Source organism: Paracoccus sp. L-17, from assembly GCF_056857655.1.
Map to the genome: position 1 here is coordinate 225,661 of NZ_JBSXNM010000044.1, position 54,722 is coordinate 280,382.

The window sequence follows — 54,722 nt, forward strand, 5'->3', positions numbered from 1 at the left end:
GGATCTGTCAAGGCCGGAGCGCTGCGCCAAGGTGATCGGGACAATCGCACCCAGCGTCATCGTGAACGCAGCCGCCTATACCGCCGTCGACCGCGCCGAGACGGAGCGCGACCTTGCCTGGAAGATCAATGCCGAAGCGCCGGCCGAGATGGCGCGAGCGGCGAAAGCGTTGGGCATTCCCTTTTTGCATGTCTCGACCGACTATGTCTTCGACGGTTCAAGCCTGGCGGCGTGGTCCGAGGATGATCCGACCAGAGCACTGGGGCAATACGGCGCCAGCAAGCTGGCCGGCGAACAGGCCATCGCCGATACGGGTGGGCGATGGGCCGTCCTGAGGACGTCATGGGTCTTTTCGGCGCATGGCAGCAATTTCGTGAAGACCATGCTGCGCCTCGGCGCGGAAAGGGAGATTCTGTCCATCGTCGCGGACCAGTCGGGTGGACCGACCCCCGCGAGGGATATTGCTCAAGCCCTGCTGCACATGGCAAGTCGGATGCTGACTGCAGAAACAACGCGCGGCATCTATCACTTTGCCGGAACCCCCGACGTGTCCTGGGCGGATTTCGCGCGCGAGATCTTTTCACATGCCGGCCTCACCTGCGAGGTGCGCGATATCGCGACGGCGGATTACCCGACGCCCGCCCGGCGCCCTTTGAATTCCAGACTGAACTGCCGCAAGATCGAGCGGGATTTCGGAATTTCACGCCCGGATTGGCGCGTTGGTCTGCAAGATGTGCTGCGTCAGTTGAAGGAGACAGCATGACCACGCGCAAGGGCATTGTGCTGGCAGGCGGATCGGGCACCCGGCTCTATCCGATCACGATGGGCGTGTCGAAGCAGCTTCTGCCGCTCTATGACAAGCCGATGATCTATTATCCGATCAGCGTTCTCATGCTGTCCGGAATCCGTGAGATCGCGATCATCACCACGCCGGAGGACCAGACCCAGTTTCAGCGACTGCTGGGTGATGGCAGCCAATGGGGACTGCGTTTCGAATGGATCGCGCAACCCTCGCCCGACGGGTTGGCCCAGGCATATCTTCTGGCCGAGAATTTTCTGGCCGGTGCAGCCTCGGCGATGGTGTTGGGCGACAACATCTTCTTCGGGCATGGGTTGCCGGTGTTGCTGCAATCGGCCCATATGCGATCCGACGGCGGGACCGTTTTCGGTTACCGTGTCGCCGACCCGGAACGCTATGGCGTGGTGGATTTCGATGCGGCAGGCCGCGCGCGGGCGATCATCGAAAAGCCTGAAAGACCGCCTTCGAATTTCGCGGTGACTGGGCTGTATTTCCTCGACGGCAGCGCGTCACGGCGTGCGGCAAAGGTGCGACCTTCCGCACGGGGCGAGCTTGAGATCACGACATTGCTGGAAAGCTACCTTCAGGAAGGCGCGCTGACCGTCGAAAAGATGGGGCGCGGCTTCGCCTGGCTGGATACGGGAACCCATGCAAGCTTGCTGGATGCGGGAAATTTCGTGCGCACGCTGGAAAATCGGCAGGGTCTTCAGACCGGATGCCCGGAAGAAATTGCCTTCGAGGCCGGATGGATCAGCGCCGATCAGCTGAGCGCGCGTGCCGAGAAATTCTCGAAGAATTCCTACGGGCGGTATCTTCGCGCGCTGCTGGGAGATCGCGACTGACATTGGTGCCGGTGTCTTGCCGCTCAACTGGTCTGCCGTGCGATATCCTCGATCAGGACGGCGTCGATCTGCAGGTCCGTCGCGGCGCGGGCGGCCTTGAGCAATTCTTCGCGCAGAACGCGCTGTGACGGTTCGGTCGTGAAATTGCCGTCGAAACCGCCGGTATTGGCCTGGATCATCAACTGACGCAGCAAGGCGTCGCGCAGCCGGGATTCCTGCTTCTGCACCTTTTCCAGTTGTGCGGCATCGGTTTCGATGGTCAGGGTCACGATCATCATCGCGCCCATGTCGCCGTTTCGCATCAGCGGCACGAAGAATTGCGAAGGGAAGGTGAACCAGCCACGACCTTCGGTCTTCTCGTCGTTCCCACCGGAATCTCCATAGCCCGAGGACGCGCTGGCATCGGCCTTCGCGTCTTTTTCGCCGCCTGCCTGATCGGCCCGAGCGTCATCGGCGGGTTGCTGCTTGCCCTCCGTCGACGAGGCGATTTCGGTATTCCCGCTTTCGGTCGAAGGGCGCAGGATCTCGCCGCCGGCGATGCCGCCGCCAAGCGCGGCAAGCGGCAGCAGGAATGTCAGGATCTTCTTCATCGGCGGTCCTCAATAGGGCAGAAGGATATCAGCGATCTGCTGGCCATAGCGGGGTTGCTGCACATCCGTGATCTGCCCCCGACCGCCATAGGAAATGCGCGCACCGGCGATGCGGTCATAGGCGATCTCGTTGTTGCGGTCGATGTCGCCAGGCCGCACGAACCCGCTGACCGTCAGTTCGCGCAATTCGTAGTTCACCCGGACCTCTTGGGTGCCCTCGATCTGAAGGGTTCCATTGGGCAGCCGGTCGGTGACCGTCGCCGCGACCCGCAAGGTCAGCTTGTCGCGACGCGAGATATTGCCGCTGCCCTTGTAGGTCGAAGATGATTTCGCGTCGGCCAGATTGTCGAAGCTGGCGCCGTCCGGCAGCTTGTTGGCCAGCCGCTGCGGAATGCCGGCCATCTGCGGCATCGACATCTTGTCGCCCGCCGCGCGCGAACGGCCCGACGAATTGCTGATCTCTGCGCGATCGTCGATCTGGATCACCACCGTCAGGATGTCGCCGCGCGTCGCCGCACGCCGGTCGGTGATCAGAGAGGATGTGGTCCCGGCCCACAGCGATGCCGCAGCCTCCGGTCGGCCAGAATCGACCGGAATTTCCAGCGGCGGATTGGTCATGGCGATGAATTCCTCGCCTTCGCGGGGTGAGGTCAGTTGCGGCGGCCGGCCGATATTGGCGGCGCGGGAACAGGCACCCAATGCAAGGGCAAGGCAAAGCAGGTGGATCGGTTTCATCGGAATTCCTTGGCTTCTGCGCCGCGTCAGTTCAGCGTCGTGAGGCTGCCGTCTTCTTCGACGAGAGCATTGATGATGGAACGTGAATCGAGGTTCATCACCCGGATCACGTCGCCCGCCGCACCGTCCGACAGCGTCCGGCCCTGGGCATCGATCCGCAAGGCGCCGCGACGGAATGACAGGCGCACGATCTGGTTGCGCCCGACCAGCTTCGGGGCTTGCAGCAACGTCGCCTGGATGGGACGGCCCTCGTATATCGTGATGCGGGTCTGCAACCCGATGGCCTGCGACGGATCGTCCAGACCGGGCCGTTTGCTGTCGATGGCCCTGAGATCGGCGGCGGTGATGATGGTGCCCGCGGGCAGGGTGCGCGCCGCCGCCAATCCGCCGGCCGAGGCAGGCAGGGCGACCAGCAGCGCCGCGATTGTTGCAAGCGCCCGCATCACCGCACCTGCGTCGTGGCGCCGAGCATCTGGTCGGCGGCGGTGATGACCTTGGCGTTCAATTCGTATCCACGCTGTGCCTGGATCAGTTCGGTGATCTCGCGAACCGCGTCGACCGAACTGTCTTCCAGATAGCCCTGCCGCAAGGTGCCCAGACCCTGCTGACCGGGATTGGCAACGCCGGCCGCGCCAGAGGCCGCGGTTTCGAGGAACAGGTTCGACCCGATCGCCTCCAGCCCCTTTTCATTGGCGAAGCCGGCAAGCGTCAGTTGCCCCAGCAATTCCGGCTCGACGCGATCGTTGAAATAGGCATAGACCTCTCCCGCGGCGTTGATCGAGATTGATCGGGCATCATCGGGAATGGTGATTTCCGGCACCACGGGGTAACCATCCGAGGTCACGATCTGGCCTTCGGGTGACCTTTTCAGTCCGCCATCGCGTGTATATCCCGAGATCCCGGAGGGAAGCGTCACCTCCAGATAGCCGTCACCGTCGATCGCCAGGTCCAGATCGCCGCCGGTCTGGGTCAGCGAACCTTGCTGCAGGTTGATGCTGACGGCGGTGGGGCGGACGCCCAGGCCCAGTTGTACGCCGGCGGGGATAACGGTGCCATCGGCGGCGGTGACGGTGCCGGGGCGGGTGGCCTGCTGATATTGCAGATCCGCGAATTCGGCGCGCCGGGCATTGTAGCCGGTGGTGGACATGTTCGCGAGATTGTTCGAGATGACCTCGACCCGCGTCTGCTGCGCGCTCATGCCGGTTGCGGCGATTTGCAGGGCTCTCATGCTGTTTCCTCTCAGCGTGTCATGGCAGAGATCGCGTTACGGATCCGCTGGTCCTCGCGATCCAGAAAGGACTGGCCCAGCTCGTAGGCGCGCTGGACTTCGATCATGCGGGAAATCTCGAACACCGGATCGACGTTGGATTCCTCGAGAAACCCTTGCTGGATGCGCGGTGCCTCGACAGGCTCGGCATCGCCATCCAGTGCAAAGAGGGTTCCGCCCTGACGGGTCAGGTCGGAACCTTCCGGCGCATCGAACACGCCGATCCGGGCAAAGGGCGCACCATTCGCGGACATCGTGCCATCGGCGCCGACGGCGACCTTTCCCGCACCGGCGGGCAGGATGATCGGCGCCTGGCCCTCGTCCAGCAGCCGGTTGCCGTCGGCCGTCATCAATTCGCCTTCAGCCGATGGCAGGAAGGCGCCGGCGCGGGTCAGGCGCGGCCCGTCGGGGGTTTCGACCATGAAAAAGCCATCGCCCTCGATGGCGAGATCCAGGTTGCCATTCGTTTGCGTCAGCACGCCCTGCTTCAGGTCCAGCATCCGGCCGCGCGCATCCGCCATCGAAAGCGTATCGCCATTGCGGTCCAGCGCAGACAGATTCTCGGCGAAGATCACCCCTTCGCGGCGATATCCGGTCGTGTTCGCATTGGCGATGTTGTTCGCGACCACGCGCATTTCCTTCATCAGGCCCGATTGCCGGGTCAAAGAGGCGTAGATGGCATTTTCCATGGATCAGCCTCCGGCGATCAGGGGGATGATCTGGCCGAGATAGAAATCGGACAGCGCGGTGGTCATGAAGCTCATCGTGACCCAGAAGACGATCAGCATCAGCCCGACCTTGGGCACGAAGGTCAGCGTCAGTTCCTGCACCGAGGTCAGGGCCTGGAACAGGCCGATGACGACGCCCGCGACCAGCGCGACACCCAGCATCGGGGCAGAAATCCGCACCGCGATCAGCAGCGCCTGGCGCATCATGTCGAAAAGCAGAGTTTCGCCCATGGCTCAGACCGGCATCCGCAGGATTTCCTGATAGGCCTCGACGACCTTGTCGCGAATGGCGACGACCGTTTCCATCGCCAGTTCGGACTCGGCGATGGTCTGGACAAGCTGCTGGGTCTCGACCGAGCCGGTCATGGCGCCGGTCGAGGCGGCGTCGACCTGCGACATCTGGAGGGCGAAATCCTCGGCCGCCTGAGAGATTTTCTCGATCGCCGGTGACGATTGTCCAGGCGCCACGGCGCTGCGGGCGGCGGAATAGGCATTGGCGGCGTTCAGGCTGTTGATCATGGAATATCCTTTCAGCGGCGAAGAAGTTCAAGCAACGAAGAGCCCATCTGTCGGCTCTGTTCGAACATCTTCAGATTGGCCTCGTAGCTGCGGCCGGCTTCGCGGGAATCGGCGATCTCGATGACCAGATCGACGTTCGATCCGAGGTAATAACCGTCCTGGTCCGCAAGCGGGTTTGACGGATCGTAGATCTGCGGCAGTTCGGACTGGTCCAACAGCGTTCGCGAGGTCTGAACCTCTCCGGTCGGGCGGCCGAAACGGACGGCCTCTTCGAAGGCGACCAGCTTTCGGCGATAGCCGGGCGTATCGGTATTGGCGATGTTTTCCGCGGTGCGGCGCAGGCGTTCGCTTTGCGCGCGCATTCCCGAGGCCGAAAGCTGCAGGGGCGAGACGGGGTCGGACATGGGTTTTTCCTTCAGCGGCGGCCGATGCTGGTGCGCATCAGGTTCAGGGCGGAACGGTAGATTCCCAGCGACAGATCGTGATCGCGCTTCAGTTCGGCCGCTTTCACCATCTCGTCCTCCAGCGAGACCGAATTGCCGTTGGGTGAGGTTCCGCTTGTCTTGGAGAAGGCGCGCATCGCGGCCGGCGACCACTCGGGCGTGGCCATATGGCGCGGATCCGTCGTGCGCATCGTGGCGAAGCCTGTGCGCCGATATCCTTCCTCGAAGGGCTCCAGATCCTGGGCCTTGTATCCCGGGGTGTCGGCATTCGCGACATTGCGTGCCACAAGTGTCTGCCGCTGGGCGGCATTCTGACCCATGGCGCGGGCCATTCGCATCATCTCAATGTTATCAAACATGAGGCTTCTCCTCATTCGGCGATAACCCGGTCTTAACCCCAATTGGTTTAGAAACCGTTTCACAGGCAGGAATTGCCGCTGACGGAGAACGCCGCGAAATGGATAAGATTGAATCGATCGTCGCCCGAATCCGGGATCTGCGTCCGGCGCGGTATTATGGGCACGTGCAGCAGATGCGCGCCGGGCTGATTTCCGTCGAGGGATTGAACGGCCATGCCTCGGTCGGAGACAGGGTGTTGATTTCGCTTCAGAAAGGTTGTGTCGCCGGAGAGATCGTCGGTCTTGCACCGGATGTTTGCGACGTGCTGCCCGAAGGCAATGCTGACGGCCTTTCGGTCGGGGCCGAGGTCGAGCTGCTGTTCGCGCCGACCATCGCGCCCTGCGATTCGTGGATCGGGCGAATCATCGACCCTCTGGGTCGGCCGCTGGACAACAGGCCGCTGCCCAAGGGGCTTCAGCCGCGGCCGTTCCGCTGCGAGGCGCCGCCCGCGGTCGGCCGCAAGCGGCTGGGTGCGCGCCTGGCGACCGGGCTGGCGGTCTTCGACACGCTGCTGCCCTTGGTCGCCGGCCAGCGGATCGGGCTTTTCGCGGGGTCGGGCGTGGGCAAGTCCACCCTGCTTTCGAATCTTGCACGTGGGGTAGAAGCCGATGTCGTGGTGATCGCCCTGATCGGCGAACGGGGACGGGAACTGCGCGAATTTGTTGAAAAAACACTTGGCACCGAAGGGATGAAGCGGGCCGTGATCGTGACGGCGACTTCGGATCGCTCGCCACTGATTCGCAGGCGCTGTGCCTGGGCCGCGATGGCGGTTGCCGAACATTTTCGCGACCAGGGCCGCCATGTCCTGCTTCTGGCCGATTCGATCACCCGTTTTGCCGAGGCCCATCGCGAGATCGCCCTGGCTGCGGGCGAGCCGCCAAGCTATCGCGGCTTTCCACCCTCGGTGTCGAACCTGATCATGGCTTTGGCCGAACGCGCCGGCCCCGGCCTCGACGGCAGCGGCGATATCACCGGCATTTTCAGCGTCTTGGTCGCCGGGTCCGATATGGAAGAACCGGTGGCCGACATCCTGCGCGGAACGCTGGATGGTCACGTGGTGCTGGACCGCGCAATCGCCGAGCGCGGAAGATTCCCGGCAGTGGATGTGGTCCGGTCGGTATCGCGGTCCTTGCCCGACGCAGCCACGCCCGAGGAAAACGCGATGATCGCCAAGGCGCGCGGGGCGATGGGCGCTTATGCGGAATCAGAACTGATGATTCGCGCGGGCCTCTATGCGCCGGGGTCGGATCCGCGACTGGATGAGGCGGTCAGGCTTTATCCGCAACTCGATGATTTCGTGGCCTTGTCGGGAAACAGCATCGCGCAGAGCTTCGAGCGCCTGTCCGAGGCTCTGCGCCTGCCACAGGCCGCCCGTCCGGCAAGACGGGCGGGATGAAGGAATAGGAAGTCTCGGCAATTACTTAATGAATGTTACACTAAGCCCCCCGACCATTGCGCCGGTCGGGCTGATTTGCAACTGTCCGGCAGTTGCGCGAAAGGAAGGGGCGGATGGCGATTACCGAGTATTTTATCCGCTATCTTCAACGGCGTGACAGTCTTTCCGAGGCCGACCTTCAGCGACTTCGCGCCTTGAAGACCGAGCAGGCCAGCTATGGTCCGGGCGACGTGATCGTGCCTTTCGACCGGACCGAGAGCCGCAGTTGCATGATGCTGCGCGGCCTGTCCGCCCGATCACACAAGCTGGTCGGCCGGCCCGACGATCGGGTGATCACGGCCTTGCATGTGCCCGGCGATTTCGTTGATCTTCACGGGTTCGTTCTGGCTGGGCTGGAACATGCCGTGATCGCTGTCGGTTCGGCCGAGGTCGAATTCATAGGTCACGATCAACTTACTGAAATAACAGAGAATTTTCCGCATCTGACACGGCTCTTATGGATGGCGACGCTGATCGACGCGGCTGTGCACCGGCAATGGCTGGTCGCGGCGGCCTCGCTGCGATCCAGCGCGCATCTGGCACATCTCTTGTGCGAGATCTACACGCGCCTGAATGTGGTCGGCGCGGCGGCGAACGGGCAATTTTCCCTGCCGCTGCTGCAACGCGAACTTGCAGACATCCTTGGCTATTCCCCGATCCATGTGAACCGGGCGGTCCGCGATCTGAGAGATCGGGGGCTGTTGCGCTGGTCCGGCGCCGACGTGACCATTCTGGATTGGCGCGGACTGGCGACACTGGCGCGTTTCGATGCGACCTATCTGGATCTGGAACGGCGCAACCGCTGAGCCTTTACTGACACAGGCGCCAGTCTCCGCGTCGCGCGGCAATGTCGAAATGCAGGTGTTCGGCATGGGCCTTGTTCACGCCCGGACCCAGGACAGTGGTGAAGAACAGGCAGGCCGCACCCCGAACCGTTCGCTGAAACGCCTCCGCCTGGTCGCCGCTGTCCCGTCGGGGCTGAACCGGCAGCGTCCCGGCCCCTTCGAACAGGAAAGCCGAGATGTCGATGGCATTTCCAAGCGCGTGTTCGGACAGTTTCGGGCGGGCCTGACCCGTGCCGACACGGGCGCGACAGGCATAGGTGCTGCCAAGCCGCAGCCCCGTCAGGCGGGGTGCGCCGGGCAGGGTCGCTGCCGCCGGCCGCGCGAAATCCCGCGCCCATAGACCAAGTGCCCGCGCGGTGTCGCATCGCATCTCCGCGCCGCCCTCGAGTATCAGGTCCGGCAGGATGCGCTGAACCCGGATCGGCCGGGCGATGCCGCAATCGGGATTGTCCGGATTCGTCACGGCGGGCCGGTTTTCGTAAACCGTGCCCAGCATCGCCAGAGCCAGTCGGCAGGCGGCGAAATCCTCGTCGCTTTCACGCGCCGCGTACCATGCGGGCGGTGCTGGCGGACCGAAGGCCTCGGCCGGCGGGGCCGCCGCTTCTTCGGTTTCGGGAACGCCGGCCTGCTCCGGCTTGGGGGGCGACGCCGTGGTTTCCTCGGATGCCTTGGCTTCCTCGGCGGGTCGTTCCGGCGGGCGGATGCCTGTCAGCGCGGACTGCGCCCTGACGGGGCCGGCGCCCGGTGGCCGTTCCTGCGCCACGGCCGGCCCGGCCAGCAGCAAGACCAGCAGGGTCAGAACCGGGGTCGGCCCCCTCAATTCTCGCCTTCCAGCGGCGGCACGACGAAGGCGTCCGGCAAGGCGCCCGACAGGGCATGGCTCAGCGGATCACCGCGCTGAGGCGCCAGCGACGCCGCCGCGTCGGCGGTTTCCTCGCTGGTGTTTTCATAGACCTTCGGGGGCGCGGGTGTGGCCCCGCCACCGGTTTCGGGCAGGGAAAGGGGTGCTGCGGGTTTCGTCGTGACCGTCGCCGGCGCGGGCAGGGTGTCGGACACGGTGTTTGTCTGCGTCACGGCTTCGGCGGCCGCGGCGCTGGCCGTTTCCAGCATCGCGTCCCTGGTTGCGGCCGGCTGCGCCCCTTCGCCCGTGACATCCGCGATCGTCACGCCCGCATCGAGGAACTCGACCGTGGTCACGCCGGGTATGACCAGCCTTGCCAGTTCCTGTGCGTCCCAGTTCGTCAGCCGCACGCAGCCGCGCGACTGGTTCCTGAACAATTGCGAAGGGGTCGGCGTGCCGTGGATGCCGTAGGTCGGCTTGGACAGATCGATCCAGACCGATCCCACCGGCCCGTTCGGGCCCGGCGGTATGATCAGCGCCTTGTCGTTGTTGCCCTGCTTGAAATTCTTCGACGGGTTGTAGGTATAGTTCGGATTTATCGCGACCGACGTGACACGGTGCTTGCCCGAGGGCGAGGGTGTCGCGTCCGAGCCGATGGTCGCCGGATAATCGACGATCATCCTGCCCGCTTCGTCATAGGCGGCCACGCGTCGCGTCGCCTTGTCGATGAAGATGCGGGCCACCTTCTTGCTCATGTTGGCAGCCGGGTTGGCGACCTTGATCGTCGATCCAGGCACCATCGGAACGCCCGGATTGAGGAAGGAGATGAACTTTTCGTCCATGTGGAAACGTTCGCCCAGCTTTTCGGCAATGCTGGTATAGCCCTGCGTGGACATCTTGGCCTTTTCGGCGAAATCGGACGGGATGTCGTCGACCAGCCCTTCGGCGTCCTCTTGGGTGATGGTGTAGGTCTGCGTCAACGGAATTTCGGAATAGGATTGCAGCAGGTTCCAGACATGCGGATCCATCAGCCCGTCCTCGGGCAGGCCGACGCGGCGTTCGAAGGCGCGGATGGCGCTTTCGCTCATCGCGCCCTTGTAGCCGTCGATGACGCCCGGCGACGTGCCCGAGCGATCCAGCAGAAGCTGCACCTTGGCTGTCAGCGCCGAACGGCCGCGCGGAAGATCGCCGCCATCATAGGCCGCAATCTCCATCTGCTCTGCGGTGAAGGGCACATCGCGATCCTGCGTCGCGGCGCTGGTCTGGGCTGCCGCAGGGATCGCCGAGGCCGCAAGAAGCGACAGTCCGAAAAATGTCGAAAGGGCAAGGCGGCGCGGCATCAGGGTCTCCGGTGATCGTGTTTCGCCAGCATCGTGTGTTTCTCGGCAAAACTCCATAGACTGCGGGGGTCACGTTTCGTTCAAAATGCCGCCCCCGGGCGCGGCGCCTGTGAAACGGCCCTTCCCGCTCTGGTCAAGCGGGAAGAATTCAGCGAGGTTTCGCATGAAGGACGGACCGGGAAAGGGGGCCGGATGAGGATCTCCAGTTGCGGCAACCCGCAAGATCCGGCGCGACCGCCGCGATGAGGTCGACCAGGCCCCTCGCGCCGGACGTTCCGATGGCCGCGCCCCGAAGACGATGCCCGCTTTCGCGGAATCCGGCGACATTGCGCGAGACCGCGACGATCGACGATCGCTGCGGCAAAGGGGCGGTCTAGGCCATGGCTGCAAGCCTTGGGCCGATCCTGCTGTTGCTTGCGCTGGTGCTGCTTTGGTTGCGGGTGCCGCTGGCCTTGGCGCTGTTGGCGATATCGGTGCCGGGGCTTTTGCTGATGCCGGCGGGCGGGGCGTTGCCCAGTGCGATTGCGTCGCTGTTTTCCTCGCTTGACGGCCTGCTCCATTCGCCCGGGCTGCTCCTGGTGCCGCTGGTCGTCCTGCTCGGCAATCTTGCGCTCTATGCCGGAATCAGCACGCGAATCTACGATGCCTCCGCCGTCTGGCTGAGATCGCTGCCGGGTGGCCCGGCGCTGGCCGCCGTGCTGGGTTGCGGCGGTTTCGCGGCCATTTCCGGATCGTCGACCGCCTGCGCCTCGACCATGGGCCGGATTTGCGTGCCCGAGATGCTGCGCCTGGGTTATGACCCGAAACTGGCCGCCGCATCGGTGGCAGCGGGCGGCACGCTGGGCTCGCTGATCCCGCCGTCGATCCTGTTCGTCCTGTTCGGCATCCTGACCGACAGGCCCATCGCGCCGCTGTTCATGGCGGGCATCCTGCCCGGCCTGCTGTCGCTGGCGGGCATGATCGCGGTCGTCGCATGGTGGGTGCGAAGCGATCCGGGCGCCGCGCCCGATGTCCCGCGCACGACCGCGACGCCGCTGGACGCCACCTTCGCCGCATGGCCCGCGATCCTGATCTTTGCCGTGATCGTCTTCGGCATCTTCAGCCGGGCGCTGACGGTGGCGCAGGCCGTCGCGATCTCGGTCGCGCTGACGCTTGCCATCGGTGTCGCGCAGACTCGGCTGACCTGGGGCGCTGTATGGCGCGCCTGCCGGGAAAGCCTGATCGAAAGCGTATCGATCCTGCTGGTCCTGGCGGGTGCCTGGCTGTTTGCCGATTTCGCCACGCAAAGCGGCATGGCCGAGGCCTTTTCGATGTCGGTCGCGCAGCTTGATCCCTCGTATCTGATGCTGATGCTGGCGATTGCTCTGATCTATCTGATCATGGGGATGTTTCTGGATCCGCTGGCCATCCTGGTCCTGACGCTGCCCTTCCTGGCCCGGCTGGTCGCGGATTACGACCTGAATCCGGTCTGGCTGGGCGTGGTCATCGTCAAGCTGCTGGAAATCGGGCTGATCACGCCGCCGGTCGGGCTGAACGTCTATATCATCGCCGGAGTGACACGCGACATGGGTATCGACCGCATTTTCGCCGGGATCGGGCGGTTCCTGGCCGTGGACCTTCTGGTCCTGACGATCCTGATCCTGTTTCCCGCGGTCTCGCTGCTGATCCCGACGGCGATGGGCGCCGTGCCCTAATCCTCGGAAACCAGCCGGTGCTGCGGCGGGTAGAACTGCCGCGAGAACGAGACCGGGGTCGCGTTGCGCCAGTTCGTCCGCTCGATCGCGAGGATCGGCGTTCCCGGCTCGATCCACAGATTGTGGGCACAGTCGCCGCTGGCGCCCTCGGCCAGGATCGTCACCCTGCCGCGCGTCAGGGGCACGTGCCGGGCCAGCCATTCGGGTGCCGACTGGCCCTCGAGATCGGCGCGCGTCAGGGGGGGCAGGGCGCGGGGGTTCAGCCAGATCGCCTCGCAGCAATGCGGCGCGCCATCGGCCAGATATTGCGCCTTGACCAGCAGCAGATTCTGGCTTGCCTCGACCTGCAGTGCGCGCAACGCCGCCTCCGAGGGGATCGGCCCCCGCTCGAACGCGGTCAGGACATAGCGATAAACCGCGCCGGCTGCCTCGATCTCGCTGCGGATGACCGGCATTTCCAGCGTCGTGCGCTGATGCGGCGTGGCCGTGACACGGGTCCCGACCTTGCGGCGGCGTTCGACCACGCCGCTTTCGGCCAGTTCGCGCAACGCGCGGTTCACCGTCGCGCGGGCGCAGCCCAATTGATGCGCAAGCTGGTGTTCCGTCGGGATCAGCGTGCCCGGCGCCCATTCGCCCGACCGGATCCGCTCCAGCACCTCGGCACGGACGGATTGCCAGGTGTTCATCCGTTTGGGCGCCCTGGCCGAGCCGCCGGGACGCAATGAACGGACGAAGGTCGGTGGAAGTTTTGTCATCTGAAACCTGAAACCGGCGAAAAGCACATGCCAATAGTGTCAATCCGCGCGGCCCGGAAGGAAACCTGTCGATATCGGCATAGTTGACGCAGCTGGAGCTTGGCTGTTCCAGCTTGTTTTCCAACACGAATCCCCCGCGTCCAGGTTGTGCCGGCCGGGGATTTCCAAGCCGCTCCGCGAATGATATTTCATCATCTGCAAGCGATCGGAGGACAGCGCGCCATGAGCGTCGGTGACAACCTGCCTGCGACCGGCCGCCCGCTGGCCGGCCCGGCCCCGACGACGTGGCCGATCCTGATGGCGATCAGCCTGTCTCACATGATCAACGACGTGATGCAGTCGATGCTGGCCGCGATCTATCCGCTGCTGCGGGTCGAATTCTCGCTGAGCTACGCGCAGATCGGGATCATGACCTTTGCCTTCCAAGTCACGGCCTCGCTGCTGCAGCCGCTGATCGGTATCGTGACCGACCGTCATCCGCAGCCAAGATCGCTGTCGCTGGGAATGGCCTCGACCTTCTGCGGCGTGCTGCTGCTGGCTTTTGCAAGCAGCTACGGGATGCTGCTGGCGGGCGCGATGATGATCGGCATCGGATCGGCCGTGTTCCATCCCGAAAGCTCGCGGGTGGCGCGGCTGGCTTCGGGCGGGCGGTTCGGGACCGCGCAATCGCTGTTCCAGCTTGGCGGCAATTCCGGACAATCGCTGGGGCCGTTGCTGGCGGCCTTCATCGTCGTGCCGCTGGGCCGACCGGCGGTGGCATGGTTTGCGGTCGCCGCGGCGCTTGGCATCGCGCTGTTGTGGCGTGTCGGCGACTGGGCCGAGGGGCGGCGCCGGGCCACGGCGGCACAGGTCGACCGCGCGCTGCGGCTGCCGCGCGATATGGTCTTCCGTTCGATCGCGGTTCTGGCCATTCTTGTCTTCACCAAGAATATCTACACCGCCGCCATGACCAGCTATTTCACCTTCTTCACCATCGAGAAGTTCGGCCTGTCCACGCAGGCGGCACAGATCATGCTGTTCCTGTTCCTCGGCGGCATGGCGGCAGGGGTCATGCTGGGCGGCGTCGTCGGGGACCGCGTGGGACCGTTGCGCGTGATCTGGTTCTCGATCCTCGGCGTTCTGCCCTTCACGCTGCTTTTGCCGCATGTCGGACTGGTGCCGACAGGTATTCTGGCAGTGCTGATCGGGCTGATCCTGGCCTCGGCATTTCCGGCCATCGTGGTCTATGCGCAGGAACTGGTGCCCGGCCGCACAGGCATGATCGCGGGGCTGTTCTTCGGCTTTTCCTTCGGCATGGGCGGCATCGCGGCCGCCGGGCTGGGGGTGCTGGCCGACGCGAGGGGGATCGAGACGGTGTTCCTGCTCTGCTCGTTCCTGCCGATCCTGGGCTGCCTGACGATCCTGCTGCCGCGCCGGCTGACCGGGGGCTGATGGCGGCCCCGATCTTCTTCCATATAAGTCCGGAATGGTGCGGTGACGCGCGGCTGGTGCGCCTGTTCCGCCGCAACGGCCACTGCGCCGCGATGGGCGAGAACGGCGACCTTGCCGCCCGGATCCTGCTGGCCGAGGCCGAGGGTCGGGTGCCGTTCTCGGGTCGCGACGACATCCGCCTGTTCGCGGGGCTGTGGCGCAACGACCCCTTCTGGCAGCCGCCGCTGGAGGCGTGGCGCCGCTTTGCCTTTCTGGCCCGCACCGTGCCGCAGGCGCATTTCATCCTGACCACGCGCGCGCTGGATGGCTGGCTGCTGGACCGCCTGACCCGCGACAGGGGCGCGGTCGCGCGGTGCCACGCCTATCACCGCGGCATCCCCGAAGCCGACCTGCCGGATTTGTGGAGGGCCGAATGGAACGCCCATCTCGCAGCCGTTCAGGACTTTTTCGGCGATGATCCGCGGCTGATCCGCGTGGATCTGGACCGCGAAAGCCCTCACGACCTGATCGACCGGCTGCGTCCCCTGATTTCCATGCCGCACAAGCCGGTTCCGCTGCATTGGATCGCCCCACCCAGGGCCATGCGCGATGACGATCTGCTGGCGGCGCTGGACCGGGTGCGGGCGCCGGCGGCCATCGATCCCGATTACGTTCGCGACGTGGCCGGGTTCTGTCTGCGCGGTCGGGCGCCGGGCAAGGGCGCGGTTGCGGGATTGTCGGGCTATGCCTGCCTCTGGGACGGCGGCGCCAGGGTGCTGGATCCGGCGGGCGCGCCGCGCCGGATCCGGGTCGCGGGATCCGTCGCAGTTTCGCAGCCTGGCCGCCATTTCAAGCTGCTCAGGGCCGAGGCGGTCATCAACGATGCCCTGCGACTGGGCCGCAGAAGCCCCCTGAGCATCGACATGGAGGATTCGCGCTGGCTCGGTTCGGATGACGGTGCCGCGCCGGGACGGCCGGTTCTGGGTCATTGCCGCCGCGAGGGCGCGCGCAACATGGTTCTGTGGCCTTTGCCGGGCCAGCACGATGTCGGCCTGCCGGGCTTTGATCCTGCCGCGCCGGCCGACCCCATCGCGTTCGAGGACAAGGAGGACCGGCTGGTCTGGCGCGGCATGATCTCGGGCAGCGAGATGCGCGATACGGTGCGGCCCGGCCCGGCCTCGCATGTGTTTCTGCGGCAACTGGCGGCGGCACAAGACGATGCCGATGCCCGGCAAGAGGCATTCGGGGGGCTGTGCCGCACCAGCCGCATGGCCTTTGTCCGGCGCTTCTGGGACCATCCGGATTTCGATCTGGGCGTCGTCATGGCCTGGGGCTATCGCGAATTCGCCGCGGATCCGCTGATCGCGCCCTATTGCGTGCCGCGCCGGAAGCCGGGCTTCTTCCGCCAGTTCCGCTATCAGCTTTGCCTGACCGGCTATGACCACGGCTCTAACTTCATTCCGATGATCGACAGCCGATCGGTGCTGCTGAAGGAAGAAGATGGCTGGGAAGTATTCTATTCCGGCCGCTTCAAACCGTGGAAACACTATATCCCCGTGGCACGGTATTGTGCGGATATCGAGGAAAAGCTGGCCTGGGCACGTGACAATCCCAGGGAATGCAAGGCGATGTCCGCCGCCGCCCGGACCGAATGCGCACGCCTGCGCGACCTGCCGACGCGCCGGGCAATCATGGCCGCGATCCTCGACGGGCTGGGCGAGGCGCGCTAGAGATGATCGCGCAAGGAGGCGCCATGACCACGATCCGAATCCGCCCCATCTCGGCCGATGCCTTCGCGCCTTTCGGTGATCTGCTGACGCCCCGCGACAGGCCCGACAGGATGATCAACGAAGGCCGCTGCGAACGGCATCATGCGCTGGCGACGGTGCAGCGCGGCGGCGGCGAGGCCATCGTGTCGATCTTCCGCAGTCAGCCGGTCAGCCTGCCCCATGATTGCACGCTGCTGGAACGGCATCCGCTGGGATCGCAGGCATTCATGCCGCTGGGGCCGGATCCCTGGCTGTCGGTCGTGGCGCCCGATCGAGACGGGCGGCCGGGCGATGTGCTGGCCTTTCTGGTGCCGTCGGGGATGGGGGTGAACCTGCGGGCGGGTGTCTGGCATGGTGTGCTGACGCCGCTGGACCGCGCCGCCGATTTCCTGGTCGTCGATCGCGAGGGCGAGGGCGTCAATCTTGAAGAAGTCCGCATCGCGCCGGTCAGCATTACCGCATGACCGGCCTGCCCGATTTCAGCCATGAACAGGCCGCCATGTCGCGCGGCGCCAGGCTGGTGGCCGGCGTCGACGAGGTCGGTCGCGGGCCTCTGGCCGGTCCGGTGACGGCGGCCGCGGTGGTGGTGCGGGATCCGGTGAACATCCCCGAGGGGCTGAACGATTCCAAGAAGGTCGGGCGCAAGCAGCGCGAAGTGCTGGCCGATTGGATCATGGCCCATTGCGACTGGTCCGTCGCCCATGTCGAGGTCGCGGATATCGAGCGGCTGAACATCTATCACGCAGCCCATCTTGCCATGGTCCGCGCCGTGGCCGGGTTGCGGTGCAGGCCCTGCCGGGTGCTGGTCGACGGCAACCGGGTGCCCGCCGCGCTGGACCGGCCTGCCGAGGCTATCGTGGGCGGCGACGCGCGGTCGCTGTCGATTGCGGCGGCCTCGATCCTGGCCAAGGTGTTGCGCGACCGCATCATGGTGGATTTGGCGCAACAGCATCCCGGCTATGGCTGGGAGGTGAACGCAGGCTATCCCACGCCCGCACACAAGCGTGCCCTTCTAGATTTGGGTCTGACCCCACATCATAGGCGCTCGTTTCGGCCGGTCCACAATATCTTGTGTAAACCCCGTTCTTCAAGCCCTTGATTCAAAAAAGAAATTGACGGCGAATCGCCTGTGACTCATCCTGTCCACAGATCAGACCGGCCAAAGCCGGCATCCCCGAGAGGCAGAGATGACGAAGACCAAGGAAAGCTGCGCCGCGGCGGCGCGACCGCTTCCGCTGAACCGGATTCTGGCGGGCGATTGCATCGAGATCATGAATTCGCTGCCCGAAGGCAGCATCGACCTGATTTTTGCCGACCCGCCCTATAACCTGCAATTGCGCGGCGACCTGCATCGGCCGGACAATTCCAAGGTCGATGCGGTGGATGATGACTGGGACCAGTTCGCCGGTTTCGCGGCCTATGACAGCTTTACCCGCGACTGGCTGGCCGCTGCGCGGCGCCTGTTGAAGCCTGATGGCGCGATCTGGGTCATCGGATCCTATCACAACATCTTCCGCGTCGGCGCCGAACTGCAGAACCAGGGTTTCTGGATCATGAACGACGTGATCTGGCGCAAGTCCAACCCGATGCCGAACTTTCGCGGCAAGCGGCTGACCAATGCGCATGAAACGATGATCTGGGCCTCGAAATCCGAAAGCTCGAAATACACTTTCAACTACGAGGCGCTGAAATCGTTGAACGAGGGTATCCAGATGCGCAGCGACTGGGTGATTCCGATCTGCAATGGCGGCGAGCGGCTGAAGGACGGAAAGGGCGACAAGGCCCATCCCACCCAGAAGCCCGAGGCCTTGCTGCATCGCGTGCTGATAGGCACCACCAGTCCCGGCGATGTCGTGCTGGATCCGTTCTTCGGGACCGGCACCACCGGCGCGGTGGCAAAGATGCTGGGCCGCGACTTCATCGGCATCGAACGCGAGGCTGCCTATCGCGAGGTCGCAGAAAAGCGGCTGGCGCGCATCCGCCGCTTCGACGCCGATGCGCTGGCAACGACGCGGGCCAAACGGGCCGAGCCGCGCGTGCCCTTTGGCCAGGTGATCGAACGCGGGATGCTGCGTCCGGGCGAGGAACTGTTTTCGCTGGGCAGCCGGCACAAGGCCAAGGTCCGCGCCGATGGCAGCCTGATCGGCAACGATGTCAAGGGCTCGATCCATCAGGTCGGCGCCGCGCTGGAGGGCGCTCCGTCCTGTAATGGCTGGACCTACTGGCATTTCAAGCGCGAGGGCAAGATGATCCCGATCGACCTCTTGCGCCAGCAGATCCGCGCCGAACTGGCCGGAGAAGTCGCCCGCCCGAATTGATCCCGAATACGGTTCGCCGTCGTTCCGCCGCCTGCCGCGCGGCGGGACCGCCTTGCCCCGCCATGTCCGCATGGCGGGGCCTTTTCGTCCTATGCGCCGTCTTCGCGCGGTACGGTGGTCTGCGGCAATGCCGTTAAATCCGATCCGGGGCGCGGACCCTGCAACCGGGCCCGGTCGAGGACGCGAATCGTGCCCCGGGTTATCTCCACGATGCCCGCGCCGCGCAGATGCGCCAGTGTCTGGTTCACCGTCTGGCGCGAACATCCCGCCAGCAGTGCCAGGTTGTTCTGGCTGATCAGCGCCTCGGGCCGGTCGGGCGCGGTCAGGCTTAGCAGATGGATGCGAATCCGGTCCTCGGCGGCGTAGAACATCGCGACCGATTGCTGAGCATTGTCGCGGGTCAGGCGGTCATGGAAGATGCCGGCAAAGTTTCGAAGCAGCGTTTCGGCGGGCAGGCAGGCCATGATCTTTTCCGCGCTGAAGGCGGCCAGCATCGTGTCGGGCCAGGTCGTGCAGGTCGCGGCGCAAACCCGGCCCGAGAAAATCTCGACCTCGCCCATGACTTCGCCCGGATTGGCGATATGAGCCAGAACGCGGTTGCCGTTGACGTCGATCACGCTGACCTCGACCCGCCCCTGCAGGATCAGGTAGCAATGGTCCGTCGGCTCGTCCTGACGCAGAATCTCGTGGGGTTTCGGATGATGGTGCAGGCTGCATGTCGCCAGAAAATCCTGGAATGCCGCACCATCCAGCCCCTTCAGCAGATCGGGACGGCGTTCATGCAGCATCTCGGCGGCGCGACGCGCCAAGATGGCAGAGCCGCCCGGCGGATGCCGCAACCTGATCGCAGAAATGTCTCGGGATGCCACGCCATGCTCCGCTGGGTTGTAAACCAGGCTACACAGCGTACCATAACATGAAAAATCCGGCGCAAAAGGCCGGGTCGGCCACGCCGATGGGCGTAGCGGATCGAAGGTGCTGAAAAAAGACGAACCGAGACCTGCGAACCTGCACCTTCGATCTGCCACCAAAGGAATACAGCGGAAATCCGCCGAAAGTGTCGGCTTGCCGACACTCGCGTTCTTTTTGGATCGAAAACGTGACGGCAGAGGCTATGGCGCGTTGCGCGGCATCGGCAGCGTGCCCCGGTCATAGGCGGTCCAGTCCTCGATATCGGGATAGAATTGCCGCCGCCACCTGCGCACGCGCGGGTTCATCTTCCGCCGCCACCAACAGGGCGCCATGGCCAGGAAATTCATCGCCGGATAACCCATCGGAAGCTGCGGCGCCTCGTCGGGCCCATAGGTCTGCAACAGCGGAAACCGGCGGTCGGGCCTGTAGTGATGGTCCGAATGACGCTGCAGATTGATCATCAGCCAGTTCGTGACCCTGTGGCTGGCATTCCAGCTGTGCCGCGGCCGGATATGTTCATAACGCCCTGCACCCAGATGACGGCGGGTCAGGCCATAATGTTCGACGTAATTCGTCAGCTCAAGCTGCCAGACGGCGATGAAGGCCTGGAAGACGAACAGCAAGAGGCCCACCCCGCCGCCCAGAATCAGCGCCAGCGCGACCATCCCCAGTTGCAGCGCTGCATAGCGCCAGAACGGGTTGCGCCGGTCCCGGGGCTTGCGGCGGGCGCGGGCCAGCAGCCGCGCCTCGGCCCGCCATGCGCTGCGCGGGCTTTCCAGCAGCACCCGCAGGAAAAAGCCGTAGAAACCCTCGTCATAGCGGGCCGAGACGGCATCGCGCGGTGTCGCCACCCAGGAATGGTGAACCAGAAGATGTTCGCTGCGGAAATGCGAATACAGCACGCTGGCCAGCAGCAGATCGCCCATCCAGCGTTCCAGGGCGGTCTTCTGATGCAGCAATTCATGGGCATAGACGATGCCGATCGTGCCCGACAGAACGCCGATCCCGAAGAACAGGCCCAGCTTTTCCAGCCCGGACAGGTGGCCGCTGTTCTGGACATACCAGATGGCGCCGAAAATGGCCGCGAATTGCAGCGGGAACCAGATGATCGTGATCGCGCGGTGCCAGAACAGCCGCTCGGCGCCTGCCCGCGGATCGGGATTGCCCTCGTTCAGTCCCAGAACGCTGTCCATGACCGAGGTCATGAACCAGGCGGCAAGCGGCAGCAGCAGCCACCACGCCCCTCCCATTCTGGCCGCAAGCGCGACCAGCGGCAGCATCAGCAGCGACATCCAGAACGGTGCCGCGGCGGGCAGCGGCGAGACGGGCTTCGGGGTCATGGCAAAAGCCTACGCCGCGATTTCCGCCCGCGCCAGATCCCAGACCTTGCGCATCAGGCCGGGCAGGGCCTTTCGGTCGATGTGACGCAACGGCACCAGCCGGCCGCGTTCCGGCCGGCCCGACAATTCGCCCAGCATGACACGCATCGTCAGGCTGAAATGAGTGAAGACGTGTCGCACCTCGCCGATCTCGGTCCAGTCGGCGGGACCGGGGGGCGGCAGGTCGCGCCCGTCCCATCCGGCCGAGGGAAAGGCCAGCGTGCCGCCCAGCAGACCGCTTGCAGGGCGTTCCTCCAGCAGCAGCGCATCGCCCTTGCGGGCGATCCAGACGATGCCGCTGCGCGCGGGTCTGGCAGCCTTCGGGGACTTGCGTGGCAGGTCGGATGCGATTCCGGCCGCGTATGCGTCGCAATCGCGAATCAGCGGGCAGATGCCGCAGGCCGGGCTGCGCGGGGTGCAGATCGTGGCGCCCAGATCCATCATCGCCTGGGCGAAATCGCCGGGCCTTTCGCGCGGCGTCAGGGTTTCTGCCAGGGTCGTCAGTTCGGGCTTGGCGGCGGGCAGCGGGGACGGCACCGCGAAAAGACGCGACACGACGCGCTCGACATTGCCATCGACGACCGTTTCCGGCTGCTCGAAGGCGATGGCGGCGATCGCGGCGGACGTATAGGCGCCGATCCCCGGCAGCGCGCGCAAGCCGTCGCGCGTATCGGGAAATCCGCCTCTTGCGGCCACGATGCGGGCGCAGGCCAAGAGGTTGCGGGCGCGGGCGTAATAGCCGAGGCCGGCCCATTCCGCCATGACCCGCGCATCCTCGGCGGCGGCCAGGTCCTCGACGGTGGGCCACAGCGCGGTGAAGCGTAGGAAATAATCCTTCACCGCCGCAACGGTGGTCTGCTGCAGCATCACCTCGGACAGCCAGACCCGGTATGGATCGGCCCGCCCGTGCCCAGGCCGGACCCGCCACGGCAGAATCCGGGCGTGACGGTCATACCAGTCCAGCAGGTCCGTCGCTATCATCCTGCCGTCACGCAATTATCAGGCTCCGTTTCAGCGACCACGCTTTCATCGCCGGTGTCCTCTGGCTAAGAATAAAGGGGTGATACCAGAACGGGCACAGATGGCACAGGCGAATGACAACAGCAGGAAGGGGTCCCGTCGTCGCAGGCGCGGCTTCGAGGCCGCATCATCGCTGCTGGCCGAGCGGGTGCAGAAGGCGGCCGAGGGGCGTGGCTTCGCGGTTTCCCGGCTGCTGACCCACTGGCCCGAGATTGCCGGCGACAAGCTGGCCGGCCTGACCCGGCCGGTTCGCATCAGCCACGGCCGCGGCAGTTTCGGCGCGACGCTGACGCTGCTGACGACCGGTCCCGTCGCACCGATGGTCGAGATGCAGCTGCCCCAGCTTCGCGACCGGGTGAATGCCTGCTATGGCTATAACGCGATCCAGAAGATCGTGCTGACCCAGACCGCCGCGACGGGTTTCGCCGAAGGCCAGGCCCGGTTTGCGCCGGCGCCGCAGGTTCCCGCGCAGCCCGATCCCGAAAGCCGCGCCGCCGCAAGTCGCGTGGCCGGGCAATTCGACGATCCCGTTCTGGCCGAGGCGATGGCGCGGCTTGCGCTGAACGTCGCGGCCCGCAGAAAACGGTCAACCCGAAAGGACAATCCATGATGATCCGCTCTATCGCGGCAGCGCTTGCGCTGTTTCTGGCCGCGCCCGCCATCGCCCAGGACGCCGCCCCGGCCGAACAGGGCCAGGTCGAGATCCTGCCCGACATCACGATGGGCGCCGAGGACGCGCCGCTGACCATCTTCGAATATGCCAGCTTTACCTGCGGACATTGCGCCGCCTTCCATGACGAAAGCTGGCCCAAGCTGAAGGCCGATTACATCGATACCGGCAAGGTCCGGTTCATCCAGCGCGACGTCTATTTCGATCAGGTGGGACTCTGGGCCGGAATTCTGGCCCGCTGTGGCGGCGACGACAAGTTTTACGCCGTCTCGGACCTGCTGCTGGGCGAACAGAAGAAATGGCTGTCGGGCAATTCGGGCGACGAGATCGCGACCAATCTGCGCAAGATCGGCCTGAAGGCCGGCATGACCGATGATCAGATCACCGCCTGCTGGGACGACGGCGCCAAGGCCGAGCAACTGATCGCGACCTTCCAGAAGAACGCCACCGACGACAAGGTGGATGCCACGCCGACCTTCATCATCGGCGGCGAGAAGGTTCCCAACCAGCCCTGGAACGATCTGAAGGCGAAGATCGACGAAAAGCTGGCCGCTGCCGAATGACCTTGCCTGCGGGTCGCCGCAGGCCGTGCGACCCGCCTGCAACCCGGCCCGGGCGATGCGTGGGCCGATTCCGCCGGTCGGAACATGACATTTGATTTTTCCGACGGCCGAAACGATGCTGCACCCCGACAAGCAACCGCAATGCGGCACAGGGGGACGATCGGATCATGTTTCAGGAATTCAAGTCTTTCATCGCGCGTGGCAACGTCATCGACCTTGCCGTCGGGATCATCATCGGCGCGGCCTTCACCGCGATCGTCAGTTCGATGGTCGACGACCTTCTGAACCCCATCCTGGGTCTGGTGACCGGAGGCATCGACTTTACCAACAAATATGTGGTGCTGTCGGGCGATGTCCCGGCCGGCGCCAGCCTGCAGGCGGCGCGCGATTCCGGGGCGGCGGTCTTCGCCTATGGTTCGTTCCTCATGGCGGTGATCAACTTTCTCATCATCGCCTGGGTCGTGTTCCTGCTGGTCAAGGGTGTGAACCGGATGCAGGAAGCCGCCGCCCGCAACAGGGAGATCCCGGAAGAAACGGCGCCCTCGGCCCCGACCCAGGAAGAATTGCTGGCCCAGATCCGCGATCTGCTGGCCGACCGCGCCAACCCGGTCTGATCCATGTGACCGCCAGGGTCTGGCCTCTGCCCGCCCGGCGCACTCAGCCCGCCAGCAGCGTGTCGGGGCTGACCGAGACCAGGCCCAGGGCCTCGCCCACCGGCGGCGAGGTCAGCTGCCCGTCATGCACGGCCAGGCCTGCGCGCAGATGTGGATCGTCGGTCACCGCCCGCCGCCAGCCCTTGTCGGCCAGCGCCAGCAGGAAGGGCAGCGTGGCGTTCCCAAGCGCCTGGGTCGAGCTTCGCGCGACCGCGCCGGGCATGTTCGCCACGCAATAATGCATGATCCCGTCCACCTCATAGATCGGATCCTCGTGGGTGGTGGGTTTCGAGGTTTCGAAACAGCCGCCCTGGTCGATCGCCACATCGACCAGAACCGCGCCGGGCAGCATCATGGCCAATTGTTCGCGCCGCACGAGTTTCGGCGCGGCGGCGCCGGGGACCAGCACGGCCCCGATGACCATGTCCGACGCCGCGACCAGTTCCTCGGTCAGCGCGCCGCTGGCATGGCCGGTGCGAAACAATCCGCCGAAGACATCATCGAGATAGCGCAACCGCGGCAGGGATCGGTCTAGCACCGTCACCGACGCCCCCATCCCCGCCGCGACACGCGCCGCGTGGGTGCCGACGACACCGCCGCCGATCACGGTGACGCGGGCGGGCAGGACACCCGGCACGCCCCCCATCAGCACGCCCCGCCCGCCATTGGCCTTTTGCAGCGTCCACGCCCCCACCTGCGGTGCTAGCCGGCCCGCGACCTCGGACATGGGTGCCAGCAGCGGCAGTCCGCCCGCGCGATCGGTCACGGTTTCATACGCGATCGCGGTGACACCGGATTCCAGCAGGTCGCGTGTCTGGTCCGGATCGGGCGCCAGATGCAGATAGGTGAACAGCACCTGACCCCTGCGCAGCATCGCGCGTTCGCTTGCCTGAGGCTCCTTGACCTTGACGATCAGATCCGCCTCGCCATAGAGGCTGGCCGCGTCGGGCAGGATCCGGGCACCCACGGCGGAATAGTCGTCATCGGCAAAGCCCGCGCCAAGTCCCGCGCCCTTCTGGATCGCGACCTCATGGCCACGTGCGACCGCCTCGGCGGCGGCGGCGGGGGTCAGACCCACGCGAAATTCCTGCGGCTTGATCTCTGCCGGGCAACCGATCTTCATGATGTTCTCCTCTCGCTGCGTGCCAGTGTGCCAGCGGCGGGCGCGAAGGTGCTGCGAACCTGTCCGCGCGCCATCGCCGGCGATCGAAGAAAACGCTGGAATGGCGGCGAATCTTCGAAGAAATTGCCCAGCATGGAACAGTTGGACGCAACAGACCGCCGGATTCTCGCCTTGCTGCAGAAAGAGGGGCGAATCAGTAATGCCGATCTGGCGTTGCGGGTGAATCTATCAGCCTCGGCCTGCCACCGGCGCGTGCAGCGGCTGGAGGCGGCGGGAGTCATCTCGGCCTATGTCGCGCTTCTGGACGCGCGCAAGCTGCGCCGTCAGACCACGGTTTTCGTCGAAATCACGCTGTCGGGGCAGACCGACGACGTGCTGGACGGATTTGAACGCGGCGTGCGCGCGATTCCGGATGTGCTGGAATGTCATCTGATGGCGGGAACGGCGGATTACCTGTTGAAGATCGTGGTCGAGGATACCGACGATTTCGCCCGCATCCACCGGCAATTCCTTGCCAAGCTGCCCGGCGTCCAGCAGATGCATTCGTCATTCGCGCTGCGCACCGTCTTTCGCACCACCGCGTTGCCGGTCTGAGGCCCGCGCGGGCAGGCCGAATGTGCCCAGGGCATAGGCCAGCATGGCCGACATGAAGACCATCTCGCCGCCATCCTCGATGATTCCCAGGATTCCGGCGATCAGCGTATTGCCTTCGACCAGCGAATGCACGAAGTCGACGCCCATTCCGCAAGCGACCACCCCCGCGAAAAGCAGGATCAGGGGCGCGATCTGCAACCGCTGCCGCGCCGTGCTGCGAATCAGGGCAAGGCTTGCCGGCAGCATCAGGATGGCGCCGGCGGCGATGAAGAAGGCGACCTCGATCACTCCCGTGTCGATCGTCTTCGACGGCAGCCGGGACAGGACCGCAAGGGCGACATTCTCGTGCAATTGCAGGCTGTCATCGGCCAGCGCGAAAAGCCAAAGCGCGGCCAGTGCAAGAAAGACCGGCGCGCGGCTGCGCAGATAGGCTGCGACCATGATCGCAACCAGCGCGGCCCATTTCGCATAGCCGAAGGTTTCGCCCAGACCGAAATCACGGTCGATCCGCAGCAGATCGGGAATCGCGTCCAGCGCGTTCACCATCAGCAGATATCCAAGAGCAGAATGCAGCAGGACAAGGCCAAGATCGACCGACAGAAGCGCCATCAGCGTGGGCCGGTGAATGCCATCGCGCATCTGCCGCAGAAGCGAGCCCGGCTGCCAATCGCGGCGGTTCAGGACGGACATGCCAAGTTCCGGAACAGACAGATGTGAGACAAGGAAACCAACCAGATCCGTAACAAAAGTGTTGCAAACACCAACGGCATTGTCGCGCCGCGCAAGAGGTCGCGAGGAAGAAAAGAAACCCCCGCCGGGGCGGGGGTTCGTGATGTCGCGTGTCGCGGCTGTCTTACAGCGCGCCTTCGCGCTGTGCCTTTTTACGGGCCAGCTTGCGGGCGCGGCGGACGGCCTCGGCCCGTTCACGGGCTTTCTTGACCGACGGCTTCTCGAAATGCTGCCGAAGCTTCATCTCGCGGAAGACACCTTCGCGCTGAAGTTTCTTCTTCAGCGCACGAAGCGCCTGTTCGACATTGTTGTCGCGAACATTGACCTGCATGTGGTTGTCACCACCTTCCTAGGTTAGAGTTGCAAGATTGCAGGAAACGCCCCCTTATCAACTGCCGGGGCGCTTGTCCACAGAAAGGAGCCCGCGATGCAGACCGAACGCGATGCGCTGCTCGAGGCCGCGCTGAGCCACGTTCCCTTCGAGGGGATGAATGACCGCGCCCTGGTCGCGGGCGCGCGTGACATCGGCATGACCGAGGCCATGGCGCGGGTGCATTTTCCCCAGGGCGGCGCGGGCCTTGCCGCTGCCTATCACCGCCGCGCCGATCAGCAATTGCGCGACTGGCTGGCCCGGACCCCGCCCGAGGGCCGCTTTCGCGACCGGGTGGCCGAGGCCGTCTGGCACCGGCTGTCGCTGGTTCAGCCGGATCTGGTGCGCGCGGGCGCGGCGGTGCTGGCCCTGCCGCAGAATGCCGGGCTGGCCGCGCGGCTGGTCTGGGAGACGGCGGACATGATCTGGACCGGGCTCGGCGACACATCGGACGATGTGAACTGGTATTCCAAGCGCGCCACCCTGTCGGCGGTGATCAGCGCCTCGGCCCTGTTCTGGCTGGGCGACGCCTCCGACGATGGCGCCGAGACCCGCGCCTTCATCGACCGCCGCATCGACGGCGTGATGCGGATCGAAGGCGCCAAGGCGAGGCTGAAGAAGCTGCCCGGCGCGCAGGCGGTGACCGACTTGGCCTTCGGCTGGATCCGTGCGCCTCGGCCCCGCGACCTGCCGGGCCGCACTCGGCCGTGACATGACAACAAAGGACCAATGATGTTTCCCGATGCGATGAACGCGGTAAAGATCGCCGCCGCCGGCGATGCCGACCAGTTGAAGACGACCCGCCGACCGGTTCCGGTGCCGCGCCACGACCAGATCCTGATCCGCATCGCCTATGCCGGGGTGAACCGCCCCGATGTCTTGCAGCGGCAGGGCAGCTATGCGCCGCCGCCGGACGCATCCGATCTGCCGGGCCTTGAATGCTCGGGCGAGATCGTGGGCATGGGCGCCGGCGTCACCCGCTGGAAGAAAGGCGAAAAGGTCTGCGCCCTGCTGCCCGGCGGCGGCTATGCGGAATATGCGCTGTGCCACGCCGATCATGCCCTGCGCATCCCCCACGGCCTGTCCCTGCGCGAGGCCGCCTGCCTGCCCGAAACCGCCTTCACCGTCTGGTCGAACGTGGTCCAGCGCGGCGGTCTGCGCGGAGGCGAGCGGTTTCTGGTCCATGGCGGCACGTCGGGCATCGGCATGATGGCGATCCAGATCGCGCGGGCTCTGGGCGCGCGTGTCTTTGCCACCGCCGGCAGCGATGAGAAATGCGCCGCCATCGAGGCGCTCGGCGCCACCGCCATCAATTACCGGACCGAGGATTTCGTGAAGCGGCTGTCGCCCGACGGCGGCGTTGATCTGATCCTCGACATGGTGGGCGGCAGCTATATCCCGCGCAATGTGACGACGCTGGCGCAGGACGGGCGGCTGGTGATGATCGCCTTTCTGGAAGGCCCCAAGGTCGAGCTGAACTTTGCGCAGGTCATGGTCAAGCGGCTGACGATGACCGGATCGACCCTGCGTCCGCAATCCGACACCGCCAAGGCCGAGATCGCCGACCAGGTCCGCAAGAAGCTGTGGCCGATGATCGCCAGCGGCGCGGTCGCCGTCACCATCGACAGCGAATTCGACCTGGCTGACGCCGCCCAGGCGCACAGGCGCATGGAAAGCAGCGACCATATCGGCAAGATCGTCCTGAACGTCGCGGGCGACTAGCGCACCTTGCCCTTCCAGCCGGGGGGGCGTTTCGCCACCCAGGCAAAGAACCGCGCCAGATCGGGATGGGCGCGCAGGGCATCCACGCTGTCATAGCGCCGCGCGAGGTCGGTTTCGCTCAGGGTCTTGTGAATGGTCGAATGGCAGACCTGATGCAGCAGCACGGTCGGGCCGCCCTTGCCGCCGCGCAGCTTGGGGATCAGGTGATGGCGGCTTTGCGGCACATCCGGCGGGATCGGCCTGCCGCAAAGCGGGCAGAGGGGCGTCCCGGTATCTGCGGGCCGCGTCTCAATCGGCCCATTCCCAGGGCCGGGTGAATTCGCCCAGCTTGTGGGCCACCACATCCTCGTCTGGGCGTGCCGCGCGGGACAGCCGCGCCACCAGACCGCGCTTCTTGTCGTCGATCACCTCGATGACATGACAGCCGGTGCCGTCCAGCGCCGCGTCATAAACCCGCGTGATCGCCAGCTTGCGCAATTCCGGCTTGAAGATCTTGCCGACCGCCGTCTTGGGCAGTTCCGGCAGGATTTCGACGTATTTCGGTGCCGCGGCGCGTTCGTGGATGTTCCGGCGCGCGTGATCCATCAGGTCATCGACCGATGTCTGGGCATCGGCGACCAGTTCGACATAGACGCAAGGCAGTTCGCCGGCGAAGGCGTCGGGCTGGCCGATGGCGCCGGCAAAGGCCACGGCGGGATGGGACAGCAGCGCGTCCTCGATCTCGGCCGGGTCGATATTGTGGCCGCCACGAATGATCAGATCCTTCGCCCTGCCGGTGATCCACAGATAACCGTCGCTGTCCAGCCGCCCCAGATCGCCAGTGCGCAGATACCGATCCTCGGCGAAAAGGTCATGGTTCTTGTCGGCTTCGGTATAGGTCGATCCGGGCAGGACGCCGGGATTGGCCACGCAGATCTCGCCCACCTCGTCGGTGGCGCATTCATGCACGCGCCCCGCGTCGTCGTGGTTCAGGATGCGGACATGGGTATAGGGCAGGGGTATCCCGACCGAGCCGACCTTCTTCATGCCGTCCACCGGGTTGCAACTGACCAGGCAGGTCGCCTCGGTCAGGCCGTAGCCTTCGGAAATCTCGACCCCGGTGGCGGATTTGAAGCGGTTATACAGTTCCATCGGCAGCGGGGCCGAGCCCGAGATGGCGGTCTTCAGGCTGCTGACATCGGCATCCACCGGACGCTGCATCAGCGCCGAGATGGCGGTCGGAACGGTGATCAGGAACGTTGCCTGCCAGCGTTCGATCAGCTTCCAGAAATTGTCGAACACGCCTTCGCCGCGATAGCCGGCGGGGGTGGGCATGACCACATGCGCCCCCGATGCGATGCAGGACATCAGCACGGGATAGGCGGCGAAGACGTGAAACATCGGCAGCGGGCACATCAGCACGTCGGTTTCGTCAAACAGCAGCGCGCCGCCCAGCCAGCCGTTGTAGATCATGCCGCGATAACTGTGCTGGGCGACCTTCGGCGTGCCGGTGGTGCCGCCGGTATGGAAATAGGCGGCGATGCGATCCTTCGGAATATCCTCGAAATCCAGCCTGGTGTGCCTTTCGGCGCTGGCCGCGGCTTCGAAGTCCAGAACCCTGGCCTTGTGGCGTTTCCGGACCCGTGGCCGAAGCAGCGGAACCAGGAATCGTTTCGGGCCGCGCAGGTGGCGCCTGAGGTCGATCTCGATGATATGGGTGACGCCCGGCGCCTCGGCCACGGCTTCGGCGGCCTTCTGCGCCACATCGGTTCTGGGAAAGGATTTCAGCGTCACCAGAACCCTGGCGCGGGTCTCGCGCAGGATCCCCGCGATCTGTTTGGCGTCCAGCAACGGGTTGATCGGGTTCACGATCCCGGCCGTGGCCCCGGCCAGCAGCACGACCGGCGTCTCGATCGAATTGGGCAGAAGATAGGCGACCGTATCGGTCGGCCCGATGCCCAGCTTGCGAAAGAGATTGGCGGTCTCGGTCACGCGCTCCAGCAGATCCTGCCATGTCAGCGTCGTCGCGGGATCGCGCGGACCGGCAAGAAGCTGAAAGCTGATCGCCGGCCGGTCGGGATGCGCCTTGGCTGTGCGCGAGAGGAAATCATGGATCGTGACGGGCAGATCGCGGGCCTCGTAGGCCATTTCCGCCTCCAGCCTGTCGCGATCCTCGTAGGTACCGAATCGGCCCATGCTTCACCTCTCCCTTCCGGCGCATCACCTTGCGCCGCCCTCGGGTGACAGGATGCGACAAGGGCGCCGGGCGGGGCAAGGGTCGCAAGCGGCCGGTTGCGCCGAAACGCCGCGTCACGGCCGCGTCGAATGCGCGGGATCCCGCGCCGGGCGCGCCGCGCTGGTGGCAAAAGATTGCCCGGCTGCGGCTTTTCTGCAACCATTGGTTGAAAACCGGGATGGGATCATCCAGACCCGAGGGACGATTGCCAGGGAAAGTTTGCGAGACGATGACTGCCCGAACGACGATGACCGCGCTTCTGACCGCGACCCTGACGCTGGCCGCCTGTGCCGGGGGAACGCCGCCTCCGAAGGGCGGCGATCCCACCGATGTGCAGGCCACGGCGCCGGGCAAGGCCACCTGTCCCGCCACATCGCAGGCCCAGAACCGGGCGGGCGCCGAAGCGACGAACGGCATCCGTGGGCGTTCGGATCTGCCTCCGGTTCGCGCGAACATGCTGCTGGCCGAAGTCGCTGCACAACATGCCTGCGACATGGCCAAGCGCGGTCGCATGACCCATGTCGGCAGCACGACCACGGGGCCCGGTCCGCGCGTGAAGGCGCGCGGCTATGCGCCGATGCTGACGGCCGAGAATATCGCGGCGGGCCCGTTCGATCTGCCCCGCGTGCTTGGCGAATGGAACAATTCGCAGGGCCACCTGCGCAACATCCTGATTCCGCAGGTGCGCGACTACGGCATCGGCCAGGCCATCGCGGCGGATGGCAAGACGCGCTTCTGGGCCGCGGTCTATGCCGCGCCGCGCAACTAGGCCGGCTCTTCCTCGGCGGGGGCTGCGACGCTGCCTTCGGTAAACTGCATTCGTGCCAGCCGGGCATAGAGGCCGCCTTGCGTGACCAGGGCTTCGTGGCTGCCTTCGGCCACGATGCGGCCGCGATCGACGACGATGATCCGATCGGCTTTTTTCACCGTGGCCAGCCGGTGGGCGATGACGATGGTGGTGCGGCCCTGCGCAAGATCGTTGACTGCCGCCTGAACCAACGATTCGGATTCGGCGTCCAGCGCGCTCGTCGCCTCGTCCAGCAGCAGCACGGCTGCGTCGCGCAGGATGGCGCGGGCGATGGCGACCCGCTGACGCTGACCGCCCGACAGCATCACGCCGCGTTCGCCAAGCGGCGTGTCATAGCCGTCCGGCAGCGCGGCGATGAAGTCGTGGGCATGGGCGGCGCGGGCGGCCGATTCGACCTCGGCAGGGCCGGCCTCGGGACGACCGAGGCGGATGTTGTCCAGCACCGAGGCGGCGAAGATCACCGGCTCTTGCGGAACCAGCGCCATGCTTTTGCGGAAATCGTCGCGGCGCATGTCCCGCAGGTCGATCCCGTCCAGCGTGACCCGGCCAGTGCCGGGATCCCAGAACCGCTGGATCAACTGGATCACCGTGGTCTTGCCCGCCCCCGACGGGCCGACCAGCGCCACCGTCTCGCCCGGCCGGATGGTCAGGTCCACCCCGTCAAGCGCCGAGACATCGGGCCGCGTCGGATAGTGGAAACCCACCCCCTCCAGCGCGATCCGGCCCTTGACCGGGCGCGGCAGGGGCACGGGGCTTGCGGGATCGGTCAGCGCATCATGGGCGCCCAGCAATTCGGCCAGACGCTCGGTCGCGCCGGCGGCGCGCTGCAATTCGCCCCAGATTTCCGACAGCGCGCCGGTGGAGCTGGCCACGAGGATGGCATAGATCACGAACTGCACCAGTTGCCCGGCGGTCATCATGCCCTGGCGCACGTCGCGCGCGCCGACCCACAACACGCCGATCACGCCGGCGAAGATCAGGAAGATCACGATGGCGGTCATCAGCGCGCGGGTGCGAATTCGGGTCAGCGCCACGTCATAGGATTGTTCGGTCACGCCGTCGAACTGCGCGATGCTGCGCGATTCATGGGTAAAGGCCTGCACCGTCTGCGCCGCCAGCAGGGTCTCGGAGGCGGTGCCGGACGAGGACGCGATCCAGTCCTGATTGGCGCGCGAGAGGGTGCGCAACCGACGGCCCAGGACGATGATCGGGATCAGGATCGCGGGCACGATCAGCAAGACCAGCCCCATCAGCTTGACCGAGGTGAAAGCCAGCATCGCCATCCCCCCCGCGAGGATCAGCATGTTGCGCAGCGCGATCGACAGGGACGAACCGATCACCGACTGGATCAGCGTCGTGTCGGTGGTGATCCGCGACAGGATCTCGCCCGTCATCACGCGCTCAAAGAAGCCGGGGCTGAGGGTGACGACACGGGCAAAGACCGCCTTGCGCAGATCGGCCACGACCCGTTCGCCCAGTCTGGTGACGAAGAAATAACGGGCCGCCGTGCCCAGGGCCAGCAGCGCGACGATGGCCAGCGCGGCGCCGAAATACTGGTCCAGCAGACCCGCGCCGTCGTCGAAATTGTCCACAACGCGGCGCACCGCCAGGGGCAGGACCAGGCTGATGGCCGAGGTCAGGACCAGCGCCGCCAGCGCCACCGCCAATTGCCCCCGATAGGGCCGGACAAAGGGCCACAGGGCGCCGAGCGCGCCCACCCGTCTGCTGGTTGGACGGTCCTCGATGATCTTCGCGCGGCGTGCCATGTCTGCTCGTTCCCGGCCGATTTTCCCGGCCCCGGTCTAGGCCCGGGGGCGGACGAGGACAAGGCGGCGGCTCAGAGCCTCAGCGCGCCCCCGGACAGCGCGCGCTCCAGCCTGTCCACGGCGCCGGCCAGTTTCGCGTCGATGAGATGCAGATATTGCGTCCAGTCCGTCAGGTGCCGCAATTCCTGTGCTCCGTCCGAAATCCCGCGCAGGCCGATCAGCGGAATATCGAAATGCTGGGCCGCGCGCAGATGGGCGAAGGTTTCCATGTCCACCATGTCCTCGGCGATGCTTTCATAGGCGCCGCCGCTGACGATATTGCCGCCGGTCGAAAGGCTGGCCTCGGGCAGGCCGGGGATGCGCAGGGGCAGGTCGAGACGGGCGGGCAGGTCCGCGAACGGCGTGCAGCCGCGCTGAAATCCCAGGGGCGAGGCATCCATGTCGCGATAGGCGACGCCGCTGACCTGATACAATCCCGCTTGCGGCAGACGCGCCGACCCGGCCGAACCCAGCGACACGATCAGGCACGGCCTGTTCGTCATCGCGGCCAGCGCGGCGGTCAGGCGGACCGCGCTTTCGACCGGACCGACTCCGGTGATCAGCGGAGCGATGCGCGATCTCAGCGCCGACCCGTATTCGGCCTCGGCCGCCATCACGAACAGGACCGGTCGGCCGGCGATCGTGTCAGGGCGCGGATGGTTCATGCGCAGATCCTTGGCAGCAGCGCGGAATGCGTGCCATGGCGGCAGATCACGGTCAAGAAGGGCCTTGCGGCGCGATCCGGCAATGTGGCAGGTGCAGGCTGGAATGGGCAAGGTCAGCGATCTTTACCGGCAGCGCGTGGCGGAGGGGCGGCTGAGACCCGATCCCGCGCAAGAGGCCGTGCTGCCGCATCTGGATCGGGTTCTGGCCGATCTGGGCGACGCCGGCGCCGCCCCAAGCCGGCCGAAATCGGCCTGGCGCGCCTTTCTGGGCGTGGGCCATCCGCAGCAGGCGGCGCGGCCGGGCGCGACGGGGCTTTATCTGTGGGGCGGCGTCGGGCGCGGCAAGTCGATGCTGATGGACCTGATCGCCGAGGCGGCGCCCGAACGCAGCCGCCGCGTTCATTTCCACCAGTTCATGCAAGAGATCCAGGATGGATTGAACGAGGCGCGCAAGCGCGCCGATCAGGACGCGGTGCGCCCGGTCGCAATGCAGGTTGCGCGCGAGGTCCGGCTGTTGTGTTTCGACGAGATGCAGATCACCGATATCGCCGATGCGATGATCGTCGGACGACTGTTTCAACTGCTGTTCGATCAGGGTGTGGCGGTCGTGACCACCTCGAACCGGGTGCCCGAGGATCTCTACAAGCACGGGTTGAACCGACAGCTTTTCCTGCCTTTCATCGACCTGATCCGCAAGCGGATGGAGGTGGTCTGCCTGGACAGCGACACCGATTACCGCCAGGGCCGCACGACCGGCGGGCCGGTCTGGTTCTGTCCCGCCGATGCCGAGGCGCGCAGTCGGATGGACGCGATCTGGCGCGACCTGACCGACGCTGCCGCGCCCGAACCGGGCGAGATCCAGATGAAAAGCCGGCGGTTCCAGATTCCGGCCCTCGCGGGCAAGGTCGCGCGGTCTGATTTCTGGTCGCTTTGCGGCAAGCCCCTGGGCGCAGCGGATTATCTGGAACTGGCCCGCCGGATCGAGGTGCTGATGATGGACGGAATTCCGCATCTGTCCGCTTCGAACTATAACGAGGCCAAGCGCTTCGTGACGCTGATCGACGCGATCTACGAGGCCCGCGTGCGACTGATCGCCAGTGCCGCCGACGCGCCCGAGCAATTGTATAACGAAGGCGAGGGCAGCTTCGAATTCGAACGCACGGCCAGCCGCCTGCGCGAGATGCAGGATGCCGGCTGGGGCCGGGTTTCGGCCTAGCAGCCCGGCAGACTTCGGATCGTCTGCATCCGGCTGTGGTCGCGATGCCGGATGAAGGGGCGTGCCGCGATCATCGGACTCCCGACCGGTCGCCGGATCCGGAAGGCACTTCAGCAATTCCGGCTACTCGACCGGAGACAGCGTCTTCACGACCGTCCGGCCGGTGAAAAAACTTTCCATCGGCGCGTCCCCGGATGTCAGGGTTTCGACCGGGCCGTGCCATTCGCCGGCGCCGAGCGCGGCCGGCTCAGCCGTTCTGCACAAGAACCCGCCCGGCCAGATACAATGATCCGCAGATCAGGATCCGCGCCCGTGGCCGGGCAGCGGCGATCCGGGCGATGGCGTCCTTCGCATCGGCGGCGGTTGCCGCCTCCAGTCCCGCTTCGCGCGCGATCCGCGCGGTTTCCGCGGCGGGCAGGGTGTTCGCCTCGCCGGGAATGTCGATGGCGGTCAGGCTTTCGGCATGGCCGGAAAGCGGCCGCATGTAGCCTGCGACATCCTTGGTGTTCAGCATCCCGCAGACCAGATGCGTCGGCCGCGGCGGCAGTGCCGCCAGCGTCTGCGCCAGCGCCTCGGCGCCCGCCGGATTATGACCGCCATCCAGCCAGAGTTCGGCCTCGGGGCCTGCCGCCTCGACCAGCGGGCCGCGGGTCAGGCGCTGCATCCGGGCGGGCCATTCGGCGCGGGTGACGGCGGCCAGCGCCTGGGCATCGGTCGCGCCCAGTTGACGCAGGGCGGCCAGGGCGGTGCCCGCGTTCTGAATCTGGTGTGGTCCGATCAGGTTCGGAACCGGCAGATCCCAAAGCCCGTGATCGTCCTGATAGACCATCCCGTCGCGGTCCCGCGCGATCATCCAGTGCTGGCCATGGGCGAAAAGCGGCGCGGTCAGGCCCGAGGCGCGGGATTCGATCACGCGCAGCGCAGGATCGGGCTGGGGGCCGGTAACGCAGGGGATGCGGGGCTTGATGATGCCTGCCTTCTCGGCGGCGATCAGATCCAGCGTGTCGCCCAGGTATTGCGTGTGGTCGATGCTGACCGGTGTGATGACCGTCAGCTGCGGCCTGGCGATCACGTTGGTGGCGTCCAGCCTGCCGCCAAGGCCGACCTCGAGCAGCGTGTAATCGGCGCGCGTCCGCGAAAAGGCCAGGAAGGCGGCGGCTGTCGTGATCTCGAAGAAGGTGATCGGCTGGCCGTCATTCGCCGCCTCGCATTCGCGCAGGGCGGCGGCCAGGTCAGGCTCGCCGATCAGATCGCCCGCCAGCCGGATGCGTTCGTGGAACCGCGCCAGATGCGGCGAGGTATAGGCATGGACTCGCGCGCCCCCGGCCTCGAGCCCGGCGCGGATCATCGCCAGGGTCGAGCCCTTGCCGTTGGTTCCGGCGATGTGGATCACCGGCGGGATGCGGCGTTCCGGGTGATCCAGTGCCGCGAGCAGACGCCACATCCGGTCCAGCGACAGGTCGATCACCTTGGGGTGCAGCGACAGGAGGCGATCGAGAATGGCGTCGGAATGATTCATGGTCGCACGCACCGGGGGCCAGCCCCCGGACCCCCGGGGTACTGGGACACGGAGAAAGGGCTCAGCCGCCGGATTTGACCGCCCCGGCGGGTTCCGAAGCGGTCAGCACGGGCGTTTCGGCCGGGGCGGGCGGCGGCAGATCGGCCTTGGTCGGGGCGGGCATCCCCGACAACATCCGCAGGATCGAGATCAGTTCGTCGCGCATCCGCTTGCGGTGGGTGACGCGATCCAGCATTCCGTGTTCCAGCAGATATTCGGCGCGCTGGAATCCCTCGGGCAGCTTTTCGCGGATGGTCTGCTCGATCACGCGCGGGCCGGCAAAGCAGATCAGCGCATTGGGTTCGGCGATCTGCACATCGCCCAGCATCGCATAGGAGGCGGTGACGCCGCCCGTGGTCGGATGGGTCAGCACCACGACATAGGGCAGCCGCGCCTCGCGCAGCATTTCCACCGCGACGGTGGTGCGCGGCATCTGCATCAGCGACAGGATGCCTTCCTGCATCCGCGCGCCGCCCGCCGCCGAGAACAGCACCAGCGGTCGTTTCAGCTTCACCGCCCTTTCGGCGGCGGCGATGATGGCGTTGCCGACATACATCCCCATCGACCCCGCCATGAAACTGAAATCCTGGGCTGCCGCCACGATCGGGGTGCGGCCGATCTCGCCCTCGGCGACCAGCATCGCCTCTTTCTCGCCGGTGGCCTTCTGCGCCGCGCGCATCCGGTCGGGATATTTCTTCTGATCGCGGAATTGCAGCGGATCGGCGGTCGGTTCGGGCACCTTGACCTCGACGAAGGCGCCGCCGTCGAACAGCGCGCCAAAGCGGTCGCGGGGCGTGATCGCCATGTGGTGATCGCAACTGGTGCAGACAAACAGATTGTCGCCGAGTTCGCGGTGAAACAGCATGGTCCCGCATTCGGGGCACTTGGTCCACAGGTTCTCGGGCACTTCGCGGCGGGAGAACAGCGAATTGATACGCGGACGAACGTAATTGCTGATCCAGTTCATTCGGGGTCCACCTTGGCTGGTTCAGCGCCCCAGATAGGCCGCGCGGGGGGGAATTGCAATTGCCCGGCGGGGCAGGAATGATGCGCCGCATGTGGGCTTCGTTCCTTCTTGTTCTCTATGCGACGATCACCCTGGCCTTCATCGGGCGGGTTCTGATCCGGCCGCGGCTGGACCCGTCGGTGCGGCTGGCATGGATCATGGTGATCGAGGCCGTTCCGCTTGTCGGGATCGCGGCCTATCTGCTGTTCGGCGAGGTCAGGATGAACCACGCGGAGGTGCAGCGGATGGCCGATGTGCGCGACCGGCTGACGGGCCTGCGCAGCCAGACGCCCAGCCTGCTGGCCGAACCGCCGAATTTCGCCCGCCCCGTCGCCGCCGCGAACGAGGCGGTGGGCGGGATGCCGGTTCTGGGCGGCAACCGGGTCGCGCTGCTGGAGGAAAGCGACGACGCGATCGACGTCCTGGTCTCTGCCATCGACCGGGCGCAGGATCATGTCCATATCCTGTTCTACATCTGGCTGCCCGATCTCAGCGGGCGCAAGGTGGCCGACGCGGTTGCCCGCGCAGCCCGCCGCGGCGTCGCCTGCCGGGTGATCGTGGATGCCCTGGGCTCGCGCGGGCTGGTCCGGTCCGAGGCATGGCGCGAGATGTCCGAGGCCGGGGCCGAATGCGTCACCGCCTTTCCCTGGGGCCTGCCCTTCGTCAGCATCCTGTTTCGCAGGCTGGATCTGCGCAATCACCGCAAGATTCTGGTCGTGGACAACAAGATCGCCTTCACCGGCAGCCGCAATTGCGCCGACATGGCCTTTGCGATCAAGCCGCGCTTCGCGCCCTGGATCGACGTGCTGATGCAGGTGGAGGGGCCGATCGTGCGGCAATTGCAGTCGGTCTTTCTGGGCGACTGGATGAGCTATACCGGCCGCGACCTGGGCGACATGCTGCCGGTCGTGCCCGCCGCGGGCGATCCGGGCATCGATCTTCAGATCGTGGCCACGGGACCGGACCGGCGCGCGGGCAGCATTTCGGATTGTCTGTCGGCGATGCTTCATGCGGCGCGCGACCGGGTGGTGATCACGACGCCCTATTACGTGCCCGACGCGGCGCTGGATGCAGCCATCCGGGCGGCGGCGCGGCGTGGCGTCGAGGTGGTGATGATGCTGCCCGCCCGCAACGATTCCCTGATCGTGGGCGCCACCAGCGAAGGCTTCTATTACGGGCTGCTGGCAGCTGGCGTGAAGCTGCATTTGTTCCAGGGCGGTCTTCTGCATTCCAAGATCATGACCATCGACGGGCGCATGGCCATGGTCGGCAGCGCCAACCTTGACCGACGCAGCTTCGAACTGAATTACGAGGTCAACATGGCGATCTTCGACCGTGGCTTCGTCGGCAGGATCGACGAGCGCCAGCGAAGCTATGCCGAACGCTCGCGCGAGATCACGCTGGACGAAGTGCGCGGCTGGGGACTTCTGCGCCGGCTGCGGAACAATCTGCTGGCACTTGCGTCTCCCTTGTTGTGAGAAAGGAGGCGGCGATGACCGATCTGGCGAAAAGAACCTGCAAGCCCTGCGAGGGCGGCACATCGGCCATGGGGCGCGACGAGGCGGAAGGGATGCTGGCCGGGCTTGAAGGTTGGCGCCTGTCCGGGGACGCGTCGTCGATCCGGCGGCATTTCGAGTTCAAGGGCTTTCTGAAGGCGGTCGAGATGGCCAACCTGGCCGCCTGGCTGGGCAACAAGCAGGGCCACCATCCCGACATCACCTTCGGCTATGGCTATTGCGACGTGACCTTCACCACCCATGCCGCGGGCGGGCTGACCGAAAACGACTTCATCTGCGCCGCCCGGCTGGACGCGCTGGTCGCGTGACGCTTGTTCCGCTTCGCCCGGCAGGCTATCCCGGAGCCATCGCCGACGAGGGAGGGACGGATGACCGACCAACGCTTTGACAAGTCGCGGCTGCCCAGCCGTCACGTCACCGAGGGCCCGGCCCGGGCGCCGCATCGCAGCTATTTCTACGCGATGGGAATCTCGGAGGACGAGATTCACAGCCCCTGGGTGGGTGTCGCGACCTGCTGGAACGAGGCCGCGCCCTGCAACATCTCGCTGAACCGGCAGGCGCAATCGGTCAAGCAGGGTGTCAAGAAGGGCGGCGGCTGTCCGCGCGAATTCACCACGATCACGGTGACTGACGGCATCGCCATGGGCCACGAGGGGATGCGGTCCAGCCTTGCCAGCCGCGATGCCATCGCCGACACGGTGGAACTGACCATTCGCGGTCATTGCTATGACGCGCTTGTGGGCCTGGCGGGCTGCGACAAGTCGCTGCCGGGGATGATGATGGCGATGGTGCGGCTGAACGTGCCCTCGGTCTTCATCTATGGCGGCTCGATCCTGCCGGGCAAGTTGAACGGGCGCGATGTCGTCGTCCAGGACGTGTTCGAGGCGGTGGGCCAGCATCAGGCCGGCAACATGACCGACGCGGAACTGGACATCCTGGAACGGGTGGCCTGTCCCTCGGCCGGGGCCTGCGGCGGGCAATACACCGCGAACACGATGGCTTGCGTCAGCGAGGCGATCGGCCTGGCGCTGCCGAATTCCTCGGGTGCGCCGGCGCCCTATGAATCCCGCGATCAATACGGGCTGGCCTCGGGCGAGGCGGTAATGCGGCTGATCGAAAAGAACATCCGCGCCCGCGACGTGGTGACGCGCAAGGCGCTGGAAAACGCCGCGCGCGTCGTCGCCTGCACGGGCGGATCGACCAATGCCGGGTTGCATCTGCCCGCCATTGCGCATGAGGCGGGGATCGATTTCGACCTGTTCGATGTCTGCGACATCTTTCGCGACACGCCCTATTTCGTGAACCTGCGACCGGGCGGCGAATATGTGGCCAAGGACCTCTACGAGGCGGGCGGTGTTCCGGTGGTGATGCGCGAATTGCGCCGCGCCGGGCTGATCCACGAGGATTGCATGACCGCAACCGGCCGCACCATCGGCGAGGAACTGGATCTGGTCGATCGCGACATCGACGGCAAGGTGATCCATTCCGTCGCCACGCCCTTGTCCGCGACCGGCGGCGTGGTCGGGTTGAAAGGTAACCTGGCGCCGGACGGGGCGATCGTGAAGGTCGCGGGCATGGCGCCCGAAGATCAGGTCTTCACCGGCCCCGCGCGGGTCTTTGAAAGCGAGGAGGAGGCTTTCGCCGCCGTCCAGCGCCGGGACTACAGCGAGGGCGACGTGATCGTGATCCGCAACGAAGGCCCGGCGGGCGGGCCCGGCATGCGCGAGATGCTGGCCACGACCGCCGCCTTGTCGGGTCAGGGCATGGGCAAGAAGGTCGCGCTGATCACCGACGGCCGCTTCTCGGGCGCGACGCGCGGATTCTGTGTCGGCCATGTCGGGCCCGAAGCCGCGCAAGGCGGGCCCATCGCGCTGCTGCGCAACGGCGACATGATCACCATCGACGCGGTGAAGGGCGAGATCGGCGTCGATCTGTCCGACAGGGATCTTGCCGCGCGCAGGGACGCGTGGGGCGGGTCGCGCCGGACGGATTACGCCTCGGGCGCGCTGTGGAAATACGCGCGGCTGGTGGGCGGCGCGCGATGGGGCGCGGTCACCCATCCCGGCGCGGCCGAGGAAACCCATGTCTACATGGATCAATAGAGGCCGGGCATGATCGGTTGGCAGGGCTGGAGGTCGCGACGCGGCCGGCAGTCGGCCGGCCGGCAATGGGCCGCGCTGGCCAACAGCGCCATGCAGGGCCGCCGCGCGCCGGATCCCGACCTGCGCGACGAGGCGCTGGCGCTTCATGCCGACCTGCGCCGCTTTCTTCAGCACAGCGATGCCAGCCCTTCGCGCGCGCGCGACGATCTGCAATTGCTGGACCTGCCGCCGGGGACAGACTGGCGCTGGCGGCCGATGACGCTGCGTGGCCGGATCGTTCCCGCGGCCTTGGTCGCGCCGGAAAATGGCCAGCGGTTCAGCGACGAGGTGGTGCTGTGGCACGATTGCGGCCATCGCGCGGCGATCCTGCGGCAGGTCCGCAACCGGCAGGGCACCGATCTGGCGCATTACGGCCTGTCGCTGGAAGTGATGGGATTCTCGGGCGGGTATCTGTCCTTGTCGCTGGATCTGCCCGATGCAATGCAAGAGGATCTGGGCCGCGATCACGTGCTGCGGGTGGACGCGCAATTGTCGGCCGAGAGGGCGATGACCGTCTACGGCCGCATCAACATCGCCCAGGGTCCGGACACGGCCAGCATGTTGCGGCAGCTTGACCATCCGATCGAGGGGCGGAACAATCCGCGGGTGGTCGAATTCGACCTGGCCTATGCCGATCTGGCGGGACGACCGGCCGACAAGGTCTGGCTGGATCTGATCTTCGAGGCCCCGGCGATGAACGCGGTCACGCTGACCGATCTTGTCATGTCGCGCCATCCGCGCGCGCAGATATAGGAAGCGACGGATGCATTTCGACAGCCACGGAATCGCCGGCGGAATCTGGCGCGGCACCCTGACCGGCAGCCTGCCCGGACGGTTGTGCATCGCCCATGAGGGCGAAGTCGTGGCCGAGGCGCGGGCCACCGGTCCCGATGGCGGGCCGTGGCAGATCGAGGTCGAACTGCCCGGCAGTGTGATTTCGGACGGGATCACGTCGCTTTTACTGCTGGCCTGCGAGGCCGGGATGGCGCCCGGCCCGGGCGCGCCGGTCCTGGGGCGGCTGGACCTGCGGGCCGGTCAACCCCTGGCCCAGGATGTGCTGGCCGAGATCGCGCTTTTGCGGGCCGAACTGGAACTGATGAAACGCGAATTCCGTCGCCTTGCCGCCGGTGGCTGAGCGGGCGCCCGGCGTCACGGCTGTGCCGCACTTTCTTGCGAAAAGCGCCCGATCTGTCTATATCCCGCCTTTCTCTTTCGCCCTTCGGGGCCTGGACACGGAAACGCCATGACCGATCTGCCGACGCCCTATTATCTGATCGACAAGGCGGTGCTGCGCGGCAACATGGAAAAAATTGCCCGGTTGCGCGAAAGATCCGGCGTCAGGGCGCTGCTGGCGCTGAAATGCTTTGCCACCTGGTCGGTCTTCGATGTCATGCGCGATTTCATGGATGGGACCACCTCGTCCTCGCTGTTCGAATTGCGGCTGGGGGCCGAGGAATTCGGCAAGGAAACCCACGCCTATTCCGTCGCCTGGGCCGATCACGAGATCGACGAGGCGATTTCCCATGCCGACAAGATCATCTTCAACAGCCTGGGCCAGCTTGACCGGTTCGGCGACAGGGCAGCGGCGATCACGCGCGGGCTGCGGCTGAACCCGCGCTTTTCGACCAGCGGCTTCGATCTGGCCGACCCGGCGCGTCCCTTCAGCCGCCTCGGCGAATGGGACATATCCCGTCTGGAGGCCGCGATGGACCGGATCAGCGGCGTGATGATCCACTACAATTGCGAAAACGGGGACTTCGACCTGTTCGATCACCAGTTGACCCGGATCGAAACCGAGTTCGGCGACATCCTGCAAAGACTGGACTGGGTCAGTCTGGGCGGCGGCATCCATTTTACCGGCGAGGGCTATCCGCTGGACCGGCTGGCCGACCGGCTGGCCGCCTTTCAGGACCGGTTCGGCGTTCAGGCCTATCTGGAGCCCGGCGAGGCCAGCATCACGGGGGCCGCGTCCTTGCAGGTCAGCGTTCTTGACCTGATCGACAATGGCAAGAAGGTCGCGATCGTCGACAGCAGCATCGAGGCGCATATGCTGGATCTGCTGATCTATCGCGAGACGGCCAAGCTGCCGCAGGACGGCGACCACGAATACCAGATCGCGGGCAAGACCTGCCTTGCGGGCGACATTTTCGGCGAGGCGCGCCTTGCCCGGCCGCTGAAGATCGGCGACCGGCTCGGCATCGCCGACGCGGCCGGCTACACGATGGTCAAGAAGAACTGGTTCAACGGCGTCGCCATGCCCTCGATCGCGATCCGCGAAGAGGACGGAACGATCCGCCTTGTCCGCAGCTTTTCCTATGACGATTACAAGTCCAGCCTGTCCTAAGGCGACCCGTTCTCTGCCCCCGAAAGGAGTTGGAATTGGCCAAGAAGAATGTCCTCATCATCGGCGCGGGCGGCGTCGCGCAAGTCAGCGCCCACAAGGTCGCGCAATGGGCGGCCGAATTCGGCGACCTGCACATCGCCAACCGCACCCAGGCCAAGGCCGACGCCATTATCGCCAGCCTGCGCGGCAAGGGGCATGACATGGCCTTTGCCAGCCATGCGCTGGACGCGATGGATCCCGATGCGGTCGAGGCGCTGTTGAAACGGATCGAGGCCGGCATCGTCATCAATGTGGGCACGGCCTTCATCAACATGTCGGTGCTGGAAGGCTGCATCCGGGCAGGCGCGGCCTATATCGACACCGCCATCCACGAGGATCCGGCCAAGGTCTGCGAGACCCCGCCCTGGTATGCCAATTACGAATGGAAGCGGCGCGAGGATGTCGAGAAGGCAGGCATCACCGCGATCCTTGGCGCGGGTTTCGATCCGGGCGTCGTCAACGCCTATGCCCGTCTGGCCGAGGATGAATATTTCGACCGGATCGAGTCCATCGACATCGTGGACATCAATGCCGGCAGCCATGGTCGCTGGTTCGCCACCAATTTCGACCCCGAGATCAATTTCCGCGAATTCACCGGCACGGTCTATTCCTGGCAACAGGGCGCATGGCAGGAGAACCGGATGTTCGAGATCGGCCGCGAATGGGATCTGCCCGTCGTCGGCAAGCAGAAGGCCTATCTGTCCGGCCATGACGAGGTGCACAGCCTTGCCGCCCGCTACAAGGACAGCGACGTGCGGTTCTGGATGGGCTTCGGCGACCACTACATCAACGTCTTTACCGTGTTGCAGAACCTGGGCCTGCTGTCCGAACAGCCGGTCACGACCGCCGAGGGGCAGCAAATCGTGCCGCTGAAGGTGGTCAAGGCGGTTCTGCCCGATCCGGCCAGCCTTGCGCCCGACTATACCGGCAAGACCTGCATCGGCGATCTGGTCAGGGGCAGTCTTGATGGCAAGGCGGGCGAGGTCTTCGTCTATAATGTGGCCGATCACAAGGAGGCCTTCGACGAGGTCGGAAGCCAGGGCATCAGCTTCACCGCGGGGGTGCCACCCGTCGCTGCGGCGATCCTGATCGCGCGCGGAACCTGGGATGTCGGGAAGATGGTCAATGTCGAGGATCTGCCTGCGCGGCCCTTTCTGGACTTGCTGGGCCGGATGGGCCTGCCGTCGCGGGTGATCGACGCCGCGGGCGATCACCCCATCTGACGCCGCGATTGACAAAGATCAGGCCGCGCGGACGGTTCGGAACAATCGGTTCGCATCCTGCGTTCCGGGCCCGGGCGGGGCGATGAATGCGCCGTGGAGGGGGGATTTCATGGTCGGTCCGCAAGGGCACAATTTTCCGCGCACCGGGCGCGAGGACGGTGTGACGCGCGTTCTGGTCAACTGGGCCGTCATCGGCATCTTTCTGATCATGGCCTTCGGCGCTGTCGCAGCCGCCCGTGATTTCCTGATGCCGGTGACGATGGCGATTCTGTTGTTCTTCGTCTTCACCCCGTTGCGCCGTTTCAACGAACGCCGGGGCATTCCCGACGGGGCGACCGCCCTGCTGGTCACGGTCAGCATCCTGATCACGGTCGGCGCCATCGCCTATGCCGCCAGCGGCCCGGTCAACCGCGCCGCGGCCCGCATCCCCACGATCAGCAGTCAGCTTGAATACAAGTTCCAGAACGTCCGCGATTCGATGCGCGATCTTCAGGAGGCCGCCAAGAAGATCGACGACGCCCAGAACATGCAAGAGGAAGGCGGCGATGCCGCGACAACCGTGCGGGTCCAACAGGAGGGCGAATCCACCTTTGCCGCCGTCCTCAAGCTGACCCCGCAATTGCTGGGTCAGGTGGTCTTCACGCTGATCCTGCTGTTCTTCATGATCGCTTCGGGCGATCTGCTTTATCTGAAAATCGTGCAAAGCTTCGACACGATGCGCGACAAGCGCACCGCCTATCTGGCGCTGCGCGAGATCGAGGATTCACTGGGCAGCTATCTGGGCGCGATCACCGTCATCAATGCCTGCCTGGGCTTTGCCGTCGGCCTTGCCATGTGGGCCTGGGGAATGCCCTCGCCGCTTCTGTTCGGGATCGGGGCGTTCCTTCTGAACTTCATTCCCTATCTGGGCGCCATCGCCGGCGTGGGCATCGCGGCCGTGGTGGCGCTGGTGGTGATGCCGGGATTGTTCTGGCCGGCGATGGTGGCAGCGTCCTATCTGGCGCTGACCTCGCTGGAAGGGCAGATCATCACACCCTATTTCGTGTCGCGCCGTCTGCAGATGAATACGGTGGTGGTCTTCATCTCGGTCGCGCTTTGGGCCTGGCTGTGGTCGGTGCTGGGTATGGTGATCGCGGTGCCGGTGCTGGTCGTGATCCGGGTTCTTTCCGAACATGTTCCGGGGTGGGAAAAATTCGGAAACTTCCTTGCCGGGGAAGAGCCTCCCGCGATCGAGGACGAGGATGAGGAAGAGGCGCGCGAAATCGTCGAAAGCGGCGCGCCCGCCGAGGACGAAGAGGCGGCGCGCGCCGTCACCCGGCCCCTTGTCGCCGATGACGGGCGCAACTGAGCAGGGCGCCTCAGGGTCTGCGCATTATCGGGGATCCCTGAACGAACGGGCCGGCGCATCGCTGCACCGGCCCGCCGTCGTGCCAGTCGGGGAGGGAGCGCGGGCGATCAGCCCGCCGGCAACTGGCTTGCGACCTGATTGACCGCCGCCTCGATGCGCTGGCACTGCGATTTTTCGCTGGTGCCCTGCTGCGAGGCGGCGTCCTTCAGCGAAATCTGGGTTTCTCCCAGCGAGACGGTGCCCTGGGTTCCCTTCTGCTCGGCCGCGGCGCCGGCCTGTGCATCACCCTCGGGCAGCATTCCGACCAGCTTCTGCTGCGCGGATACCGCCTCGGCGCCAGAGAAACCCTGGGATTGGCAATATTTCAGAATGCCCAGCTGGTTCCGGGCGGCCTCATAGGCGGCTGCGGGGTCGATCCTGGCGGCCTGGGGCGCCTTCTGCGCGGGCGCGGCGCCGCCACCCTGGGCGGGCGTCTCGGCCGTCTGGGCGAAACCTGCGGTCGCGGCCATCGAAAGGCCGGCAGCGAAAGCGATCTGGCGGAACATGTGGTTCTCCTTTGTCCGTCAAGGGCGCGACACCGGAACGGCGCGCGCTTCCTGCGCGGCCAGAGGTGGCAGCGGCAAGGGCAGAGGAAAACCCCCCGCCGCGCCAGAGGCGGAACCGTGCCGATTCGCCGGTGATCTGCCCGGCGCGATCGGCGGGCGCAGGCCGAAGACCCGGTCTTGCGCGGGACCGCGCGCGAATGTGACCGGTCGCGAGGGGTGAAAAAATCCGCTGAAACCCCCGCTCGCACATGGCGGCCTATGGTCCCCGGCGGCTACGGTGCGCTATTGTATACATCGACCGCCGCCGCGCCGCGGCCGCGACCGGCACCGCAGCTACAGGAGGATGACCATGCCCGCCCAGCCTATCCAGCGACACGGACTTGAAATCGATGCGACTTTCGCGACCTTCATCGAGGACGAGGTCCTGCCCGGCACCGGGGTCGATGCCGATCGCTTCTGGTCCGGATATGCAGGGCTGCTGGCGGATTTCGCCGACGAGAACAGCGCGCTGCTGGCCCGGCGTACCGAATTGCAGTCGCAGATCGACGCCTGGCACAAGGCGCGCGGCAACCAGCCCTGGGACGCCGCGGCCTATCGCGAATTCCTGACCCGCATCGGCTATCTGGTGCCGCAGCCCGAACCCTTCACCGTCGAGAATGGCGAGGTCGATCCCGAAATCGCCAGCATTGCCGGTCCGCAGCTGGTCGTGCCGGTCAGCAATGCCCGTTTCGCGCTGAATGCGGCCAATGCCCGCTGGGGATCGCTTTACGATGCGCTTTACGGATCGGACGCGATGGGGCCGCCGCCATCGGACGGATTCGACCCGGCGCGGCGCGATGCCGTCGTGGCGCGTGTCGCCGGATTCCTGGACGACACCTTTCCGCTGGCCAGGGGCGGTCATTCCGACGCCACCGGCTATCGCGCGGATCAGGATGGGCTGCATGTGTCGATCGAGGGGACCGAGGTCGCGCTGGCCAACCCTTCGGCCTTTGTCGGCACCCGGTCCGAGGGCCAGGATACCGCCTTCGTTCTGGTCCATCACGGGCTTCATGTGGAACTGGTCGTGAACCCGAAAAGCCCAATCGGGTCGGCCTCGGCGTCCGGGCTGAGCGACGTGGTCTTGGAGGCGGCGCTGACCGCGATCGAGGATTGCGAGGACAGCGTTGCCGCGGTCGATGCCGAGGACAAGATCGTCGTTTATCGCAACTGGCTGGGCCTGATGAAGGGCGACCTTTCCGAAACCTTCGAAAAGGGCGGCAGGCAGATGACACGCCGCCTGGCCCCCGACCGGCAGATCACCCGGCCCGATGGCAGCACCCTGACGCTGCCCGGCCGCGCCCTGTTGCTGGTGCGCAATGTCGGTCTGCTGATGACGACGGATGTGATCAGGCTGAACGGTCGGGAAACGCCCGAGGGCCTTCTGGACGCGATGGTGACGGTGGCCTGCGCGATCCACGACCTGAAGCGCGACAAGGGTCTGGGCAACAGCCGCGCCGGTGCGATCTATGTGGTCAAGCCCAAGCTGCACGGCCCCGACGAGGCCGCCTTCACTGATCGCACCTTTGCCCGCGTCGAGCAGGTGCTGGGTCTGCCCGCGAACACGGTCAAGCTGGGCCTGATGGACGAGGAACGCCGCACCAGCGCCAATCTGGCCGCCTGCATTCATGCCATCCGCAACCGCGTCGTGTTCATCAATACCGGCTTCCTCGACCGCACGGGGGACGAGATCCATACCTCGATGCAGGCCGGTGCCTTCGTCGGGCGCGACGGAATGAAATCGTCCGACTGGCTTGATGTCTATGAACAGGGCAATGTCCTGATCGGGCTGGCTTGCGGACTGCGCGGCAAGGGTCAGATCGGCAAGGGCATGTGGGCCAAGCCCGATGCCATGGCCGAGATGCTGGAGACCAAGATCGGTCATCCCCGGTCCGGCGCGAATACCGCCTGGGTGCCCAGCCCGACCGCCGCGACGCTGCACGCGCTGCATTATCATCAGGTCGATGTCGCCGCGCGGCAGGCGGACCTGTCCGGCAGCGCCATGCCCGATCTGGACCGGCTGCTGACGCCCGCGCTGATGGATGGCGCACCCGCCGGCCGGGACCAGATCCTGCGCGAGGTGGAAAATTCCTGCCAGGGGATTCTGGGCTATGTCGTCCGCTGGGTCGATCAGGGGATCGGCTGTTCCAAGGTGCCCGACATCAACGACGTGCAGTTGATGGAGGATCGCGCCACCTGCCGGATCAGCGCCCAATACATGGCCAACTGGCTGGAACAGGGGCTGATCTCGCGCGATGAGGTCGAGGACGCGCTGCGCCGCATGGCCGCCAAGGTCGACCGGCAGAACGCGGGTGACCCGGCCTATGTCCCCATGGCGCCGGATTTCGACGGCCCGGCGTTCGAGGCGGCGCGCGATCTGATCTTCGGCGGTGCCGAAAGCCCTTCGGGCTATACCGAACCGGCGCTTCATGCCCGCCGCAAGCAGGCCAAGGCATTGCGGCGCTGAGCCCGCGACGCCTTGGCGATGAGCCCGGGAATGGCCGATTCCCGGGCAGGACGGAACGGCGGACCCAGGCACCGCAAGGCGGGTGCCTGCGGTTGCGCCAGGGAACCCGCCAAGCGGCCTTCGCCGCTCACCCTCACGCTGCGAGCCCCTGACCAGCCGTCAATAGCCGTGCTGCAACATTTGACAACGATATTCACATCGATCCTGTCGAAACAGACAGGGCCGCGGTCGCTGTCAGAACCCTGGCCGTTCCAGTGCGGCCTCCGACCGGTTCACGGCGTGGACGCCACCCTACGTGGCGAGGGTCGTCGGACGATCAGCCGCGCGTGTGGAAATGGTCATAGACCTTCTGCGCCATTGCGGCCGAGATCCCCTCGACCGCCCGCAGATCGGCCAGGCCCGCGCGGCTGACGGCCTTGGCGCTGCCGAAATGCGCCAGCAGCGCGCGCTTGCGCGCGGCGCCGATGCCGGCGATTTCGTCCAGCGGATTGGCCATGACCGATTTCGCGCGCCGCGCGCGGTGGGTGCCAATGGCCCAGCGATGCGCCTCGTCGCGCAGGCGTTGCACGAAATAGAGCACCGGGTCGTTCATGCGCAGCGCAAAGGGACGTTGGTTCGGGCGGTGAAATTCCTCTTTCCCGTGCTCGCGGTCCACGCCCTTGGCGACGCCGATGACCGGAATATCCTCGACGCCCAGATCGGCCAGAATCCCATCGACGGCACTGACCTGTCCGGCGCCGCCGTCGATCAGCAGAAGATCGGGCCAGGCCTCGGTCTGCCGGTCGGGGTCTTCTTTCAGCAGGCGGGTGAATCGTCGTGTCAGCACCTCGCGCATCATGCCGAAATCGTCGCCCGGGGTGATCTCGGTCCCCTTGATGTTGAACTTGCGATACTGGTTCTTGATGAAGCCGTCGGGACCGGCGACGATCATGCCGCCGACGGCATTCGTCCCCATGATGTGGCTGTTGTCATAAACCTCGATCCGGCGCGGGGTCGCAGGCAGATCGAAGGCCTTGGCGACGCCTTCCAGCAGTTTCGCCTGCGCCGCGCTTTCCGACATGCGCCGGCCCAGGCTTTCGCGGGCATTGCGCAGGGCATTTGTCACAAGCTCGAACTTCTCGCCCCGCAGGGGAACCGCGATCTCGACCTTGCGGCCGGCGCGTTCGGCCATGACTTCGGCGGTCAGGTCGGGATCTTCGGGCGCGTGGGACAGCAGGATCTGGCGCGGCGGGGGCTTGTCGTCGTAGAATTGCAGCAGGAACGCCTGCATCACCTCGTCCGGGCTTTCGGCGCCGCCCAGTCGGGGATAGAAATCGCGGTTGCCCCAGCTTTGATTGCCGCGGATGAAGAAGACCTGGATGCAGGCCTGACCGCCTTCCATGTGCAGCGCAACGATATCGGCCTCGGCCACGCCCTTGGGGTTGATGGCCTGGACCGACTGCACGGCGGTCAGTGCCTTGATCCGGTCGCGCAAGGCGGCGGCGCGTTCGTATTCCATCGCCTCGGCCGCCTGCGCCATCTCGGCCGCAAGCTGGGTCTGGATCGCGGTGGTCTTGCCTTGCAGGAAAAGCTCGGCATCCCGCACCAGCCCGTTATAGTCGTCCCGATCGATACGGCCGACACAGGGCGCGCTGCACCGCTTGATCTGGAACAGCAGGCAGGGGCGGGTGCGGCTTTCGAAGACGGAATCGGTGCAGTTGCGCAGCAGGAAGACGCGCTGCAACTGGGTCAGGGTCCGGTTCACCGCGCCGGCGCTGGCGAAGGGTCCGTAGTAATCGCCCTTTTCGGACTTGGCGCCGCGATGTTTCTTGATCTGGGGGAAGTCGTGGCTTTTGGCGACAAGGATGTTGGGAAAGGATTTGTCGTCGCGCAGCAGCACGTTGTAGCGCGGTTTCAACTGCTTGATGAGGTTCTGTTCCAGCAGCAGCGCCTCGGTCTCGGTGCGCGTGGTCAGGAACATCATCGAATGGGTGTCGCGGATCATCCGCGCGATCCGCCCCGAATGACCCGAGGGGCGGGCATAGTTCGAGACACGCGCCTTCAGGTCGCGCGCCTTGCCGACATACAGGACTGCGCCCTGCCCATCCAGCATCCGGTAGACGCCGGGACTGGAATCAAGCGTGCGAAGATAATCCTGGATCAGAACGTGGCCGGTTTTCTGGCTCATGGCGTAAAGAAAGTGATTCCGTCACCCGGCTGCAAGTTTCAATCGGCGATTGCAAGGGCGAACCCGTCCACCATTCCTGTGGATAAGGCTGTGAGTGGAGGCGGCGCCAGCAGGCGTCGGACCAGCATTTATTGCAGTTTGGTAACTTTGCCGAAAGTTTGGGCAGCGGATGGGGGCATTGAAAAACAACGATATTTTCTTTTGACTGCGATCGAAACCCGAAACATTGTGAGTTTTCGGGCGGTTCGCCCAAGATTTGAAGGCAAGGTGCACAAATGGACCGGTGTGGCGCATTCAGCCGGCCTGGACATCGGGCGTCTGCCAGGCCAGATGTTGGCCGCCATCCACGCAGATCAGTTGTCCCGTGACCGCCTTCGCATCGAGAAGATAGCCCAGAGCGGCGACGATATCGTCAGGTTCGGCCCCTCGCCGCAGGATCGTGGCATCGCGCTGAGCCGCGAATTCGGTCGCGGACTGATGCGCCCCGACCAGGGTCGGGCCGGGGCCGATGGCGTTCACGCGGATATGCGGCGAAAGCGCCTGCGCGGCGGTGCGGGTCAGCGCCCACAATCCGGCCTTCGACAGTGAATAGGTCATGAAATCGGGCGTGGGCTTCAGCACCCGCTGATCGACCATGTTGACGATCAGCGCCTGCGCCACGGGCTCGCCGCGGTCGTCGGGAAGGGCGGCCGGGGCCTGCGCGGCGAAAGCCTGGATCAACTGGAACGGCGCCCGCAGGTTCGATCCCAGATGTCGGTCCCAACCTGCCATCGTGGCGCTGTGGATGGTGTCGTGCCGGAAGATCGAGGCATTGTTGACCAGCACCGCAAGCGGCCCCATCGCGGCCGCAATCCGCGGAATCAGATCGGCGGCCGCGTCCGGATCCAGCAGATCGGCGCCGAAACAGCGCGCCTCGACGCCGAAGGCGCGGGCCCGGGATGCGGTGTCACGGGCCTCGTCTTCCGAACGGTTGTAGTGGATCGCGACATCATGGCCGCGGCTTGCCAGCGACAGCGCCATGGAACGGCCCAGACGCCGCGCGGCGCCGGTGATCAGCGCGACGCTCATAGCAGGATCACGACATATGCGGCATAGGCCGCCAGAAAGCCCGCGCCGACAAGCCTGCCGATCGGGATGGCGCGGAACAGGAACGGTCCCATCAGCAAGGCTGCGGCCAGCATCACCCACAGATCGAGCTGCAGCATCTGCGCCGGAACCGGCAGCGGCTTCACCAGCGCGGTGATTCCGAGGATCGCGAGAATGTTGAACAGGTTCGAACCGACGACATTGCCAAGCGCCATGTCCGCGCGCCCGCGCATCGCCGCGGCGACCGAAGCCGACAATTCCGGCAGCGAGGTGCCGATGGCAACCAGCGTCAGGCCGATCACCGCCTCGCTGATGCCGAAAAGCCGTGCGATATCGCCCGCGCCGCCGACCAGCAGATGCGCGCCCGCCGGCAGCGCGATCAGCCCGCCCACCAGCCACAGCACGATCCGGCGCCAGCGCGCGCCCGGCTCGACGCCCTCCAGATCTTCCGCCTTTTCGGTCGATCCCGCGCTGAGCTGGCGCCAAAGCACCAGGATCAGCGCAATCAGCAGCACGGCCCCCTCGATCCGGCCGATCTCGCCGGTGAAGGCCAGCACGATCAGCAACAGGGACGCGCCGATCATCATCGTCCAGCTTTCGCGCAGATCGTGGCCGCGGGTCGGAATGCCCGAGATCAGCGCCGCCGCCCCGAGGATCACCAGCACGTTGGCGATGTTCGAGCCCACGACATTGCCCATCGCGATATCGGTCGATCCGCCAAGCGCCGCCGAGAGCGACACGATCAGTTCGGGGGCCGAGGTGCCGAAGGCCACGACGGTCAGGCCCACGACCAGCGGCGTGATCCCCAGCCGCAGCGCAAGGTTGACCGCCCCCTTGACCAGCAGGTCGCCGCCGAGGACCAGCAGTGCCAGCCCGCCCAGAACCAGAGCGATGTCAACGATCACGAGGCTTGATCCCGAGCAACCTGAACAGGAATTTGCGAAAGCCCGGCCCGCTGACCAGCGCCAGCGCCATCATGACCAGCAGAAACACGATGACCAGCTTGACCATCAGCCGCCGGTCCCGAAACGCTGGAACGCCGCCGTTTCCGCGGCCGCGTCGAAAACCGCTTCGGCCGACAGGCCCAGGCGGCGGAACAGCGATTGTTTCGGCGTGTGGACGGAAAAGCGGGTCTTGTCGCCGAACAGCGCCTTCATCTTGGGCACCAGATGCGCGATCCCGTCAGCCAGGCCCAGATCGACCGCCTCGCGCCCGGCCCAGAATTCACCGGTGAACAGATCGCGCCCATCGGCCAGTTTCGAGCCGCGCCGTGCGGTGACATGGGCCTTGAACGCCGCGTGAATCGGCTCCAGCACCTTGTGCAGACGGGCGACATCCTCGGGCTTTTCCGGGCGGAACGGGTCCAGGGTCGATTTCGATTGGCCCGCGGTGTGCACGCGACGCTCGATCCCCCAGCGGTCGATCAGATCGTGAAAGCCGAACCCGGCAGAGATCACGCCGATCGAGCCAAGGACCGAGCTGTCATCGGCCCAGATCCGGTCGCCCGCGCAGGCCAGCCAATATCCGCCCGAGGCCGCGACATCCTCGACGAAGGCATGGACCGGGGTTCCGGTTTCCTCCGACAGACGCCGGATGCGCGCGGCGATCAGCGATGATTGCACCGGCGAGCCACCGGGCGAATTGATGGACAGGGCCACCGCGACCGGCTTGCCCTTGCGAAAGGCGCGTTCGATCACCGGGGCAAGCGCCGCGTCGTTCAGGCCGCCGCCGCCGCGCCCGGCCATGCCGATGGCGCCGTGCAGGCGAACGACCGAAACGCGCGGTCCGCGATGGATCAGGCGGCTGAGAAACGGAACATGCATGAGGCCCGACATAATGGCGCCGCGTTCCCGCCACAAGCGGCAGGATCAGGACAGCGTGTCGCGGATGGTCTGGCCGGGCATGAAGGTCGGGACCATCTCGACGATGCGGTTTTCGGGCAGGGCATCCTTGCCGGCGACCAGCCTGGCGGCGCGGCGCCCGATTTCGACCCGTCTCGCATCGGTCGTGGTCAGCCTGACCGGCAGCCCATCCAGCAGATCGACGCCATTGAAGCCGGCCAGCCCGATCCG

At 65.7% G+C, this 54,722-nt stretch carries 57 protein-coding genes (2 of these 57 only partly in view); 27 read left to right on the forward strand and 30 right to left on the reverse strand.

Annotated features, from left to right (window positions below):
• A protein-coding gene (gene rfbD, locus AC13CR_RS15455; protein WP_446233903.1) for a dTDP-4-dehydrorhamnose reductase crosses the window boundary here: on the forward strand, positions 1-763 show its 3' portion. Its footprint begins 95 nt before the window's first position; only the last 763 of its 858 coding nucleotides appear in the window; its start codon lies off the left edge, out of view; it ends in the stop codon at positions 761-763.
• Positions 760-1,641, forward strand: coding sequence for a glucose-1-phosphate thymidylyltransferase RfbA (rfbA, locus tag AC13CR_RS15460; RefSeq protein ID WP_446233902.1), 882 nt, complete (start codon positions 760-762; stop codon positions 1,639-1,641). Before rfbD ends, rfbA begins: the two co-directional genes overlap by 4 nt.
• A 23-nt stretch (positions 1,642-1,664) precedes the next feature.
• Here rfbA and AC13CR_RS15465 read toward each other — a convergent pair whose 3' ends face one another.
• Genes AC13CR_RS15465 through AC13CR_RS15505 form a run of 9 tightly spaced genes read right to left on the reverse strand, consistent with a single transcriptional unit; the run spans position 1,665 to position 6,282 of the window.
• Positions 1,665-2,231: a hypothetical protein gene (locus tag AC13CR_RS15465; RefSeq protein ID WP_292953141.1), complete on the reverse strand. Its 567-nt coding sequence runs from the start codon at positions 2,229-2,231 to the stop codon at positions 1,665-1,667.
• A 9-nt stretch (positions 2,232-2,240) separates the two neighbouring features.
• A complete protein-coding gene (gene flgH, locus AC13CR_RS15470) occupies positions 2,241-2,966 on the reverse strand; it encodes a flagellar basal body L-ring protein FlgH (protein ID WP_292953138.1) in 726 nt (241 codons plus the stop codon).
• Between the two features lie 26 nt (positions 2,967-2,992).
• Positions 2,993-3,409, reverse strand: a complete 417-nt coding sequence (flgA, locus tag AC13CR_RS15475) for a flagellar basal body P-ring formation chaperone FlgA (protein ID WP_292953135.1) — start codon at positions 3,407-3,409, stop codon at positions 2,993-2,995.
• Positions 3,409-4,194 carry a flagellar basal-body rod protein FlgG gene (gene flgG, locus AC13CR_RS15480; protein WP_292953132.1) on the reverse strand — a complete coding sequence of 262 codons (786 nt, stop codon included), beginning with the start codon at positions 4,192-4,194 and terminating at the stop codon, positions 3,409-3,411. Before flgG ends, flgA begins: the two co-directional genes overlap by 1 nt.
• Before the next feature lie 11 nt (positions 4,195-4,205).
• Complete coding sequence (locus tag AC13CR_RS15485; RefSeq protein WP_292953129.1) at positions 4,206-4,922, reverse strand: flagellar hook-basal body complex protein; 717 nt, start codon at positions 4,920-4,922, stop codon at positions 4,206-4,208.
• 3 nt (positions 4,923-4,925) lie between these two features.
• Positions 4,926-5,192, reverse strand: a complete 267-nt coding sequence (locus AC13CR_RS15490; protein ID WP_292953126.1) for a flagellar biosynthetic protein FliQ — start codon at positions 5,190-5,192, stop codon at positions 4,926-4,928.
• 3 nt (positions 5,193-5,195) lie between these two features.
• Positions 5,196-5,480 (reverse strand): flagellar hook-basal body complex protein FliE, encoded by a 285-nt coding sequence (gene fliE / locus AC13CR_RS15495; RefSeq protein ID WP_292953123.1) that lies wholly within the window; start codon positions 5,478-5,480, stop codon positions 5,196-5,198.
• Between the two features lie 11 nt (positions 5,481-5,491).
• Positions 5,492-5,884, reverse strand: a complete 393-nt coding sequence (gene flgC, locus AC13CR_RS15500) for a flagellar basal body rod protein FlgC (protein ID WP_292953120.1) — start codon at positions 5,882-5,884, stop codon at positions 5,492-5,494.
• 11 nt (positions 5,885-5,895) lie between these two features.
• On the reverse strand, positions 5,896-6,282 hold the full coding sequence (locus tag AC13CR_RS15505; RefSeq protein WP_292953117.1) for a FlgB family protein: 387 nt from the start codon (positions 6,280-6,282) through the stop codon (positions 5,896-5,898).
• Between the two features lie 98 nt (positions 6,283-6,380).
• On the opposite strand from AC13CR_RS15505, the gene AC13CR_RS15510 reads away from it, so the two are divergent.
• Together AC13CR_RS15510 and AC13CR_RS15515 are read left to right on the forward strand one after the other, a co-directional pair.
• On the forward strand, positions 6,381-7,718 hold the full coding sequence (locus tag AC13CR_RS15510) for a FliI/YscN family ATPase (RefSeq protein WP_446232904.1): 1,338 nt from the start codon (positions 6,381-6,383) through the stop codon (positions 7,716-7,718).
• A gap of 113 nt (positions 7,719-7,831) precedes the next feature.
• Positions 7,832-8,563 carry a Crp/Fnr family transcriptional regulator gene (locus AC13CR_RS15515; RefSeq protein WP_292953111.1) on the forward strand — a complete coding sequence of 244 codons (732 nt, stop codon included), beginning with the start codon at positions 7,832-7,834 and terminating at the stop codon, positions 8,561-8,563.
• A gap of 4 nt (positions 8,564-8,567) precedes the next feature.
• Here AC13CR_RS15515 and AC13CR_RS15520 read toward each other — a convergent pair whose 3' ends face one another.
• Entirely contained in the window at positions 8,568-9,422 is an 855-nt protein-coding gene (locus tag AC13CR_RS15520) for an extensin-like domain-containing protein (RefSeq protein WP_292953108.1), read from the reverse strand.
• Positions 9,419-10,783, reverse strand: a complete 1,365-nt coding sequence (locus AC13CR_RS15525) for a L,D-transpeptidase family protein (protein ID WP_446236307.1) — start codon at positions 10,781-10,783, stop codon at positions 9,419-9,421. Before AC13CR_RS15525 ends, AC13CR_RS15520 begins: the two co-directional genes overlap by 4 nt.
• Before the next feature lie 380 nt (positions 10,784-11,163).
• Between AC13CR_RS15525 and AC13CR_RS15530 the strand changes: the two genes are divergently transcribed.
• The gene (locus AC13CR_RS15530; RefSeq protein ID WP_292953102.1) at positions 11,164-12,477 is read left to right on the forward strand and encodes a TRAP transporter large permease; all 1,314 of its coding nucleotides are present in this window, start codon (positions 11,164-11,166) and stop codon (positions 12,475-12,477) included.
• Here AC13CR_RS15530 and AC13CR_RS15535 read toward each other — a convergent pair.
• Positions 12,474-13,232 (reverse strand): GntR family transcriptional regulator, encoded by a 759-nt coding sequence (locus tag AC13CR_RS15535; protein ID WP_292978792.1) that lies wholly within the window; start codon positions 13,230-13,232, stop codon positions 12,474-12,476. The two genes, AC13CR_RS15530 and AC13CR_RS15535, sit on opposite strands and share 4 nt — an antisense overlap.
• 222 nt (positions 13,233-13,454) lie before the next feature.
• Between AC13CR_RS15535 and AC13CR_RS15540 the strand changes: the two genes are divergently transcribed.
• The 5 genes from AC13CR_RS15540 to AC13CR_RS15560 all read left to right on the forward strand — a co-directional run bounded on the left by AC13CR_RS15540 (position 13,455) and on the right by AC13CR_RS15560 (position 18,729).
• A complete protein-coding gene (locus tag AC13CR_RS15540; RefSeq protein WP_293013351.1) occupies positions 13,455-14,663 on the forward strand; it encodes an MFS transporter in 1,209 nt (402 codons plus the stop codon).
• A complete protein-coding gene (locus AC13CR_RS15545) occupies positions 14,663-16,372 on the forward strand; it encodes a glycosyl transferase family 90 (protein ID WP_292953093.1) in 1,710 nt (569 codons plus the stop codon). The genes AC13CR_RS15540 and AC13CR_RS15545 overlap by 1 nt, the downstream gene beginning before the upstream one ends.
• A 23-nt stretch (positions 16,373-16,395) precedes the next feature.
• Positions 16,396-16,875 carry an ureidoglycolate lyase gene (locus tag AC13CR_RS15550; protein WP_292953090.1) on the forward strand — a complete coding sequence of 160 codons (480 nt, stop codon included), beginning with the start codon at positions 16,396-16,398 and terminating at the stop codon, positions 16,873-16,875.
• A complete protein-coding gene (locus AC13CR_RS15555; RefSeq protein ID WP_292953087.1) occupies positions 16,872-17,510 on the forward strand; it encodes a ribonuclease HII in 639 nt (212 codons plus the stop codon). Before AC13CR_RS15550 ends, AC13CR_RS15555 begins: the two co-directional genes overlap by 4 nt.
• An 88-nt stretch (positions 17,511-17,598) precedes the next feature.
• Positions 17,599-18,729 carry a site-specific DNA-methyltransferase gene (locus AC13CR_RS15560; RefSeq protein ID WP_292953084.1) on the forward strand — a complete coding sequence of 377 codons (1,131 nt, stop codon included), beginning with the start codon at positions 17,599-17,601 and terminating at the stop codon, positions 18,727-18,729.
• Positions 18,730-18,818: 89 nt separating this feature from the next.
• Here AC13CR_RS15560 and AC13CR_RS15565 read toward each other — a convergent pair whose 3' ends face one another.
• The 3 genes from AC13CR_RS15565 to AC13CR_RS15575 form a co-directional block, all read right to left on the reverse strand.
• Positions 18,819-19,538 carry a Crp/Fnr family transcriptional regulator gene (locus AC13CR_RS15565; RefSeq protein ID WP_292953081.1) on the reverse strand — a complete coding sequence of 240 codons (720 nt, stop codon included), beginning with the start codon at positions 19,536-19,538 and terminating at the stop codon, positions 18,819-18,821.
• Between the two features lie 303 nt (positions 19,539-19,841).
• A complete protein-coding gene (locus tag AC13CR_RS15570) occupies positions 19,842-20,981 on the reverse strand; it encodes an alkane 1-monooxygenase (protein ID WP_292953079.1) in 1,140 nt (379 codons plus the stop codon).
• Between the two features lie 9 nt (positions 20,982-20,990).
• The gene (locus tag AC13CR_RS15575; protein ID WP_292953076.1) at positions 20,991-22,001 is read right to left on the reverse strand and encodes an A/G-specific adenine glycosylase; all 1,011 of its coding nucleotides are present in this window, start codon (positions 21,999-22,001) and stop codon (positions 20,991-20,993) included.
• 100 nt (positions 22,002-22,101) lie between these two features.
• Here AC13CR_RS15575 and AC13CR_RS15580 point away from each other — a divergent pair, with 100 nt between their 5' ends.
• The 3 genes from AC13CR_RS15580 (at position 22,102) to mscL (ending at position 23,887) form a co-directional block, all read left to right on the forward strand.
• Positions 22,102-22,650, forward strand: a complete 549-nt coding sequence (locus AC13CR_RS15580; protein WP_292953073.1) for a DUF721 domain-containing protein — start codon at positions 22,102-22,104, stop codon at positions 22,648-22,650.
• A complete protein-coding gene (locus tag AC13CR_RS15585; protein WP_292953070.1) occupies positions 22,647-23,273 on the forward strand; it encodes a DsbA family protein in 627 nt (208 codons plus the stop codon). Before AC13CR_RS15580 ends, AC13CR_RS15585 begins: the two co-directional genes overlap by 4 nt.
• A gap of 167 nt (positions 23,274-23,440) precedes the next feature.
• Positions 23,441-23,887, forward strand: coding sequence for a large conductance mechanosensitive channel protein MscL (gene mscL, locus AC13CR_RS15590; RefSeq protein WP_292953067.1), 447 nt, complete (start codon positions 23,441-23,443; stop codon positions 23,885-23,887).
• 43 nt (positions 23,888-23,930) lie between these two features.
• On the opposite strand, the gene ald is transcribed toward mscL, so the two are convergent.
• Positions 23,931-25,049 carry an alanine dehydrogenase gene (gene ald / locus AC13CR_RS15595; RefSeq protein ID WP_293013341.1) on the reverse strand — a complete coding sequence of 373 codons (1,119 nt, stop codon included), beginning with the start codon at positions 25,047-25,049 and terminating at the stop codon, positions 23,931-23,933.
• Positions 25,050-25,181: 132 nt separating this feature from the next.
• Here ald and AC13CR_RS15600 point away from each other — a divergent pair, with 132 nt between their 5' ends.
• The gene (locus tag AC13CR_RS15600; protein ID WP_292953061.1) at positions 25,182-25,643 is read left to right on the forward strand and encodes an Lrp/AsnC family transcriptional regulator; all 462 of its coding nucleotides are present in this window, start codon (positions 25,182-25,184) and stop codon (positions 25,641-25,643) included.
• Here AC13CR_RS15600 and AC13CR_RS15605 read toward each other — a convergent pair.
• Positions 25,596-26,333: a hypothetical protein gene (locus AC13CR_RS15605; protein WP_292953058.1), complete on the reverse strand. Its 738-nt coding sequence runs from the start codon at positions 26,331-26,333 to the stop codon at positions 25,596-25,598. The two genes, AC13CR_RS15600 and AC13CR_RS15605, sit on opposite strands and share 48 nt — an antisense overlap.
• A 163-nt stretch (positions 26,334-26,496) precedes the next feature.
• Entirely contained in the window at positions 26,497-26,703 is a 207-nt protein-coding gene (rpsU, locus tag AC13CR_RS15610; RefSeq protein WP_292953055.1) for a 30S ribosomal protein S21, read from the reverse strand.
• A gap of 96 nt (positions 26,704-26,799) precedes the next feature.
• Between rpsU and AC13CR_RS15615 the strand changes: the two genes are divergently transcribed.
• Entirely contained in the window at positions 26,800-27,453 is a 654-nt protein-coding gene (locus AC13CR_RS15615) for a COQ9 family protein (RefSeq protein ID WP_292953052.1), read from the forward strand.
• A gap of 18 nt (positions 27,454-27,471) precedes the next feature.
• The gene (locus AC13CR_RS15620) at positions 27,472-28,464 is read left to right on the forward strand and encodes an NAD(P)H-quinone oxidoreductase (RefSeq protein ID WP_292953049.1); all 993 of its coding nucleotides are present in this window, start codon (positions 27,472-27,474) and stop codon (positions 28,462-28,464) included.
• Here the strand turns inward: AC13CR_RS15620 and AC13CR_RS15625 are convergent.
• Positions 28,461-28,757: an HNH endonuclease gene (locus AC13CR_RS15625; protein WP_414692136.1), complete on the reverse strand. Its 297-nt coding sequence runs from the start codon at positions 28,755-28,757 to the stop codon at positions 28,461-28,463. The two genes, AC13CR_RS15620 and AC13CR_RS15625, sit on opposite strands and share 4 nt — an antisense overlap.
• Positions 28,753-30,639: an acyl-CoA synthetase gene (locus AC13CR_RS15630; protein WP_292953043.1), complete on the reverse strand. Its 1,887-nt coding sequence runs from the start codon at positions 30,637-30,639 to the stop codon at positions 28,753-28,755. Before AC13CR_RS15630 ends, AC13CR_RS15625 begins: the two co-directional genes overlap by 5 nt.
• A 287-nt stretch (positions 30,640-30,926) precedes the next feature.
• On the opposite strand from AC13CR_RS15630, the gene AC13CR_RS15635 reads away from it, so the two are divergent.
• Positions 30,927-31,448, forward strand: coding sequence for a CAP domain-containing protein (locus AC13CR_RS15635; protein WP_292978786.1), 522 nt, complete (start codon positions 30,927-30,929; stop codon positions 31,446-31,448).
• On the opposite strand, the gene AC13CR_RS15640 is transcribed toward AC13CR_RS15635, so the two are convergent.
• On the reverse strand, positions 31,445-33,253 hold the full coding sequence (locus AC13CR_RS15640) for an ABC transporter transmembrane domain-containing protein (protein WP_482900874.1): 1,809 nt from the start codon (positions 33,251-33,253) through the stop codon (positions 31,445-31,447). The two genes, AC13CR_RS15635 and AC13CR_RS15640, sit on opposite strands and share 4 nt — an antisense overlap.
• 71 nt (positions 33,254-33,324) lie before the next feature.
• Positions 33,325-33,957: a 5'-methylthioadenosine/S-adenosylhomocysteine nucleosidase gene (locus AC13CR_RS15645; protein WP_292953034.1), complete on the reverse strand. Its 633-nt coding sequence runs from the start codon at positions 33,955-33,957 to the stop codon at positions 33,325-33,327.
• 103 nt (positions 33,958-34,060) lie between these two features.
• Between AC13CR_RS15645 and zapE the strand changes: the two genes are divergently transcribed.
• Positions 34,061-35,173, forward strand: coding sequence for a cell division protein ZapE (zapE, locus tag AC13CR_RS15650; RefSeq protein ID WP_292953031.1), 1,113 nt, complete (start codon positions 34,061-34,063; stop codon positions 35,171-35,173).
• Between the two features lie 247 nt (positions 35,174-35,420).
• Here zapE and AC13CR_RS15655 read toward each other — a convergent pair whose 3' ends face one another.
• Positions 35,421-36,692, reverse strand: coding sequence for a bifunctional folylpolyglutamate synthase/dihydrofolate synthase (locus tag AC13CR_RS15655; RefSeq protein WP_292953028.1), 1,272 nt, complete (start codon positions 36,690-36,692; stop codon positions 35,421-35,423).
• Positions 36,693-36,753: 61 nt separating this feature from the next.
• Positions 36,754-37,698, reverse strand: coding sequence for an acetyl-CoA carboxylase, carboxyltransferase subunit beta (accD, locus tag AC13CR_RS15660; protein ID WP_292953025.1), 945 nt, complete (start codon positions 37,696-37,698; stop codon positions 36,754-36,756).
• Positions 37,699-37,787: 89 nt separating this feature from the next.
• Between accD and cls the strand changes: the two genes are divergently transcribed.
• The 8 genes from cls to AC13CR_RS15700 all read left to right on the forward strand — a co-directional run bounded on the left by cls (position 37,788) and on the right by AC13CR_RS15700 (position 46,349).
• Complete coding sequence (gene cls, locus AC13CR_RS15665) at positions 37,788-39,215, forward strand: cardiolipin synthase (protein WP_292953022.1); 1,428 nt, start codon at positions 37,788-37,790, stop codon at positions 39,213-39,215.
• 14 nt (positions 39,216-39,229) lie between these two features.
• Positions 39,230-39,562 (forward strand): 4a-hydroxytetrahydrobiopterin dehydratase, encoded by a 333-nt coding sequence (locus AC13CR_RS15670; RefSeq protein ID WP_292953020.1) that lies wholly within the window; start codon positions 39,230-39,232, stop codon positions 39,560-39,562.
• Between the two features lie 60 nt (positions 39,563-39,622).
• Positions 39,623-41,356: a dihydroxy-acid dehydratase gene (ilvD, locus tag AC13CR_RS15675; protein ID WP_292953018.1), complete on the forward strand. Its 1,734-nt coding sequence runs from the start codon at positions 39,623-39,625 to the stop codon at positions 41,354-41,356.
• A 9-nt stretch (positions 41,357-41,365) separates the two neighbouring features.
• Positions 41,366-42,148, forward strand: a complete 783-nt coding sequence (locus AC13CR_RS15680; RefSeq protein WP_446232424.1) for a DUF6478 family protein — start codon at positions 41,366-41,368, stop codon at positions 42,146-42,148.
• Between the two features lie 10 nt (positions 42,149-42,158).
• Positions 42,159-42,530, forward strand: coding sequence for a hypothetical protein (locus tag AC13CR_RS15685; protein WP_292953014.1), 372 nt, complete (start codon positions 42,159-42,161; stop codon positions 42,528-42,530).
• Between the two features lie 108 nt (positions 42,531-42,638).
• Complete coding sequence (locus AC13CR_RS15690; RefSeq protein WP_292953012.1) at positions 42,639-43,739, forward strand: carboxynorspermidine decarboxylase; 1,101 nt, start codon at positions 42,639-42,641, stop codon at positions 43,737-43,739.
• Between the two features lie 35 nt (positions 43,740-43,774).
• Positions 43,775-45,001: a saccharopine dehydrogenase family protein gene (locus AC13CR_RS15695; RefSeq protein WP_292953010.1), complete on the forward strand. Its 1,227-nt coding sequence runs from the start codon at positions 43,775-43,777 to the stop codon at positions 44,999-45,001.
• 109 nt (positions 45,002-45,110) lie between these two features.
• Complete coding sequence (locus AC13CR_RS15700; protein WP_482900875.1) at positions 45,111-46,349, forward strand: AI-2E family transporter; 1,239 nt, start codon at positions 45,111-45,113, stop codon at positions 46,347-46,349.
• Between the two features lie 107 nt (positions 46,350-46,456).
• Here AC13CR_RS15700 and AC13CR_RS15705 read toward each other — a convergent pair whose 3' ends face one another.
• Positions 46,457-46,894, reverse strand: coding sequence for a pore-forming ESAT-6 family protein (locus AC13CR_RS15705; RefSeq protein WP_292953006.1), 438 nt, complete (start codon positions 46,892-46,894; stop codon positions 46,457-46,459).
• Between the two features lie 349 nt (positions 46,895-47,243).
• Between AC13CR_RS15705 and AC13CR_RS15710 the strand changes: the two genes are divergently transcribed.
• Positions 47,244-49,397: a malate synthase G gene (locus AC13CR_RS15710; protein WP_292953004.1), complete on the forward strand. Its 2,154-nt coding sequence runs from the start codon at positions 47,244-47,246 to the stop codon at positions 49,395-49,397.
• A gap of 316 nt (positions 49,398-49,713) precedes the next feature.
• On the opposite strand, the gene uvrC is transcribed toward AC13CR_RS15710, so the two are convergent.
• The 5 genes from uvrC to AC13CR_RS15735 form a co-directional block, all read right to left on the reverse strand.
• Entirely contained in the window at positions 49,714-51,564 is a 1,851-nt protein-coding gene (gene uvrC, locus AC13CR_RS15715) for an excinuclease ABC subunit UvrC (protein WP_446233840.1), read from the reverse strand.
• Positions 51,565-51,858: 294 nt separating this feature from the next.
• The gene (locus tag AC13CR_RS15720) at positions 51,859-52,632 is read right to left on the reverse strand and encodes an SDR family oxidoreductase (protein ID WP_292953001.1); all 774 of its coding nucleotides are present in this window, start codon (positions 52,630-52,632) and stop codon (positions 51,859-51,861) included.
• On the reverse strand, positions 52,629-53,555 hold the full coding sequence (locus AC13CR_RS15725) for a calcium/sodium antiporter (protein ID WP_292952999.1): 927 nt from the start codon (positions 53,553-53,555) through the stop codon (positions 52,629-52,631). The genes AC13CR_RS15720 and AC13CR_RS15725 overlap by 4 nt, the downstream gene beginning before the upstream one ends.
• Before the next feature lie 105 nt (positions 53,556-53,660).
• Entirely contained in the window at positions 53,661-54,473 is an 813-nt protein-coding gene (locus AC13CR_RS15730; protein WP_292952997.1) for a S49 family peptidase, read from the reverse strand.
• 45 nt (positions 54,474-54,518) lie between these two features.
• Positions 54,519-54,722, reverse strand: the end of a protein-coding gene (locus tag AC13CR_RS15735; RefSeq protein ID WP_293013330.1) for a LacI family DNA-binding transcriptional regulator. The gene runs 822 nt beyond the window's last position; 204 of the gene's 1,026 nt are visible here — the last part of the coding sequence; its start codon lies off the right edge, out of view — the gene reads right to left on this strand; its stop codon occupies positions 54,519-54,521.

What these genes read in the sequence shown, in the direction of transcription:
- rfbA (WP_446233902.1), top strand. Translation starts at nt 760, where the DNA reads ATGACCACGCGCAAGGGCATTGTGCTGGCAGGCGGATCGGGCACCCGG.
- AC13CR_RS15465 (WP_292953141.1), bottom strand. Translation starts at nt 2,231, where the DNA reads ATGAAGAAGATCCTGACATTCCTGCTGCCGCTTGCCGCGCTTGGCGGC.
- flgH (WP_292953138.1), bottom strand. Translation starts at nt 2,966, where the DNA reads ATGAAACCGATCCACCTGCTTTGCCTTGCCCTTGCATTGGGTGCCTGT.
- flgA (WP_292953135.1), bottom strand. Translation starts at nt 3,409, where the DNA reads ATGCGGGCGCTTGCAACAATCGCGGCGCTGCTGGTCGCCCTGCCTGCC.
- flgG (WP_292953132.1), bottom strand. Translation starts at nt 4,194, where the DNA reads ATGAGAGCCCTGCAAATCGCCGCAACCGGCATGAGCGCGCAGCAGACG.
- AC13CR_RS15485 (WP_292953129.1), bottom strand. Translation starts at nt 4,922, where the DNA reads ATGGAAAATGCCATCTACGCCTCTTTGACCCGGCAATCGGGCCTGATG.
- AC13CR_RS15490 (WP_292953126.1), bottom strand. Translation starts at nt 5,192, where the DNA reads ATGGGCGAAACTCTGCTTTTCGACATGATGCGCCAGGCGCTGCTGATC.
- fliE (WP_292953123.1), bottom strand. Translation starts at nt 5,480, where the DNA reads ATGATCAACAGCCTGAACGCCGCCAATGCCTATTCCGCCGCCCGCAGC.
- flgC (WP_292953120.1), bottom strand. Translation starts at nt 5,884, where the DNA reads ATGTCCGACCCCGTCTCGCCCCTGCAGCTTTCGGCCTCGGGAATGCGC.
- AC13CR_RS15505 (WP_292953117.1), bottom strand. Translation starts at nt 6,282, where the DNA reads ATGTTTGATAACATTGAGATGATGCGAATGGCCCGCGCCATGGGTCAG.
- AC13CR_RS15510 (WP_446232904.1), top strand. Translation starts at nt 6,381, where the DNA reads ATGGATAAGATTGAATCGATCGTCGCCCGAATCCGGGATCTGCGTCCG.
- AC13CR_RS15515 (WP_292953111.1), top strand. Translation starts at nt 7,832, where the DNA reads ATGGCGATTACCGAGTATTTTATCCGCTATCTTCAACGGCGTGACAGT.
- AC13CR_RS15525 (WP_446236307.1), bottom strand. Translation starts at nt 10,783, where the DNA reads ATGCCGCGCCGCCTTGCCCTTTCGACATTTTTCGGACTGTCGCTTCTT.
- AC13CR_RS15530 (WP_292953102.1), top strand. Translation starts at nt 11,164, where the DNA reads ATGGCTGCAAGCCTTGGGCCGATCCTGCTGTTGCTTGCGCTGGTGCTG.
- AC13CR_RS15535 (WP_292978792.1), bottom strand. Translation starts at nt 13,232, where the DNA reads ATGACAAAACTTCCACCGACCTTCGTCCGTTCATTGCGTCCCGGCGGC.
- AC13CR_RS15540 (WP_293013351.1), top strand. Translation starts at nt 13,455, where the DNA reads ATGAGCGTCGGTGACAACCTGCCTGCGACCGGCCGCCCGCTGGCCGGC.
- AC13CR_RS15545 (WP_292953093.1), top strand. Translation starts at nt 14,663, where the DNA reads ATGGCGGCCCCGATCTTCTTCCATATAAGTCCGGAATGGTGCGGTGAC.
- AC13CR_RS15550 (WP_292953090.1), top strand. Translation starts at nt 16,396, where the DNA reads ATGACCACGATCCGAATCCGCCCCATCTCGGCCGATGCCTTCGCGCCT.
- AC13CR_RS15555 (WP_292953087.1), top strand. Translation starts at nt 16,872, where the DNA reads ATGACCGGCCTGCCCGATTTCAGCCATGAACAGGCCGCCATGTCGCGC.
- AC13CR_RS15560 (WP_292953084.1), top strand. Translation starts at nt 17,599, where the DNA reads ATGACGAAGACCAAGGAAAGCTGCGCCGCGGCGGCGCGACCGCTTCCG.
- AC13CR_RS15570 (WP_292953079.1), bottom strand. Translation starts at nt 20,981, where the DNA reads ATGACCCCGAAGCCCGTCTCGCCGCTGCCCGCCGCGGCACCGTTCTGG.
- AC13CR_RS15575 (WP_292953076.1), bottom strand. Translation starts at nt 22,001, where the DNA reads ATGATAGCGACGGACCTGCTGGACTGGTATGACCGTCACGCCCGGATT.
- AC13CR_RS15580 (WP_292953073.1), top strand. Translation starts at nt 22,102, where the DNA reads ATGGCACAGGCGAATGACAACAGCAGGAAGGGGTCCCGTCGTCGCAGG.
- AC13CR_RS15585 (WP_292953070.1), top strand. Translation starts at nt 22,647, where the DNA reads ATGATGATCCGCTCTATCGCGGCAGCGCTTGCGCTGTTTCTGGCCGCG.
- mscL (WP_292953067.1), top strand. Translation starts at nt 23,441, where the DNA reads ATGTTTCAGGAATTCAAGTCTTTCATCGCGCGTGGCAACGTCATCGAC.
- ald (WP_293013341.1), bottom strand. Translation starts at nt 25,049, where the DNA reads ATGAAGATCGGTTGCCCGGCAGAGATCAAGCCGCAGGAATTTCGCGTG.
- AC13CR_RS15600 (WP_292953061.1), top strand. Translation starts at nt 25,182, where the DNA reads ATGGAACAGTTGGACGCAACAGACCGCCGGATTCTCGCCTTGCTGCAG.
- AC13CR_RS15605 (WP_292953058.1), bottom strand. Translation starts at nt 26,333, where the DNA reads ATGTCCGTCCTGAACCGCCGCGATTGGCAGCCGGGCTCGCTTCTGCGG.
- rpsU (WP_292953055.1), bottom strand. Translation starts at nt 26,703, where the DNA reads ATGCAGGTCAATGTTCGCGACAACAATGTCGAACAGGCGCTTCGTGCG.
- AC13CR_RS15615 (WP_292953052.1), top strand. Translation starts at nt 26,800, where the DNA reads ATGCAGACCGAACGCGATGCGCTGCTCGAGGCCGCGCTGAGCCACGTT.
- AC13CR_RS15620 (WP_292953049.1), top strand. Translation starts at nt 27,472, where the DNA reads ATGATGTTTCCCGATGCGATGAACGCGGTAAAGATCGCCGCCGCCGGC.
- AC13CR_RS15630 (WP_292953043.1), bottom strand. Translation starts at nt 30,639, where the DNA reads ATGGGCCGATTCGGTACCTACGAGGATCGCGACAGGCTGGAGGCGGAA.
- AC13CR_RS15635 (WP_292978786.1), top strand. Translation starts at nt 30,927, where the DNA reads ATGACCGCGCTTCTGACCGCGACCCTGACGCTGGCCGCCTGTGCCGGG.
- AC13CR_RS15640 (WP_482900874.1), bottom strand. Translation starts at nt 33,253, where the DNA reads ATGGCACGCCGCGCGAAGATCATCGAGGACCGTCCAACCAGCAGACGG.
- AC13CR_RS15645 (WP_292953034.1), bottom strand. Translation starts at nt 33,957, where the DNA reads ATGAACCATCCGCGCCCTGACACGATCGCCGGCCGACCGGTCCTGTTC.
- zapE (WP_292953031.1), top strand. Translation starts at nt 34,061, where the DNA reads ATGGGCAAGGTCAGCGATCTTTACCGGCAGCGCGTGGCGGAGGGGCGG.
- AC13CR_RS15655 (WP_292953028.1), bottom strand. Translation starts at nt 36,692, where the DNA reads ATGAATCATTCCGACGCCATTCTCGATCGCCTCCTGTCGCTGCACCCC.
- accD (WP_292953025.1), bottom strand. Translation starts at nt 37,698, where the DNA reads ATGAACTGGATCAGCAATTACGTTCGTCCGCGTATCAATTCGCTGTTC.
- cls (WP_292953022.1), top strand. Translation starts at nt 37,788, where the DNA reads ATGTGGGCTTCGTTCCTTCTTGTTCTCTATGCGACGATCACCCTGGCC.
- AC13CR_RS15670 (WP_292953020.1), top strand. Translation starts at nt 39,230, where the DNA reads ATGACCGATCTGGCGAAAAGAACCTGCAAGCCCTGCGAGGGCGGCACA.
- ilvD (WP_292953018.1), top strand. Translation starts at nt 39,623, where the DNA reads ATGACCGACCAACGCTTTGACAAGTCGCGGCTGCCCAGCCGTCACGTC.
- AC13CR_RS15680 (WP_446232424.1), top strand. Translation starts at nt 41,366, where the DNA reads ATGATCGGTTGGCAGGGCTGGAGGTCGCGACGCGGCCGGCAGTCGGCC.
- AC13CR_RS15685 (WP_292953014.1), top strand. Translation starts at nt 42,159, where the DNA reads ATGCATTTCGACAGCCACGGAATCGCCGGCGGAATCTGGCGCGGCACC.
- AC13CR_RS15690 (WP_292953012.1), top strand. Translation starts at nt 42,639, where the DNA reads ATGACCGATCTGCCGACGCCCTATTATCTGATCGACAAGGCGGTGCTG.
- AC13CR_RS15700 (WP_482900875.1), top strand. Translation starts at nt 45,111, where the DNA reads ATGGTCGGTCCGCAAGGGCACAATTTTCCGCGCACCGGGCGCGAGGAC.
- AC13CR_RS15705 (WP_292953006.1), bottom strand. Translation starts at nt 46,894, where the DNA reads ATGTTCCGCCAGATCGCTTTCGCTGCCGGCCTTTCGATGGCCGCGACC.
- AC13CR_RS15710 (WP_292953004.1), top strand. Translation starts at nt 47,244, where the DNA reads ATGCCCGCCCAGCCTATCCAGCGACACGGACTTGAAATCGATGCGACT.
- uvrC (WP_446233840.1), bottom strand. Translation starts at nt 51,564, where the DNA reads ATGAGCCAGAAAACCGGCCACGTTCTGATCCAGGATTATCTTCGCACG.
- AC13CR_RS15720 (WP_292953001.1), bottom strand. Translation starts at nt 52,632, where the DNA reads ATGAGCGTCGCGCTGATCACCGGCGCCGCGCGGCGTCTGGGCCGTTCC.
- AC13CR_RS15730 (WP_292952997.1), bottom strand. Translation starts at nt 54,473, where the DNA reads ATGCATGTTCCGTTTCTCAGCCGCCTGATCCATCGCGGACCGCGCGTT.